The 56,323-nt window shown below is 69.5% G+C and carries 52 protein-coding genes (2 of these 52 cut by a window edge); 33 read left to right on the plus strand and 19 right to left on the minus strand.

Translation table 11 applies throughout. From position 1 onward, the window contains the following. On the minus strand, positions 1–292 hold the start of the coding sequence (locus tag ACZ7SW_RS10865) for an amidohydrolase (RefSeq protein ID WP_470230206.1). The gene continues 896 nt to the left of window position 1, outside the view; only the first 292 of its 1,188 coding nucleotides appear in the window; the start codon lies at positions 290–292; its stop codon lies off the left edge, out of view. 152 nt (positions 293–444) lie between these two features. Between ACZ7SW_RS10865 and ACZ7SW_RS10870 the strand changes: the two genes are divergently transcribed. After that, positions 445–1,314 carry an oxidoreductase gene (locus tag ACZ7SW_RS10870; RefSeq protein ID WP_470230207.1) on the plus strand — a complete coding sequence of 290 codons (870 nt, stop codon included), beginning with the start codon at positions 445–447 and terminating at the stop codon, positions 1,312–1,314. Between the two features lie 208 nt (positions 1,315–1,522). Next, the gene (locus ACZ7SW_RS10875) at positions 1,523–2,074 is read left to right on the plus strand and encodes an HAD family acid phosphatase (protein ID WP_470230208.1); all 552 of its coding nucleotides are present in this window, start codon (positions 1,523–1,525) and stop codon (positions 2,072–2,074) included. A gap of 48 nt (positions 2,075–2,122) precedes the next feature. Here the strand turns inward: ACZ7SW_RS10875 and ACZ7SW_RS10880 are convergent, their stop codons facing one another. Then, positions 2,123–2,857, minus strand: a complete 735-nt coding sequence (locus tag ACZ7SW_RS10880) for an SDR family oxidoreductase (RefSeq protein ID WP_470230209.1) — start codon at positions 2,855–2,857, stop codon at positions 2,123–2,125. Positions 2,858–2,990: 133 nt separating this feature from the next. Between ACZ7SW_RS10880 and ACZ7SW_RS10885 the strand changes: the two genes are divergently transcribed. From ACZ7SW_RS10885 to ACZ7SW_RS10905, 5 genes are all read left to right on the plus strand, one after another. Beyond that, on the plus strand, positions 2,991–3,857 hold the full coding sequence (locus ACZ7SW_RS10885) for an RNA polymerase sigma-70 factor (RefSeq protein WP_470230210.1): 867 nt from the start codon (positions 2,991–2,993) through the stop codon (positions 3,855–3,857). Between the two features lie 20 nt (positions 3,858–3,877). Next, positions 3,878–4,240: a DUF5313 family protein gene (locus ACZ7SW_RS10890; protein ID WP_470230211.1), complete on the plus strand. Its 363-nt coding sequence runs from the start codon at positions 3,878–3,880 to the stop codon at positions 4,238–4,240. Between the two features lie 41 nt (positions 4,241–4,281). Beyond that, complete coding sequence (locus tag ACZ7SW_RS10895) at positions 4,282–4,638, plus strand: metalloregulator ArsR/SmtB family transcription factor (protein ID WP_470230212.1); 357 nt, start codon at positions 4,282–4,284, stop codon at positions 4,636–4,638. Further along, the gene (locus tag ACZ7SW_RS10900) at positions 4,635–5,138 is read left to right on the plus strand and encodes an SRPBCC family protein (RefSeq protein ID WP_470230213.1); all 504 of its coding nucleotides are present in this window, start codon (positions 4,635–4,637) and stop codon (positions 5,136–5,138) included. Before ACZ7SW_RS10895 ends, ACZ7SW_RS10900 begins: the two co-directional genes overlap by 4 nt. Positions 5,139–5,350: 212 nt before the next feature. After that, entirely contained in the window at positions 5,351–6,148 is a 798-nt protein-coding gene (locus tag ACZ7SW_RS10905) for a sigma-70 family RNA polymerase sigma factor (protein WP_470230214.1), read from the plus strand. A 77-nt stretch (positions 6,149–6,225) separates the two neighbouring features. Here the strand turns inward: ACZ7SW_RS10905 and ACZ7SW_RS10910 are convergent, their stop codons facing one another. Beyond that, the gene (locus ACZ7SW_RS10910; RefSeq protein ID WP_470230215.1) at positions 6,226–6,987 is read right to left on the minus strand and encodes a TetR/AcrR family transcriptional regulator; all 762 of its coding nucleotides are present in this window, start codon (positions 6,985–6,987) and stop codon (positions 6,226–6,228) included. Between the two features lie 52 nt (positions 6,988–7,039). Here ACZ7SW_RS10910 and ACZ7SW_RS10915 point away from each other — a divergent pair, with 52 nt between their 5' ends. Both ACZ7SW_RS10915 and ACZ7SW_RS10920 read left to right on the plus strand, forming a co-directional pair. Continuing rightward, positions 7,040–8,470 (plus strand): MFS transporter, encoded by a 1,431-nt coding sequence (locus tag ACZ7SW_RS10915; RefSeq protein WP_470230216.1) that lies wholly within the window; start codon positions 7,040–7,042, stop codon positions 8,468–8,470. A gap of 8 nt (positions 8,471–8,478) precedes the next feature. Continuing rightward, positions 8,479–9,252, plus strand: a complete 774-nt coding sequence (locus tag ACZ7SW_RS10920; protein WP_470230217.1) for an SDR family NAD(P)-dependent oxidoreductase — start codon at positions 8,479–8,481, stop codon at positions 9,250–9,252. Positions 9,253–9,353: 101 nt separating this feature from the next. Here the strand turns inward: ACZ7SW_RS10920 and ACZ7SW_RS10925 are convergent, their stop codons facing one another. Together ACZ7SW_RS10925 and ACZ7SW_RS10930 are read right to left on the minus strand one after the other, a co-directional pair. Then, on the minus strand, positions 9,354–10,673 hold the full coding sequence (locus ACZ7SW_RS10925) for an IniB N-terminal domain-containing protein (protein ID WP_470230218.1): 1,320 nt from the start codon (positions 10,671–10,673) through the stop codon (positions 9,354–9,356). 1,074 nt (positions 10,674–11,747) lie between these two features. Continuing rightward, positions 11,748–15,191 (minus strand): indolepyruvate ferredoxin oxidoreductase family protein, encoded by a 3,444-nt coding sequence (locus ACZ7SW_RS10930; protein WP_470230219.1) that lies wholly within the window; start codon positions 15,189–15,191, stop codon positions 11,748–11,750. A gap of 174 nt (positions 15,192–15,365) precedes the next feature. Between ACZ7SW_RS10930 and ACZ7SW_RS10935 the strand changes: the two genes are divergently transcribed. The 3 genes from ACZ7SW_RS10935 to mftR all read left to right on the plus strand — a co-directional run bounded on the left by ACZ7SW_RS10935 (position 15,366) and on the right by mftR (position 17,319). Next, positions 15,366–15,824, plus strand: a complete 459-nt coding sequence (locus tag ACZ7SW_RS10935; protein ID WP_116199280.1) for an Lrp/AsnC family transcriptional regulator — start codon at positions 15,366–15,368, stop codon at positions 15,822–15,824. Between the two features lie 78 nt (positions 15,825–15,902). Next, positions 15,903–16,049 (plus strand): hypothetical protein, encoded by a 147-nt coding sequence (locus ACZ7SW_RS10940; RefSeq protein WP_470230220.1) that lies wholly within the window; start codon positions 15,903–15,905, stop codon positions 16,047–16,049. A 622-nt stretch (positions 16,050–16,671) separates the two neighbouring features. Further along, positions 16,672–17,319 (plus strand): mycofactocin system transcriptional regulator, encoded by a 648-nt coding sequence (gene mftR, locus ACZ7SW_RS10945; protein ID WP_470230476.1) that lies wholly within the window; start codon positions 16,672–16,674, stop codon positions 17,317–17,319. A 343-nt stretch (positions 17,320–17,662) separates the two neighbouring features. Here the strand turns inward: mftR and ACZ7SW_RS10950 are convergent, their stop codons facing one another. Beyond that, positions 17,663–18,418 carry a vWA domain-containing protein gene (locus tag ACZ7SW_RS10950; protein ID WP_470230221.1) on the minus strand — a complete coding sequence of 252 codons (756 nt, stop codon included), beginning with the start codon at positions 18,416–18,418 and terminating at the stop codon, positions 17,663–17,665. On the opposite strand from ACZ7SW_RS10950, the gene ACZ7SW_RS10955 reads away from it, so the two are divergent. Further along, the gene (locus ACZ7SW_RS10955; protein ID WP_470230485.1) at positions 18,320–18,523 is read left to right on the plus strand and encodes a hypothetical protein; all 204 of its coding nucleotides are present in this window, start codon (positions 18,320–18,322) and stop codon (positions 18,521–18,523) included. The two genes, ACZ7SW_RS10950 and ACZ7SW_RS10955, sit on opposite strands and share 99 nt — an antisense overlap. Before the next feature lie 71 nt (positions 18,524–18,594). On the opposite strand, the gene ACZ7SW_RS10960 is transcribed toward ACZ7SW_RS10955, so the two are convergent. From ACZ7SW_RS10960 to ACZ7SW_RS10975, 4 genes are all read right to left on the minus strand, one after another. After that, on the minus strand, positions 18,595–19,473 hold the full coding sequence (locus ACZ7SW_RS10960; protein ID WP_470230222.1) for an AAA family ATPase: 879 nt from the start codon (positions 19,471–19,473) through the stop codon (positions 18,595–18,597). Between the two features lie 65 nt (positions 19,474–19,538). Further along, complete coding sequence (locus ACZ7SW_RS10965) at positions 19,539–20,660, minus strand: NDMA-dependent alcohol dehydrogenase (RefSeq protein ID WP_354745114.1); 1,122 nt, start codon at positions 20,658–20,660, stop codon at positions 19,539–19,541. Positions 20,661–20,688: 28 nt separating this feature from the next. Further along, on the minus strand, positions 20,689–22,188 hold the full coding sequence (locus ACZ7SW_RS10970; RefSeq protein ID WP_470230223.1) for an aldehyde dehydrogenase family protein: 1,500 nt from the start codon (positions 22,186–22,188) through the stop codon (positions 20,689–20,691). Between the two features lie 63 nt (positions 22,189–22,251). Then, positions 22,252–23,898, minus strand: coding sequence for a sigma-54-dependent Fis family transcriptional regulator (locus ACZ7SW_RS10975; RefSeq protein ID WP_470230224.1), 1,647 nt, complete (start codon positions 23,896–23,898; stop codon positions 22,252–22,254). 129 nt (positions 23,899–24,027) lie between these two features. Here ACZ7SW_RS10975 and ACZ7SW_RS10980 point away from each other — a divergent pair, with 129 nt between their 5' ends. Further along, complete coding sequence (locus ACZ7SW_RS10980; protein WP_470230225.1) at positions 24,028–24,597, plus strand: YdcF family protein; 570 nt, start codon at positions 24,028–24,030, stop codon at positions 24,595–24,597. A 518-nt stretch (positions 24,598–25,115) separates the two neighbouring features. Here the strand turns inward: ACZ7SW_RS10980 and ACZ7SW_RS10985 are convergent. Continuing rightward, entirely contained in the window at positions 25,116–26,156 is a 1,041-nt protein-coding gene (locus ACZ7SW_RS10985) for a TetR/AcrR family transcriptional regulator C-terminal ligand-binding domain-containing protein (protein ID WP_470230226.1), read from the minus strand. A gap of 85 nt (positions 26,157–26,241) precedes the next feature. Here ACZ7SW_RS10985 and ACZ7SW_RS10990 point away from each other — a divergent pair, with 85 nt between their 5' ends. The 11 genes from ACZ7SW_RS10990 (at position 26,242) to ACZ7SW_RS11040 (ending at position 40,645) form a co-directional block, all read left to right on the plus strand. Next, positions 26,242–27,708 (plus strand): FAD-dependent oxidoreductase, encoded by a 1,467-nt coding sequence (locus tag ACZ7SW_RS10990; protein ID WP_470230227.1) that lies wholly within the window; start codon positions 26,242–26,244, stop codon positions 27,706–27,708. Between the two features lie 9 nt (positions 27,709–27,717). Then, entirely contained in the window at positions 27,718–28,146 is a 429-nt protein-coding gene (locus tag ACZ7SW_RS10995; protein WP_470230228.1) for a MarR family winged helix-turn-helix transcriptional regulator, read from the plus strand. 403 nt (positions 28,147–28,549) lie between these two features. Continuing rightward, on the plus strand, positions 28,550–30,172 hold the full coding sequence (gene abc-f, locus ACZ7SW_RS11000; protein ID WP_470230229.1) for a ribosomal protection-like ABC-F family protein: 1,623 nt from the start codon (positions 28,550–28,552) through the stop codon (positions 30,170–30,172). Continuing rightward, positions 30,169–31,785 (plus strand): ABC-F family ATP-binding cassette domain-containing protein, encoded by a 1,617-nt coding sequence (locus ACZ7SW_RS11005; protein WP_470230230.1) that lies wholly within the window; start codon positions 30,169–30,171, stop codon positions 31,783–31,785. Before abc-f ends, ACZ7SW_RS11005 begins: the two co-directional genes overlap by 4 nt. Positions 31,786–31,864: 79 nt before the next feature. Continuing rightward, positions 31,865–32,992, plus strand: coding sequence for a serine hydrolase domain-containing protein (locus ACZ7SW_RS11010; protein ID WP_470230231.1), 1,128 nt, complete (start codon positions 31,865–31,867; stop codon positions 32,990–32,992). A 63-nt stretch (positions 32,993–33,055) separates the two neighbouring features. Further along, positions 33,056–34,210, plus strand: coding sequence for an SPFH domain-containing protein (locus tag ACZ7SW_RS11015; protein WP_470230232.1), 1,155 nt, complete (start codon positions 33,056–33,058; stop codon positions 34,208–34,210). Positions 34,211–34,235: 25 nt separating this feature from the next. After that, on the plus strand, positions 34,236–35,369 hold the full coding sequence (locus ACZ7SW_RS11020) for a TFIIB-type zinc ribbon-containing protein (RefSeq protein ID WP_470230233.1): 1,134 nt from the start codon (positions 34,236–34,238) through the stop codon (positions 35,367–35,369). Positions 35,370–35,541: 172 nt separating this feature from the next. Continuing rightward, complete coding sequence (locus tag ACZ7SW_RS11025) at positions 35,542–36,642, plus strand: methyltransferase (RefSeq protein ID WP_470230234.1); 1,101 nt, start codon at positions 35,542–35,544, stop codon at positions 36,640–36,642. Between the two features lie 63 nt (positions 36,643–36,705). After that, complete coding sequence (locus tag ACZ7SW_RS11030) at positions 36,706–37,974, plus strand: sensor histidine kinase (RefSeq protein ID WP_470230235.1); 1,269 nt, start codon at positions 36,706–36,708, stop codon at positions 37,972–37,974. 239 nt (positions 37,975–38,213) lie between these two features. Further along, on the plus strand, positions 38,214–38,588 hold the full coding sequence (locus ACZ7SW_RS11035) for a helix-turn-helix domain-containing protein (protein ID WP_470230236.1): 375 nt from the start codon (positions 38,214–38,216) through the stop codon (positions 38,586–38,588). Between the two features lie 131 nt (positions 38,589–38,719). Continuing rightward, the gene (locus tag ACZ7SW_RS11040; protein WP_470230237.1) at positions 38,720–40,645 is read left to right on the plus strand and encodes an NB-ARC domain-containing protein; all 1,926 of its coding nucleotides are present in this window, start codon (positions 38,720–38,722) and stop codon (positions 40,643–40,645) included. A 221-nt stretch (positions 40,646–40,866) separates the two neighbouring features. On the opposite strand, the gene ACZ7SW_RS11045 is transcribed toward ACZ7SW_RS11040, so the two are convergent. Continuing rightward, complete coding sequence (locus tag ACZ7SW_RS11045; RefSeq protein WP_470230238.1) at positions 40,867–42,081, minus strand: hypothetical protein; 1,215 nt, start codon at positions 42,079–42,081, stop codon at positions 40,867–40,869. Between the two features lie 194 nt (positions 42,082–42,275). Here ACZ7SW_RS11045 and ACZ7SW_RS11050 point away from each other — a divergent pair, with 194 nt between their 5' ends. Continuing rightward, positions 42,276–45,260, plus strand: a complete 2,985-nt coding sequence (locus tag ACZ7SW_RS11050; RefSeq protein ID WP_470230239.1) for an AfsR/SARP family transcriptional regulator — start codon at positions 42,276–42,278, stop codon at positions 45,258–45,260. 301 nt (positions 45,261–45,561) lie between these two features. Here ACZ7SW_RS11050 and ACZ7SW_RS11055 read toward each other — a convergent pair whose 3' ends face one another. The 5 genes from ACZ7SW_RS11055 to ACZ7SW_RS11075 are packed head-to-tail and all read right to left on the minus strand — an operon-like array spanning position 45,562 to position 48,644. After that, positions 45,562–45,762: a ferredoxin gene (locus tag ACZ7SW_RS11055; protein ID WP_470230240.1), complete on the minus strand. Its 201-nt coding sequence runs from the start codon at positions 45,760–45,762 to the stop codon at positions 45,562–45,564. After that, positions 45,759–46,877: an NADH-ubiquinone oxidoreductase-F iron-sulfur binding region domain-containing protein gene (locus ACZ7SW_RS11060; RefSeq protein WP_470230241.1), complete on the minus strand. Its 1,119-nt coding sequence runs from the start codon at positions 46,875–46,877 to the stop codon at positions 45,759–45,761. Before ACZ7SW_RS11060 ends, ACZ7SW_RS11055 begins: the two co-directional genes overlap by 4 nt. After that, positions 46,874–47,437, minus strand: coding sequence for a ferric reductase-like transmembrane domain-containing protein (locus ACZ7SW_RS11065; protein WP_470230242.1), 564 nt, complete (start codon positions 47,435–47,437; stop codon positions 46,874–46,876). Before ACZ7SW_RS11065 ends, ACZ7SW_RS11060 begins: the two co-directional genes overlap by 4 nt. Continuing rightward, entirely contained in the window at positions 47,434–48,360 is a 927-nt protein-coding gene (locus ACZ7SW_RS11070) for an FAD:protein FMN transferase (protein WP_470230243.1), read from the minus strand. Before ACZ7SW_RS11070 ends, ACZ7SW_RS11065 begins: the two co-directional genes overlap by 4 nt. After that, complete coding sequence (locus tag ACZ7SW_RS11075; protein WP_470230244.1) at positions 48,357–48,644, minus strand: hypothetical protein; 288 nt, start codon at positions 48,642–48,644, stop codon at positions 48,357–48,359. Before ACZ7SW_RS11075 ends, ACZ7SW_RS11070 begins: the two co-directional genes overlap by 4 nt. Positions 48,645–48,748: 104 nt before the next feature. Here ACZ7SW_RS11075 and ACZ7SW_RS11080 point away from each other — a divergent pair, with 104 nt between their 5' ends. From ACZ7SW_RS11080 to ACZ7SW_RS11095, 4 genes are all read left to right on the plus strand, one after another. Beyond that, positions 48,749–49,837 carry a glycosyltransferase gene (locus tag ACZ7SW_RS11080; RefSeq protein ID WP_470230245.1) on the plus strand — a complete coding sequence of 363 codons (1,089 nt, stop codon included), beginning with the start codon at positions 48,749–48,751 and terminating at the stop codon, positions 49,835–49,837. A 68-nt stretch (positions 49,838–49,905) separates the two neighbouring features. Then, on the plus strand, positions 49,906–50,256 hold the full coding sequence (locus ACZ7SW_RS11085; RefSeq protein WP_470230246.1) for a hypothetical protein: 351 nt from the start codon (positions 49,906–49,908) through the stop codon (positions 50,254–50,256). An 86-nt stretch (positions 50,257–50,342) separates the two neighbouring features. Next, positions 50,343–51,791 carry an argininosuccinate synthase gene (gene argG, locus ACZ7SW_RS11090; RefSeq protein ID WP_470230247.1) on the plus strand — a complete coding sequence of 483 codons (1,449 nt, stop codon included), beginning with the start codon at positions 50,343–50,345 and terminating at the stop codon, positions 51,789–51,791. Between the two features lie 116 nt (positions 51,792–51,907). Then, positions 51,908–53,509, plus strand: coding sequence for a DUF885 domain-containing protein (locus ACZ7SW_RS11095; protein ID WP_470230248.1), 1,602 nt, complete (start codon positions 51,908–51,910; stop codon positions 53,507–53,509). Here the strand turns inward: ACZ7SW_RS11095 and ACZ7SW_RS11100 are convergent. Next, positions 53,506–53,928, minus strand: coding sequence for a Fur family transcriptional regulator (locus ACZ7SW_RS11100; RefSeq protein WP_470230249.1), 423 nt, complete (start codon positions 53,926–53,928; stop codon positions 53,506–53,508). The genes ACZ7SW_RS11095 and ACZ7SW_RS11100 overlap by 4 nt on opposite strands. 118 nt (positions 53,929–54,046) lie before the next feature. Here ACZ7SW_RS11100 and ACZ7SW_RS11105 point away from each other — a divergent pair, with 118 nt between their 5' ends. Next, positions 54,047–54,445, plus strand: a complete 399-nt coding sequence (locus ACZ7SW_RS11105) for a Fur family transcriptional regulator (RefSeq protein WP_470230250.1) — start codon at positions 54,047–54,049, stop codon at positions 54,443–54,445. A 3-nt stretch (positions 54,446–54,448) separates the two neighbouring features. Here the strand turns inward: ACZ7SW_RS11105 and ACZ7SW_RS11110 are convergent, their stop codons facing one another. After that, positions 54,449–55,288 carry an SDR family oxidoreductase gene (locus tag ACZ7SW_RS11110; protein ID WP_470230251.1) on the minus strand — a complete coding sequence of 280 codons (840 nt, stop codon included), beginning with the start codon at positions 55,286–55,288 and terminating at the stop codon, positions 54,449–54,451. 82 nt (positions 55,289–55,370) lie between these two features. Here ACZ7SW_RS11110 and ACZ7SW_RS11115 point away from each other — a divergent pair, with 82 nt between their 5' ends. Continuing rightward, on the plus strand, positions 55,371–55,733 hold the full coding sequence (locus ACZ7SW_RS11115; RefSeq protein ID WP_470230252.1) for a winged helix-turn-helix transcriptional regulator: 363 nt from the start codon (positions 55,371–55,373) through the stop codon (positions 55,731–55,733). 76 nt (positions 55,734–55,809) lie between these two features. Further along, a protein-coding gene (locus tag ACZ7SW_RS11120) for an alpha/beta fold hydrolase (RefSeq protein ID WP_470230253.1) crosses the window boundary here: on the plus strand, positions 55,810–56,323 show its 5' portion. The gene runs 353 nt beyond the window's last position; only the first 514 of its 867 coding nucleotides appear in the window; the start codon lies at positions 55,810–55,812; its stop codon lies beyond the right edge, outside the window.

The raw sequence follows: 56,323 nt of genomic DNA on the forward strand, positions 1-56,323 counted from the left end.
CGACACTCGGGATCCCCAGCTTGTCCCGCTCGGCCTGCTCGTGCGCGATGCGGCCTTCGGTGCTCGCGACGCCGCCGTAGGACACCCACGGCTTGCCCCACCAGCTCTTGTCGACGTGCGCGTGCGAGTTGACGAAGCCGGGCAGCGCGAGCAGGCCCGCGCCGTCGAGCTGTTCGCCCTCGACCGGGGCCGAACCCGCGGGCCGGACGTCGGAGACGCGGTCGCCGTCGAGGACGAGGTCGGCCAGGTCGCCGCCCCACGGGCGCACGCCGGTCACAGTGAGAGAAGCCATAATAATGGTATACCAAATTATCGGGAGCCTGTCCCGCGAGCCTGGCCCTGACACTCCCAGGACCGAGGGGTACTGGCCGCGCCGCGCCGCCGGCAGCACCATGGACGGCAGCCGCGACGGCACCCGGCGCGGCGAGAAGGAAAGGCGGAACATTGACCGACAACCTCCCCGGCGGGACGTTCACGTTGGCTGGGCGCACCGTCGCCCGCCTGGGATACGGCGCGATGCAGCTGGCCGGCCCCGGCGTCTTCGGGCCGCCGAACGACCGCGACGAGGCGCTCGCCGTCCTGCGCACGGCCGTCGAACTGGGCGTGAACCACATCGACACCGCTGACTTCTACGGGCCGTACGTGACGAACGAACTGCTCCGCGAAGCGCTCGCGCCGTACGACGGACTGCAGATCGTCACCAAGGTCGGCGCGGTGCGCGACGACTCCGGCGGCTGGATCCACGAGCGTTCTCCCGAGCAGTTGCGCGAACAGGTGGAGTCGAACCTGCGGAACCTCGGCGTCGAGGCGCTCGACGTGGTGAACCTGCGCGTCGGCGGCGGAGCGGACGGCCACTCGCCGGTGCCGGGCTCGCTGGCCGAACCGTTCGGCGCGCTCGCCGAAATGCGCCAGGAAGGCAAGATCAAGGAGCTCGGCGTGAGCGTGGTCGACGCCGAGCAGGTGGCCGAGGCGCAGTCGATCGCGCCGGTGGTCACCGTGCAGAACTGGTACAACGTCGCGCACCGCGGGGACGAGAAGCTGATCGAATCCCTTGCCGCCCAAGGGATTTCCTACGTCCCGTTCTGGCCGCTCGGCGGGTTCAGCCCGCTGCAGTCCTCGACCCTCGACGACGTCGCCGCCCGGCTCGGCGCCAGCCCGAAGGCGGTCGCGCTGGCCTGGCTGCTGCACCAGTCGCCGAACATCCTGCTGATCCCCGGCACGTCGTCGGTCGCGCATCTGCGGGAGAACATCGCCGCGGGCGACCTGGAACTGCCCGCGGACGCCTTGGCCGAATTGGACACTATCGCCGGATAACGGCGATTCGGGGTGATGATTGTCAACCCGCGTCGACAATCATCACCCCGAATCGCGGCGGAAAACACGCCCGCGGGTTCCGGTGAACAACCGGAGAATTCCCCTCCGACAGCGCGAAGTTCACCGACGAACGACGGTGCAGCGGAAGTCCCGGCGCGATTAACGTGATCGACGGCAGTTTCCGCCACGCTAAGGAGAAAACGCGCCGATGAACGTCAAGAGCGCCTGCGCCGCGATTCTCGCCGCCGCCGGGCTGATCGCCGCCCCGGCCACCGCTTCGGCCGCGGTGTCCGAGCTGCCCAGCTACGAACAATGGCAGGCCGACGTCCGCGAAGCCGTCGACCCGGCCATTCCGTGGCTGACCGACCGGGTCGCCCAGGGCGGGTCCCGGCTGGCGATCGTGCTGGACATCGACAACACCTCGCTCGAAACCGAATACCACCCCGGCGAGCCGAACCGGCCGGTGCTCGCGGTCGCCCAATGGGCGGGCCAGCACCATGTGTCCGTCCTGTTCGTGACGGCGCGGACCAGTTCTTCCTCCGCGCGCAAGCAACTGAGCGGCGCGGGCTACCCGATCGACGCGATCTGCACCCGCGAATCCGGCGAGGGCACCGCGGAAGGCAAGCAGCGCTGCCGCGCCGACCTGACTCAGCAGGGCTACACGATCACCGCGAACATCGGCAACCGGTCCACCGACCTCGAAGGCGGGGACTACGAAAAGGGCTTCAAACTGCCGGACTACGACGGCCAGCTTTCGTAACTCGCGAGCGGCTGTCCCGGTTCTCACCGGGACAGCCGCGCACGAGCTTCACCGGCTCAGCCACTCCGCCAGCCCGACCTTCCCGCGCCACGACCCCTCCGCCGGAACCAGGCTGTCCTTGCCCAGCACCGTCCCGAAGTACTTCGCGGCCGGATCGGTCACCACCTCGCGCGGGTCCTTCCGCGCGGTCAGCACCCGGCGGATCCACTCGTCCATCGGCAGCACCTCGGGACCGCCGATCTCGACGATCCCGCCGACCGCCGGTTCGCCCGCCGCCCGCGCGACCGCCACCGCGACGTCCTCCGCCGCGATCGGCTGCGTGCCGCCGTCGGAAAGCCGGACCACGCCGTCGACCGTCGAGGAGTCCGCGATCGCGACCGCGAACTCCAGGAACTGCGTCGCCCGCACGATCGTGTAAGCCAGGCCGCTTTCCTCGATCAGCTTCTCCTGCGCGGCCTTCGCCCGCAGGTAACCGGAATCCGGCAGCTCGTCGGCGCCAACGACGGACAGCGCGACGAAATGCCCGACCCCGGCTTCGCGCGCGGCCCGCACCAGATTCCCGGTCGAGCGCTGGAAGAACTCCAGGACGTCGTCGTCGGCGAACGACGGGGAGTTCGACACGTCCACCAGCACGTCAGCGCCCTGCAGGACGCCGGACAGCCCTTCGCCGGTCAGGGTGTTCGCGCCGGTGCTCGGCGCGGCCGCCACGACTTCGTGCCCTTCGAGCAGTCGCACGACCTGCGAACCGATCCGCCCGGTCCCGCCGATGACGACGATCTTCATGCTCGTTCCCTCCGTTCCGCCACAGCGGTCGCCGTGCGCGTCTCCAGTCAGGACCGGACAGCGCGCCGATTTGTGACACCCCTGCCCGCTAAGCTCGCGAATACCCGCCGGAGGAGAAAGGACCGCGCCGCAGATGGAGGAAATCGCCGAGGCCGCCTCGGTGTTCGCGCAGGTCCGGCCGCGGCTGTTCGGGATCGCCTACCGGATGCTCGGCAGCGTCGCCGACGCCGAAGACCTCCTGCAGGACGTCTGGCTGCGCTGGCAGACCTGCGACCGCTCGGCCGTCCGCAACCCCGGCGCGTTCCTCGCCACCACTACGACCCGGCTGGCCATCACCGCGAGCCAGACCGCCCGCGTCCGGCACGAAACCTACGTCGGCCCGTGGCTGCCCGAGCCGATCGACGCCTCCGCCGACCCGCAGCTCGGCGCCGAGCGCTCCGCCGCGCTCGAGGTCGCGGTCCTGTTCCTGCTGGAGAAGCTGCCGGCGACGGAACGGGCGGCTTATGTGCTGCGCGAGGCGTTCGACTATCCGTACCAGCAGATCGCCGACATCGTGCAGACCACCGAGGTGAGCGCGCGCCAGCTGGTCAGCCGGGCGCGCAAGCACCTCGCCGCGGAACGCCGGACGCCCGCCGAGCCGTCGGAACAGCGGCGGCTGCTCACCGCGTTCGTGGACGCCGCGCGCACCGGCGACCTCGCGACGCTGGAGAAACTGCTCGCCGAGGACGTCGTCAGCTACTCCGATGGCGGCGGCGCGGTCCGCGCGACGCGGATCCCGGTGGTCGGCGCGGTCACGGTGGCGAAGTACGTCCGCGCGTTCGCCGGCCGGTTCTGGCCCGGCACCGAAGTGGGCTGGAGCGACGCCAACGGCCAGCCCGCGGCGGTGGTGCGCCACGGCGGAGCCGTGCTCGCGGTGCTGACCGTCTCCGCGTCGGCCGAGGGCATCGACCGGCTGTTCTGGCTGATGAACCCGGTCAAACTCGGGGCGTATACCGCCTGAGCACGGGGTACCCGGCGGGCATGAAGCGTCCCGGCCCGGTGCGCTGGCTGCACTACGTCTACGGCGGGGTACTCCCCGACGAGTACCGCGAGTGGGTGCTGCACGACGCGACCGCGAAAACCTGGGTGCTGCGCTTCGCGTTCCGGATCTTCATCGAGGCGCTGCCCTGGCTGATCGCGGGCTATGTCGTGCTCACGCTGGTCACGCCGATGCCCGCTGGGATGATCGTCGCCGCGCTGCTGATCAGCCTGCTGCTGAGCCTGTTCCTCACCGTCACCAGCGCCGACGAGCTCGCCGAAGTGCGGCTTACCAAGCATGGTTTCCCGCCCGGCGCGGGGAAAGAGGTCCGCAAACGCCGCGGCGGCGCGTCGACCTGGCCGTGACGTGCTTGCCGAACGCGTAACCGCTGGGTTACGCTTCCGCCGTGGATCTGGTCGCCAACGCGATCGCCGACCCGGTGCGGCGGGACATCCTGGCACTCCTGCAGCGCCAGCGACTGCCCGCTGGCGAGATCGCCGCGCGCTTCGCCATCAGCCGGCCCGCGGTGTCGCGTCATCTGCGCGTGCTGCGGGAAAGCGGACTGGTGCGCGACGAACTCGTAGGCAGGCAACGGTTTTACGCGCTCGACCCCCAAGGATTCGCCGAACTCACCGCCTGGCTCACGCAGCTCGTCGCGCCGCCGGCTTGGCAGCAGCGGCTCGACGCGCTGGAGACCGAGGTCCACCGCACCCGTCGCGAACGTCGCCGGGACACCGCTTCCGGAGAGGAAAACACCGCATGAAACCCGTGCCCACCGCCAGAGCGCACCGTCTCGCCGACAGCATCGACCTGGTCCTGCCGCGCACTTTCCGCGCGCCGATCGACGACGTGTGGGCGGCGATCACCGAGCCGGAACGCACCGCGCGCTGGTTCGGTCCCTGGGAGGGCGACGGGACACCCGGTCGGATGATCAGGGTGCGGATGCTGTTCGAGGAGGAGCAGCCCTGGATGGACCTCCGCGTCGACGCCTGCGAACCGCCGCGCCGCCTGGCTGTGTCGTCGACCGACGAATCCGGGGCCTGGCGGATGGATCTGCGGCTCGAGTCCCAAGGCGCGGCAACGGAACTCCAGCTGGTGCACCACCTGGACTCGGCGGACAAGATCCCGGAAGCGGGCCCCGGCTGGGAGTACTACCTCGACATGTTCGCCGCCGCCTTCGACGGCACGCCGAAGCCGGACTTCGCCGATTACCACCCGGCGATGACGCCCTATTTCACCGAATTGGCCGGAAAGTTTTCCTGACCGGGCGTCAATAGTCCACTTCGGACAGTCGGCGGCCGAGCTAAATGTCCTTGAGCGGCCAAGACTTCCCCGGATGGCTGACGTCGGCGGCCGGAGCCGAATCGCGCGGCCGACTGCCCGATCCCCGCCGCCATATGGAGTACACTGCTGTACCAGTTACTTTCAGTAGTCCCGCGTGACGAGGTGTGGGCCGGTCCGGTGGGAGGTGCACGGTGGACGCGACGCTGGGCAGCACTCTGGTCACCGACGCGCGAGAGGACGAGCGCACCGACGCCGAACTCCTCGCCGCCGTACGCGCCGGGGATTGCCAGGCCGGCGGGGAATTGTTCCGGCGGCACGTCACGTTGATGCGCCGCGTCGCCGCCGGTTTGGTGCGCCAGCAGGCCGAACGCGACGACCTGGTCGCCGAGGCCTTCGCGCGAGTGCTCAGCACGGTCGCGGCGGGCGGCGGCCCGGAATCGAACGCGCCCGCGTATCTCGTCGCCACAATGCGAAATCTGTTCGCCCGGTGGAGCCGCCACGAAAATCGTATCGATCTCTACGCGACCGTTCCGGAACCCGTAACTCTCGATGGCGGCGCTGACGAACTCGCGGTCATGCGCTCGGAAGACCGGCTGGTGTGGTCGGCCTACCGGACCCTGCCCGGCCGCTGGCGGACAGTGCTGTGGCGGATGTCCGCCGAGGGCGACACCCCGGCGGAACTCGCGCCGGTGCTCGGCGTTTCGCCCAACGGTGTCGCCGTGCTCGCCCGTCGCGCCCGCGAAGGACTGCGGCAGGCGTACCTGCAAGTCCAGGTGCCGGACGCGAAATTGCCGCAGTGCCAGGAAGTCCGCCGCCGGATGGGCGCGTGGCTGCGCGGCACACTGCCCGCCCGCCGGGCCGGAGTCCTCGCCGGGCACCTCGCCGTGTGCGAACCGTGCCACGCGGTCGCCGCCGAACTGGCCGAGGTCAACCGGGAATTGCCCCGGATGACGGGTTGCTGCGATCCGGCGATTCCAGAGCCTCGCTAACCAGATTCCGCACGCTCAGGCGTCCGGGCTTCCGCGATCCGGCAACTCCGCGGCCCCGCCAGCCAGATTCCGCGCGCTCAGGCGTCCGGGCTTCCGCGATCCGGCAATTCCCCAGCCCCGCCAGCCAGATTCCGCGTGATCAGGTTGACCGTGAAGACAAACCGGTCATGCCCGGCGCCGGACGTCAGCTCCGTCGCGTATTGCCGGGTGCGCGGGAACTTCTCCTCCGGCAGCGCGGTGAACCGTTCGATCAGTTCCTCCTGGCTGAGCACCCACTCGCCGCCGCGCTGCTGCCGTTGCCGGACAAGTGACCGCTCCCAGGCGTACGCGGTGACGTAGAGCGTGAGCGAATCCCGCGCCCACGCGGCGGTCTGCGGTTCGATGCCGCCGGCCAGCAGGATCGCCAGGATCCCTTCGCCGACCCGCAGCGTTTCCAGATGCGTCGGGACCATCGCGAGCGCGGCGCGCGACACCCCGGGGTATTTCAGGTACAGGTCGCGGATCTGGCCGTAGACGTCCAGGATCTGCTGCCGCCACGTCGCCGGGTCCGGTTCGGGCAGTTCGATCTGCGCGCAGAGCCTGCCGATGAGCAGATCGTCGAGATCCTCTTTGTTGACGATGTGCGCGTACAGCGACGACGGTCCGGTGCCGAGCACCGCGGTGACCCGGCGGACGGTCAGCGCGTCGTAGCCCTCGGTGGCGACGACCTGCAGCGCGGCGTCGGTGATCCGGTCGACCGTGATCGGTTCTTTCCGCGGTTTCCGCGCGGTGACCTCGGCGGTTTCGGCGCCGGCGGACGCGTGCCGGGCGGCGCGGCGCTCTCGGGGGGCAGCGGGCATGTCCGCCACTATAGCTTGACACGAACTTTGTTCGTCACCTAGAACTTAGTTCGTGACTACTGAACTTAGTTCGTCTCCCCGCGTCGAGCCGCTTCCGCTGGTCCAGGCGTGGCTGGTGCTGGTCGTCGTGGTGATCGCCGACCTGATGGACCTCATCGACACCAGCGTCGCCGCCCTCGCCGGCCCCTCGATCCGCGCCGACCTCGGCGGCGGGGCGGTGACCCTGCAGTGGGTCCTGTCGGCCTACACCGCCGCGTTCGCGCTCGGCCTCGTGACGTCCGGCCGGCTCGGCGACCTGCTCGGCCGCCGCAGGCTGTTCCTGCTCGGCATGACCGGCTTCACCCTCGCGTCGCTGGCCTGCGGGCTCGCGCCCAGCCCCGGGTTCCTGATCGGATCCCGCGTGTTCCAGGGCCTGTTCGGCGCGGCGATGATCCCGCAAGGCATCGCGCTGGTGAAGGTCGTCTTCCCGCCCGATCAGCTGCGCAAAGCCCTGATGCCGTTCGGCCCGATCATGGGCCTGGCCACCGTCGCCGGGCCCATCCTCGCCGGGTGGCTGCTGCACCTGAACCTGTTCGGCAGCGAATGGCGCTCGATTTTCCTGATCAACGTCCCGTTCGGCATCCTCGCCGGACTGCTCGGCCTGCGCGTGCTGCCGCGGCACAGCGGCGAGGACCGCGGCGCCCGCCTCGACCTGCGCGGCGTCGGCCTGCTCACCGCCGCGTCAGCGCTGCTCATCGTGCCGCTCATCCAAGGCCGCGAACTCGGCTGGCCGGTGTGGACGTACGTGCTGATGGCCGCCGGTGTCGTCGCCTTCGCCTTGTTCGCGAGATCCGAACGCCGCAGCAGTCACCCGGTCATCGCGCCGTCGCTGTTTTCCAAGCGCGGCTTCGTGTTCGGCCTGCTGATCACCGGCGGGTTCTACGCCTCGCTCAGCGGATTCGTGCTCGTCGTGAACCTGCTGCTGCAGTCCGGTCTCGGCTGGGCTCCGTTGCAGTCCGGGTTCGCCCTGCTCCCCTGGGCCGCGGGCACGGCCGTCGCGACCCTGTTGTCCGGCGCGGTACTCGCCGCGAAACTCGGCCGCACGTCGCTCCACTTAGGACTCGCTATCGCGGTCGCCGGACTGCTCGTCCTGTGGTGGTCGATCGCGCACTGGGGCGCGGCCATCACCCTCTGGCAGCTCGCCCCCGCGCTGTTCATCACCGGCGCCGGTTCCGGATTGCTGTTCATTCCGCTTTTCGATTTCATCCTCGGCGACGCGACGCCCGAAGAAGTCGGCAGCGGTTCCGGAATACTCAACGCCGCCCAGCAATTCGCCGGAGCCATCGGTGTCGCCGCGCTCGGCACCGTGTTCTTCGCCCGTGTCGGACCGGCCGCCACGCCGTCCTGGATCCCCGCCGCCGAACTGGTTTTCGGCATCTGCGCCGGCCTGTACCTCGTGGCGCTGGCCCTCGTGGGATTCCTTCCGAAACATTCCGCCCACTGACTCGTGAAATGAGTATCGCAGTGCCGAAAACCGCCCTGATCACCGGAACCAGCCGCGCCGTCGGACTCGGCTTCGCCATCGCCCGGCTGCTGTCCGAACAGGACTATCACGTAATACTGACCGCTCGCGATTTGCCCCGAGCCGAATCCCTTGCCGCGCGGCTCCCGAACGCCACCGCGTTGCGGCTCGACCTCACCGATCTGGCCACCATGACCGCCGCGGCCGACTACCTGGCCGAATCCTTCGGCCACCTCGACGTGCTGGTCAACAATGCCAGCGACACCGTCGATTTCGCCGCGCTGTCCGCGCTCGACGCCGACGTGGCCGCCGTCCAGTCCGCATTGGACATCGACGTGCTCGGCCCGTGGCAGCTGACGCAGTTGCTGCTGCCGCTGCTGAAAGCCGCACCGGCGGCCCGGATCGTCAATGTTTCCAGCGTTTCCGCACTGCAGATCTCGACCGGGCTCGACCTCGGCGCGAGCCTGCGCGCCCCGGCGCATTCCTTCGCCAAGCACGCGCTGAACACCCTGACCGGCGTGCTCGCCTCGGCGCTGCGGGACACCCCGATCCTCGTCAACGCCGTCGATCCGGGAGAAACCGCCACACATCCCGAACGCGGCGACGAGGACGCCGCCCGCCCCGCACTCGAAAGCGCCCGCGGCGTGGTGTGGGCCGCGACGCTTCCGCCAGACGGCCCGACCGGCGACCTCTTCCGCGATGGCCAGCCGTTGCTGTCCTTGCTGCCCGGTGCCGGGAAACCCTTGGCACACCAGGGCCGGTGACCCAGGTGCGACCCCGTCCTTGCTCCCCCGGCACAAAAAACCGCGGGCCCGGACCATGACCGGTCCGGGCCCGCGGCGGGAAAACCCTTGCTACGCCAGGATCAGTGCCCCAGGTGCAGGTTGTCCAGGTGCAGGCTGCTCGCGTGCGACTCGAGGCCGCCCGCGACGTCGTGCAGGTGGTTCTGCACCTCGTTGAGCGGCGCGGCGTGCGAAACGTCCGGCAGTTCGCCGGTCGTCGCGTGCTGGGTGCCGGTCTCGACGGCGTCCTGGACGGTGCTCGTGACGTGCTGCGCAGCCGCGTTGACGGCCGGCGCGTGCGCGGTCGCACCCTCGATGGCGTGGGTCAGCGAACCCGCGTTCGGGGCGGCCGGGACCGACGGCAGCTCCGGAGCGTGCGGCAGCTCGCCGACGCCCGGGACCGACGGGGCCTGCGGCAGCGCGCCGACACCCGGGACCTGCGGCAGCGCACCGACGCCCGGCACGTGCGGCAGCTCGCCCGCGCCCGGCACCGCCGGAAGCGCCGGGAGGCCCGGAACGGCCGGAAGCGCGCCGGCGGCGTGGTCCAGCGTGCCGGACAGGTCGCCGGCCGAGGTCAGGTCACCGGTGGCGTGGGTCAGGTCGGCGCGGAGGTTGTCGCCGTGGACGCCCACCGGGGTCGAGCCGATCGCCTCGTTGACGGTGCCCAGCAGGTGCGAGCCGCCCTGGCGGACGTCCTCGACGATGCCGCTGACCGGGCCGCCGAGGCCGGGGATCTTCGCGGTCTCGGAGACGACGGCCTTCCACGTCAGCGCGTCGCCGAGGTGGTTGGTGGTCGCGTCCACCGCGGAGCCGACGAGCTTGCCGTCGAAGACGTGGTCGCCCACCGCGTTCACGGTGTTCTCGGTGTCGATCGCGGCGGCGTCGACGATCGGGCCGACCAGCGGCAGCGGGTGGGTCGCGTCGGCGACGTGGTCCAGCACGCCGGAGACCGCGGCCAGGGTGCCGTGGGTGACGGTGTTCAGGCCGGTCGCGTCGGCGACGTTGCTGACGCCCTCGAAGACCGGGCTCAGGTTCGGCAGGCCGCCGAGGAGACCGCCGAGGCCGTCGCCGGCCTCGTGCGCCACCGGCTCGGCGGCGGCGTTGGCCTTGTCGAAGGCGCCGGCCAGGTCAGCCGACGGGACGCTCGGGGCGGCGGGCACGCCCGGCACGGCCGGGAGGCTCGGAGCGGCCGGGACGCCCGGCACCGCGGGAACGGCCGGAGCGGCGGGCAGCGGGGCGCTGTCCATGACCAGCGGCATGATGTCCTGCACGTCCGACGGGTTCAGCTCGCCGAGACCGGCGCCGTTCAGCACCCCTTGCGGGTCGGCTTTGTAGTCCGCCAGCGACTGCGGGTCGTTCAGCAGGTTCAGCGCGAATTCGTGCAGCGTCTGCACCGGGCCCATAGTTTGTATTCTCCTGTGGTGACAACGGATCGGGGTGGGGTTGTCCGAGAAACGGACGGGCCGGCCCCAGAGCCGGCTCCTTTTCCGAAGATAGGACTCCGCCGAGTGGCCGCCATCGGGGGGTCACCCGGGTTAGCCGGGGCACCCACTAGGGACTTTATCGATCCCCCGATTAGGGGCATTAGGGGATTCGGCGCGTCTGCACTGGTCACAGCCCTGCCGGCGGAGCACCCCGCCGAGCGCCGCCCACCCCACCGATCGGGGGACGGACGCGGGTCGCCGGGAAAGGTTCGCCAGGACCACCCGTTGGTGTGACACCTACACGGCTTTTCGGGCCGCGCCGGGCGCTGCGGGAAGGCCGAAACGGCGGGGAGATCGGGTTCGCCCGTCTCCCCGTCGTTTCTGGCACTGCGCGGAGGATGAACGCGGAATGCGCGTTGAATGGGGTTTTGGGGAGTTGATCTAGCGCCGGTCAGTGGATTTGTGCGCGGAATCCGCCGCTGAGGTGGGGCAAAGTGCTCGCCGGTGGCTGAAGCGGACGGTTCGCCTGGAAACCGGCACAGTTGCCGAGCCGAGGCAACCGGAGCTGCTGCGGCACGCAGCCTGCCCCGCAGCGGGTCCCCGTCGCGCAGTCACGACCCGCACCCAGTCCGGCGGCCGAACAGACGCTGGTGCCGCTCCGGCACGAACCCGCCCGCAGCAGCACCCCTCAGGCAGCTGCGATCCGAACCAAGCCCGGCGGCCCGGACAGACGACTCGCCCCGAAACAACCGGAGCTGCTGCAGCACGAACCCGCCGCCCCCGCAGCAGCACTCCCTCGCGGTCGCGACCCGCACAAGCCCGGCGGCCCGAACAGAGGCCGGAGCCACTGCGGCACGAACCCCGTGCCGCAGCTGCACTCCTGCCCAGTCGCAGCCCCGCACCGAGCCCGGCAGCCCGAACAGACGCCGGAACCACCGCGGCACGAACCCCGCCCCGCAGCAGCACTCCCTCGCACTCGCGACCCGCACAAGCCCGGCGGCCCAAACAGCTGCCGGAGTCGCCGCGGCACGAACCCGCCCGCAGCGACTCCCCTCACGCAGTCGCGACCCGAACCGAGTCCGGCAGCTCCAGTTCCTTCAGCAGCTCCTCCTGCCGCCGCCGGTAGGCCGCCACGTTGGCCAGCTTGATCTCCTCGTACCCGCGCACCGAGTCCGGCAGCGCGGCCAGTTCTGCCAGCCGGGCGTCGTCCCGGTCGGCGACCTCGAGCGCGCGCGTCAGCGCCTGCCGGTACTCCCCGATCAGCGCCCGCTCGACCCGGCGGACCTCCGCGCGGCCGAACGGGTCCAGCCGGGTGCCGCGGAGTTTGCGCATGGCCCGCAGCGCCGCGAACGCGGGCCGGACGCTGCGGCCGCCGAGGCTGATCTTGCGGTTCATCCCCAGCGCGCGCAGTACCGGCGGGTGCAGCCGGTGCGCGAACCGCGTGCCGGCGCCGAACTGGGCCTCGATCTCCGCGGTCAGCTGCGGGTCCAGCGACAGCCGCGCCACCTCGTACTCGTCCTTGTAGGCCATGAGCTTGTAGAGGTTCCGCGCGACCGCCTCGGTCACCGAAGCGGTCGCCTGAACCCGGACTCGCTCGACGAATTCCGCGTACTGCCGCGCGTACCGCTCGTCCTGGTAGGCGATCAGGTCCGGGATGCGCAGGTCGAGCACCCGGGCGAGTTCGCCGTCGGCCCGCACCAGCGCACGCACCCGGCGGACCGCTTCCGCGTCGGCCGCGGCCGGAACCGGGGCCTCCGACGCCGGGGAGAGTTCCGCGTTGAGCGCGTCCGGGTCGGCGACCAGCTGCCTGCCGCGCCGGAACGCCTGCAGGTTCGTCTCCACCGCGGTCCCGTTGATCTTGATGGCCTGTTCCAGGCTTTCCGCGGTGACGGCCAGCGACCCGGTCTGGTAGGCCGCGCCGAGCTGGAGGATGTTGGCGAACTGGTCGTCGCCGAAGATCTGCTCGGCGAGGCCGCGCGCGTCGAGGTAGTGCCCGGCGGCGGTCGCGTCGCCGAGCGCGCCGCGGATGCTCGACTGGTCCGGGTAGGAAACTTCCTTGTCCACGACCATTCGTCCGGTCGGAACCTCCGAAGTGGACACGACGGCGACCGTGCGCCCGGCGTCGGACACGCCGAGGTACGCCGGATCGGCGGCGACCAGCGCGTCGCACGCCAGGTAAAGGTCGCATTCCCCGTTCGCGAGTTTCGGGGCCTGCTCGACCGCGCCGGTGGAGATCTTCACGTCCGAGACGACCGCGCCGCCCTTCTGCGCGAGACCGGTCTGGTCGAGGGTGCGCACCTGCTTGCCGTCGAGAACCCCCGCGACACCAAGGATTTGCGCGACGGTGACCACGCCGGTGCCGCCGATGCCGGTGATCCGCACGGCGACGTCGGACAGCTTTTTCGCCGGTTCCGGCAGGACGTCCGCGCTGAGCGGGGCCAGCTGCCGGCGCTTGACCTCGCCGGTCGGGACGACGGTCAGGAACGACGGGCAGTCACCGTCGAGGCACGAGTAGTCGACGTTGCACGACGCTTGGTGGATCTGGGTTTTGCGGCCGAACTCCGTCTCGACCGGCTGCACCGAAAGACAATTCGACTTCACGCCACAGTCGCCGCAGCCTTCGCAGACGCGCTCGTTCACGAACACCTTGCGCGCAGGCGTTTCCTGCTTCCCCCGACGCCGCTTGCGCCGCTTCTCCGCCGCGCACTCCTGCTCGTGAATCAACACCGTCACGCCGCGATGCGCCGCCAGTTCTTCTTGCGTGCGAAGAAGTTCCGACCGGTCGCGCACCTCAACCCCGCGCGGCAGCTTCCGCTTCCGCAGCCGCCGCGGCACGTCCGAGGTGATGACGACCTTCGCCGCGCCCTCGGTCAGCAGCAGCGCAGCGACCTTCTCCACGGACAGTCCGCCGACAGCGTCCTGGCCGCCGGTCATCGCGACCGCGGAGTTGTAGAGCAGCTTGTACGTGATGTCGACGCCCGCCGCGACCGCCGCGCGCACGGCGAGGCTGCCGGAGTGCATGAACGTGCCGTCGCCGATGTTCTGCATCAGGTGCGGGGTCTCGACGAACGGGGCCATGCCGATCCACTGCGCGCCCTCGCCGCCCATCTGGGTCAGCCCGACGACCTCGCCGACCTGCTCCGGCTCCATGAACAAAGCCATGGTGTGGCAACCGATCCCGGCGCCGACGAGCGTGCCGTCCGGGACCTTTGTGGACGAGTTGTGCGGGCAGCCGGAGCAGAAGTACGGCGTGCGAGCCAGCAGCGGCACCGAAATCCGCTCCCGGCGACGCCGTTGTTTCCACGCCGCGACCGGTTCCGCGTCCGGAAGGCGCTTGGCCAGCCCGCTGGCGATGCGGTCCGGGTCCAGTTCGCCGAGTTCGGTGAACAGCACCTGGCCGTGCTGGTCGGACTTGCCGTAGACCCGCGGCGCGCCGGTGCGGCCGTAGAGGATTTCCTTGATCGCCGGTTCGACCAGCGCGCGCTTCTCCTCGATCACCAGGATTTCGTCGAGGCCCTCGGCGAATTCCTTGATGATGCCCGGTTCGACCGGGTACACGACGCCGAGCTTCAGCAGCCGGATTCCGTAGCGGGAAAGTTCGGCCTCGTCGAGACCGAGCATCCGCAACGCCTGCCGAAGGTCCAAATAGGACTTCCCGGCGGTGACGATGCCGACCCGGTCGTCCGGTCCGGATCGGACGATCCGGTTGATTCCGCTGGCGCGCACGTATTCCATCGCGAGCGGCAGCCGGACGCGGTGCAGGCTGTGCTCGAGCGTGATCAGCTCCGGCCCGAGAAGGCGGCTGTTCGGCTGGTGCTTGTAGGCGCCCTCGGGCATTTCCGGCGCGGTCCATTCCGAATCGACCACCGCGGTGCCGCCGGAGTCGGCGACGTTCGCGACGATCTTCATCGAGGACCAGAGCCCGCTCGCGCGGGAAAGTTCGACCGCGTGCCTGCCGTGCTCCAGCACGTCCTGCGCGTCGGCCGGGAAGAACACCGGCATCGCGAGGTCGGCGAGCGCGTGCTCGGACGCACACGGGATGGTCGAGGACTTCGCGTTGGGATCGTCGCCGACCAGCGCGACCGCGCCGCCGCGCGGATCGGTGCCGGCGAGGTTCGCGTGCCGCAGCGCGTCGGTGGCCCGGTCCAGGCCCGGGGCCTTGCCGTACCACATGCCGACCACGCCGTCGGGCCGCATCGTGCCCGCTCGGGCGGCCAGCTGGCTGCCCATGACCGCGGTCGCGCCGAGTTCTTCGTTGACGCCCGGCTGGTGCACGATGTTGTGCTCGGCCAGCAAGCCCGACCGCCGCGCCAGCTCCAGGTCGAACCCGCCGAGCGGCGAACCCTGGTACCCGGACACGAAGGCCGCCGAATCCGCGCCGCCGCGGCGGTCCAGCCGGATCCGGTCGAGCAGGACGCGCACCAGCGCCTGCACCCCGGTCAAGTAGACAGTGCCCGCTTCGCGCACGTACCGGTCTTCCAACGTGAAGGCGTTCATCCGCACTTCCCTTCCGCACGCCATCAGCCCACGGGCACCCGCCGTTGGGACGTGAGCCACCTCACCCCACCCCTGAGCCCGGGCGCAACGTGCCCGGCCACTGTAGTGGCAAGGACGCAAAGGATGACGCGCGAGAGGGCCGATCAGACAGATCTGTTGCGTACGATGCCGCTCATGGCCGAAGAACTGCTGGACGCGACCGACCACGAGATCATCGCGTTGCTCCGCGAGGACGCCCGGCGCACGTTCTCGGACATCGCCACGCGGGTGTCGCTCTCCACCGCGGCGGTGAAGCGGCGCGTCGACCGGCTCCGGGAGAAGGGCGTCATCACCGGCTTCACCGTGCAGGTCGACCACGCGAAACTCGGCTGGGGCATCGAAGCGTTCGCGCAGCTGAGGTTTTTCGGCAGCACGAACGTCGCCGAGATCGTCGAGACCACCACGCGGATCCCGGAGGCGCAGGCGGTGTTCACCATCGCCGGCGACCCGGACGCGGTGGTGTGGCTGCGCAGCCGCGACATGGCACACCTGCAGAGCACGATCGACGAACTGCGGCGCAGCCACCGGATCACCAGCACGCGCACCCTGATCGTGCTGGACTCGTGGGTGCGCGGCGAGGACCGGCCGGAGTGACGTTCGGGCAGCGTCCTGTCGGTTTCTGTTCGGGCTGGTGCGTCGGCATGGTCGAGGTGACGCCGAGAAGGGGCGCCGATGCCGAGCCACACCGCGGCTTTCTCCCCTGCGGGCGGGACCGAGGAGCTGCTGCGGTCCCCCGGCGACTCGTTCACGCTGGTCCGGCTCGGTGCCGGTGCGGACCCGGCGACCGGCTCTTGGTGCTGGAAGGCACCATCGCGCTGACGCCTACCTCGCCGCTGACGGCGCACTGTCCAGTCCGGACGGCTGTCTCGCGCTGAGCATGAGCGGGTCGGGGAAGCGGCCAAGGACATGTTCGGGCCCGCCGGATGGCAGAAGTCCGGTCCCGGCCTGTGGTGGCATTGGTGACGGCCGCGAACGATCAGGACCAGGCGATCACCGCGGCCAGGTCGAGCCAGCCGCCGATCTTGCCCGCGCTTTCCGTGCGCAGCGCCGCGATCATCATCTAGCCGGGGAAAATGGTGGACACCAACAGGAACATTCCGGTCGCGGTCGCTGCGTCGGCGGGCGGGGTCTTCGGGGCGAACTGCCAGGTGTGGAAGGCGAAAGCCAGAACGCACTGTAGGTGCCCGAACGCGGTGGTGCCGAAGGTGTTGTTCTCGCGGCCCGCCAGGCCAAGCGGGCCGGGGTCGGCGATGGTGGCGGTTGATGAAATCGGGAATGGAGTTCATTTCGAACTTGCCGTCTCGGATCGCGGATTCTTCGGTTATTCGATAATCCATTGTGGATTGCGTTCTGCGGTCTCGCGCCGGGCCGCAGGTGTCGCGGGGTGTCGATGGCCGAGTACTGTCACCCGGTGACAGAAGCGTCCGCGGGAGGGGGAGGCATGCCTGCTGAACCGGTCGGCGAGGCTGGCGAGGTTCGGCCGCGGCGTGGGCGGCCTCGGGGCACCAGTGCTCGGCAGTTGGAGGAGATCGCGCTTCGGCTGTTCACTGAGCAGGGGTTTCACGAGACGACGGTGGATCAGATCGCGGCGGCCGCTGGGGTCAGTCGGCGGACGTTCTTCCGGTATTACGACGCGAAGTCTGATGTGTTGTGGAACGAGTTCGACTCCGAGGTGGATGCGATCCGGGAGCTGCTCGCGGACGCGCCGGACGATGTTCCGGTGTTGGAGGCGGTTCGGCGGGCGGTGCTGGCGGCCAATCATTATCGGGCTGAGGATGTGCCTGAGCTGCGGATGCGGATGAATTTGCTCAGCACTGTGGCGGAGTTGGCGGCTAGTGCTACTCGGCATTATGACGCTTGGGAACGCGCGGTGGTCAGTTTTGTGGCGCGCAGGACTGGGCAGGCTGAGGATTCGTTGTATCCGTTGGCGGTCGGGCGGGCGGTGCTGGCTACTTGCCGGGCTGCTTATGAGCGGTGGTCGGCTCGGGCTGATGCGGATTTGACGTTGTATTTGGATGCTGGGTTGCGGGCTTTGGCGGCTGGGTTTGCCGATGAGGTGTTGGGGGATGAGCCTGGGGGGGCTGGTTGAGGTTTGGCTCGTCGCCTGGCGGCGACATTGCGTCCTGTCTCGGTGGGGGCACCCCGAAGCTTGATTGTGATGACGGTCTGAGGGTGCTTGTCAAGGCGGGAAAGATGCCTTGACAAGCACCCTCAGACCGCATTTTGGCTTCGTATCGGGGTGCGGGGGTGGTGTGGGTGCATGGATTCGTTGGGTGCGCGGGCTGCGGGTTGTTGGGTGGGCGTGGCCTTGGGGTGTGTGGTGAGTCGGGTGTGCGGACGGGGGCGCGGTTTGGGTGCGTGGTGAGTTGGGGGGCGCGGGTATCGGTTGGGCGGGTGGTCAGTGAGGGACCCCTTGAGGGAATCTGATTCCCTCAAGGACGGTCCAGGAGCGTGGCTAGTGCGGTGGGGGCGGCTGCGGCTCCGGTGAGGGGGTGCCAGCGGGCGCCTGATTCTTGGGCGAAACGTTCGGCTTCCTCGCAGTCTTCGGCGGGGGCTAGGATCAACAGTTCTTCGCACGCGCGGGCGGCGGGTAGCGGGTCCTGGTCGTCTGTTGCCCGGCAATCCGACAACAGAAGAACCGTTTTCCTGGCTGCGCGCGAGGAAACGAGTTGTTCATTCGCTTTACGCAAAGCCGCTGCCAGCGCCGTAACTCCGTGACCCCGCAACGACAAAACCGAATCCACTACCGCCGCCTTGGACCGGGAAGACCGCAGGGGTCGGATCACCTCCGCTGTTCGGGCGAAGGACACCACCGCGTGTTCTACCGGGGCCCGCCAGGAACAGGCCGCCGCGGTGAGGGCGGCTGCGGCCAATCGTGCGCCTGTCATCGAACCGCTCGTGTCGATCACAAGGCATAGAGCCAATTCTGGTTTAGCCCATCGGCGTGCCACGAGGTCGTCCAGTGCTGGGGTTTTGCCGACTGCTGCGGCGTCTATCAGTGCGGGTAGTGAGCGGTCCAGGTCTAGTTCGCCGCCTCGGTCGGCTCGGTCTCGGCGTAGTTTTCCTACGCCTCGGCAGCGTGCGAGGCCTTGGCGGGCGACGTCGATCATCAATCGGCGGGCCAACTCTCGCGACGCCGCGCGCAGGGACTCATCGGTGGCTTTGCTCATCTCGACCAGCAAGGCCATTGCCTCGTCCGCGTTCTCGCGGAATACCGTGCTGAACGCTTCTTCGTCCAGTACCCCGACCTCGGGCGAGATTTCTGCGAAACGGCCGTTGCGGGACAGTTCTGAGCGCGGTGTGGTGCTGCTCCGCGCGGAACCCGGCCGGGGTGGTCGTTGTGGTGGGCCCGCCGGTGGCGGGCTCAGGCTTCCCCCGGCGGGTCACCTGCTTCCGAATCCGGTGGAGGGGATTCCGCGCCGAAGACTGCCGCGTACAGTTCGTCGATCACTGATTCCGGGGTGCGTCCGCTGGATTCGTGCAGGCCGATCCGGCCGGACAGGGCGGCTAGTGCGGCGTCGTGGCCGATCCGCCAGTCCGTCGTGGAAGCGCCTCGGATCCGGGCCAGTGAAACTGCCAAGCGCACCACGTCGATCGCGCCGCGTACTGAGGAGCCGACTCGTACGTCGGCGTGTTCGCGGGTGCGGCGCACCAGATCTACGACTTGGTCTCGCCATTCAGCGGGAACCGGCGGGCCGCGGCGGGCGACGATGTCGGCTTCCTCGCCTTGGCTTTGGTAGCCCATGACGATGCGGCAGACCCGGTCGTAGATCGCTGACGAGATGCGGGCGGTGCCGACCGCGTCGAACGGGTTCATCGCGGCTACCAAACGAAAACCGTCCGCCGCGCTTACTCGGCCAAGGCGCGGCACGTGCAGTTCGGCTTCCGACATTACCGTGATCAGGACATTGAGCGTCTCCTCCGGGATTCGGTTGACCTCCTCGACGTAAAGCAGGCCGCCGGTGCGCAGGGCTTCGATGAGCGGACCGTCCACAAAGGTCTCTGGCACGTAGCCTTCGGCGAGTACCCGCGAAGGGTCGAACTGTCCGACCAAACGGGCGGGAGTCAACTCGGCGTTGCCTTCCACGAATACGAAAGGTGAGCCGCCTGCCTCCGCGACCGCGCGCAGCAGCGTGGTTTTTCCGGTGCCTGGCGGGCCTTCGAGCACGACGTGCGCGCCGCAATCGAGACCGGCCAGCAACAGTTCGATCTCGCGGCGGCGGCCGACCACGTCCGCAGCCAACAGGGGAACCGCGGACTGCGGACCGGAAACCGGCCCGCAGTCCGCCGACAGAGCCGACCCGGCTGTCACGGCGCGTCGTGGACCAGCACGCCGCGCACGTTCCGGCCCTCCAGCAGATCGTCGTAGCCCTGGTTGACCTCGTCCAGGGTGTACGTGCGGGTGATGATCTCGTCCAGCTTCAGGTCCCCGCTCTGGTACAGCCCGAGGATCTTCGGGATGTCCACGGTCGGGTTGCAGTCGCCGAACAGGCTGCCTTTCACGGTCTTCTTGAACAGCGTCAGGATCGAACCGGGAAGATTGACGTTGTTCACCGACAGCTTGTTCAGCCCGGTCAGCACGATCGTGCCGCCCTTCCCGGTGGCGTTGAACGCTCCGGTGACGATCTCCTCGGTCACGATGCCCGCGGTGACGATCGTCTTGTCCGCACCGTTGCCGTTGGTGAACGACTGCGCCAGCTCAGCCGCTTCCTCCGGCGTCGCGACCGCGTGCGTCGCGCCGAGTTCCATGGCCTTTTCGCGCTTGTTCTCCAACGGGTCCAGCGCGATCACGTTCTTCGCGCCGGCATAGCGCGCACCCTGCACCGCGTTGATGCCGATGCCACCGACGCCGGACACGATCACCGTCTCGCCTGGACGTACGTTGGCCGCGTTGACCGCCGAACCCCATCCGGTCGGGACGCCGCAGCCGACGAGCACCGCCTTGTCGAGCGGCAGGTCGTCGTCGACCTTCACGACCGAGTTCTGGTGGATGGTCGAGTACTGGCTGAACGTGCCGAGCATGCACATCGCGCCGTACTGCTTGACCGGGCCGGGGCCGCTGAACGGGAACCGCTCGCCGGGAAGGTAGCCCTCGAGGATGGTGGCGCCCATGTCGCAGATCGCCTGCTGCCCGGTGGAACACCAGCGGCACACGCCGCAGTTCGGGATGAACGAGCACACCACGTGGTCGCCCGGCTTGACCCGGGTGACGCCGGGGCCGACGTCCTCGATGATGCCCGCGCCCTCGTGCCCGAGCACCATCGGCAGCCGGGCCTCCAGGTCGCCGTGCGCGATGTGCACGTCCGAATGGCACAGTCCGGCGTGCGTGTACCGGATCAGCACCTCGCCCTCGCCGGGGCCTTCGAGGTCGAGTTCGACCACCTCGATCGGCTTGCCCACCTCGTAGACGACCGCTGCTTTCGTCTTCATCGGGAACTCCTTTGTTCGAGCGGGCGGATCACAGCGCGATGTTCACGGATTTGGTCTGGGTGTAGAGGTCGAGCGCGGCCGCGCCCAGCTCCCGGCCCCAGCCGGACTGCTTGTAGCCGCCGAACGGCATCGCCGTGTCGAAGCCGTTGTACTGGTTGACCCACACCGAGCCTGCCTTCAGTTCCTTGGCAGTACGGTGCGCCTTCGCGACGTCGCGTGTCCAGACCCCGGCGGCGAGTCCGTACTCGCTGTCGTTGGCCGCGGCGGCCACGCCCTGTTCGGCGTTGAACGGCATGGCCGCCACGACCGGGCCGAAGATTTCTTCCCGGACGATACTGAATTCCGGTTTGACGTCAACAAAAACAGTCGGCTCGATAAAATATCCAGTGTCGCCCCAACGTTTTCCGCCGGTGAGCGCGCGGGCGCCGTCGGCGAGCCCTTCGCCGAGGTAGCGCGAAACGCGGTCGAACTGCTCCTGGGAAACCATCGGCCCCAGCTGGGTTTCCGGGTCGAGGCCCGGCCCGATCTTCACCTGGCTCGCCGCCTGCGCGACGGCCTGGGTGAACTCCTCGAAGATCGTGTCCTCCACGTACAGCCGGGTTCCGGCGACGCAGCACTGGCCGTGGTTGAACATCCACGCGTTGACCGAACCCGGCACCGCGAGGTCGAGATCGGCGTCGGCGAACACCACGTTCGGGCTCTTTCCGCCCAGTTCGAGGGAAACCTTCTTCAGGTTGCCGCTCGCCGCCTGGACGATCTTCTTGCCGACCTCGGTCGAGCCGGTGAAAGCCACCTTGTCCACGCCGTCGTGCGCGGCCAGCGCGGCCCCGGCGTCGCCGAAGCCGGTGACGATGTTGACCACGCCGGGCGGGAATCCGGCTTCCTCGAACAGCTTGCCCAGCAGCAGCGCGGTCAGCGGCGTCTGCTCGGCGGGCTTCAGCACCACGGTGTTGCCCGCGGCGAGCGCCGGCGCGATCTTCCACGCGGCCATCAGCAGCGGGAAGTTCCACGGGATGATCTGCCCGCACACGCCGACCGGCTCGCGCAGTGTGTAGGCGTGGAACTGCGCGTCGGGCGCGAACGGCATCGACACATTCACCGTGCTGCCTTCGATCTTGGTCGCCCAGCCCGCGTAGTAGCGGAAGACGTCGGCGGCCCAGTTCGTGTCGACCGCCGTCGCGATCGCCGCGGACTTCCCGTTGTCGAGTGCTTCCAGCTGGCCGAAGATCTCCGCCCGCTCGGACAGCAGATCGCCGATGCGCCAGATCAGCCGTTCGCGTTCGTTCGGCTTCATCGCGGCCCACGGGCCTTCGTCGAACGCCTTGCGCGCGGCGGCGACGGCGCGGTTGACGTCCTCGGCCTCGCCGTGCGCGACCTCGGCGATCTTCTCCCCGGTGGCCGGGTCGTAGGTCGGGAACGTGCGGCCCGACGCGGCCGGGACCCAGCGCCCGCCGATCAACAGCTCCAGCGGGCCGGAAACAAACTCCCGGACCTGGGTGTGCAGGGGGAATTCCACCGTCGCGGTCACCTGGCGCCTCCTCACTTCGTCGTGATGGAGGTCATCGTCACCCGGCGGACCGGGGGCGAAGTGTTACAGAAGTGGACAGTCGTCGGTCACGCCCAGCGCCTGCATGCGGCGGTAGAGCGTGGTGCGGCTGATGCCGAGTTCGCGGGCCGCGCGCAGCTTGTTGCCTTCGCTGGCGCGCAACGCCGTGACGATCGCGTTCCGTTCGGCGAGTTCACGTCCGCCGAGCTGCCTCGTGCGGGAACTGCCGCGGCACGCGGGCGGCAGCTGTGCGAGGTCGATCACCCCCGTGTACGGGAGGCTGGATACTTCACGCAGCACCGCGCGCAGCTCGTGCAGGTTGCCCGGCCACGGATGCGTGCGCAGCGCGGCCAGCGCGGTGCCGGTGAAATGCGGTTTCCGGTCCGGATATTCGTCGCGGAGCATCGTCACGGCGATCACGGGCAGGTCGTCGAGGCGCTCGCGCAGCGGGGCGAGAGTGACGGTTTCCGCGCATCTCGCCGCGATCGCCGCGACGGCTGGGGACATCGCGTCCGACGGGACGGAAGTGAGCAGCAGCCGGGCCGATCCGGGGTTGTCGAGCGCCTCGCCGACCAACGGGAGCAGGCTCTCCGGGAGCAGATGGATGTCGTCCAGGACGACGGCGGTGCTCGGCTGCGCGACGAGGTCGGCGAATCTTGTTGCCCAGGCTCGCGGTTCCTCTCGCAACGCCGCGGCCGAGTGCAGGACGACCGGATCGTCCACGCCGGCTCGCGCGCGGGCCGTGGTGGTGCGGCCGGTGCCCGGTTCGCCCGTGACGAGGACCGAGCGCGCGGGTTTTGTCTTGGCGGGGGCCGGTTTTCGGCTGCTGCTCGGGCTCTTCGCGATGCGGAAGACGGCGCCGTCCGTCGAACCCTCGACGCGTTCGGCTACGACCGAAAGACTGATTCCGTCACCCACATCGAGGCGAGTGTCGAACACGCCGCGTTCCGGGACTTGCGGCAACAACGTGCGCAGCAGGGTCGGATCGGCAGGACGAAGCTGTTCGATACAGGTTTCGTTGGCGAACACCAGATCGCCGCCGAGCACCGCGACCGGCACGCTGCGGTGGTGCGTGGCCTGCTGGAACGCCAGGAAAAGCCGACGCTCGCAGGCGCGGGCGCTCTCCAGCACGAGCTGTTCGATGTCGCCGACGACGCGTTTCACCAGCGGCCCGAAAAGCGGGTTGCCGCTGTCGCTCTCGCCGGTGATGTCGAGGACGCCCTCGATCCGCCCGGTGAGCGGATGCCGGATCGGATGGCCGTAGCAGCTGAACCGCTTCAACGCGTCGGCGTAGTGCTCCTGGCCGTGGATTTCCACCGCCTGGCGCGATTCGTGCGGCGTGCCGAGCGCGTTCGTGCCGACGCGGCCCTCGCTGAGCTGCGAACCGTGCAGTACGCCGAGATCCTCCAGCTGGCGTTGCAGGCCGCGGTCGCCGAACCAGCGGAAGACGAGGCGGCAGTCGCGGTCGGCGAGCAGGATGGAGAACCGGGTGCCGGCGAGCTGCTCGACGAGCTGGTCCAGCACCGGACGGGCGGCGGTCATCAGCCTGCTGCGCGGATCGACCTCGGCGATCGAGATCGCGGCCCGGTCCAGGCCGGGTTCCACGCCGAACAGCCGGGACCGGCGCCACGAATCGGCGATCGGCGGCCGCAGGACGGCGGAGCCCTGCGACGGTATCCCTCCGAGCGACACTGCTCCTCCCGACTACCGGACGACGACGTAGCGGTTCGTGTGACAGTACCTTCGCGGATCGACAAGTTCCAGACGTGCGTCTTCGCTCGACCCGGTCTGTCCTTTGTGGACTCTGGTAGGATCGGGTGGGTGCCGCGGCGTTTTCTGATGTTTTTCGTCCTGTTGTTCGGCTGGGCCGAATGGGAACACTGGCGATCCTCGCGCCGGGGAATGGGCGACCGTCCGGGAACGGGAGGCACCGGCGAGGCCGTGGTCGTGCTCGGCTACCGCAATGGCAGGTCGCGAGCCAATTTCGTAAACCGCTGGCGAGTACGGGCGGCAGTACGTTCCCAGGCGCCCGGACCTTCGCGCCTGGTGCTGTGCGGCGGCGCCGTCGGCGGCCCGGAGCCGGAGGCGGTGCTGATGGCCCGGTACGCGCGGGAGTACGGCTACCGGGGCGAGCTGGCGCTGGAGACGGAGAGCCGGTCGACGTGGGAGAACGTGCTCGGCGCGGTGCCGTTGATCGAGGACGCGGACCGGATCAAGATCGTCTCGAATTCCTTGCACGCGGAGAAAGCCCGCCACTACCTGCGGAAGCAGCGGCCGGACCTGGCGGAGCGGCTGGTTCCCGCGGAGGATTACCGATTCGGGGAGTTGCTGGCGGTGAAGCCGGTGCTGGCGGTGATGGGGAAGCAGAGGTTGCGGGGTCTGCGGCGTTGAGTCGGGGCGGCTTGGGGAGCTGCTGGCAGTGAGGCCAGTGCTGGGGAAGCAGAGGCTGCGAGGGCTGCAGCGCTGAGCCGGGGCGGTTCAGGGAGCTGCTGGCAGTGAAACCGGCGCTGGGGACGCAGGGGTTGTGGCGGCTGCGGCCTTGAGCTGAGTGCGGTTCGGTGAATTACTGGCGATGAAGCCGGTGCCGACAGCGTGGGGGAAGCAGAGGCTGCAAGGGCTGCGACGTTGAGCCGGGGCGGTTCGGAGAGTTGCTGGTGGTGAAGCCGGTGCTGGCGGCGTTGGGGAAGCAGAGGCTGCGGTGAGTTGCGGCGTTGAACGAGGCGGTTCGAGGAGCTGCTGGCAGTGAAACCGGCGCTGGGAAGCAGAGGTTGCGGGGGCTGCAGCGTTGAGCCAGGGCGGTTCGCCGCGCCCTGGCCAGTCACCGCTGCACCACAGGTGGCCTCACCCCGCCGAAGGGCGCGCGCTCAAGCCTCATGCGCGGCGATCCCGGTGAGCACCAGCCTCACCCCTCACGAGACCCCGGGCAGGTGCGCGTTGATCTTGGCCACCGACGCCGCCAGCCCGGCCCGTTCGTCCTGATCGAGCGGAGCGAGGACCATCTCCTCGGCCTCCGCCAGCACCGCACCCAGCCCCGTGACCAGGCCGGTTCCGGCCTCGGTGGCGTAGACGCGCTTGCTCCCGCCCTCCGTGCGACGCTCGACCAGTCCCCGGCGCTCAAGACCCTTGAGCAGCAGGGAGACGTTCGCGGGCGTCGTATAGCTCATCTCCGCGACGTCTCGCTGGATGACGCCGGGTCGCCGCTCCAGGTAGCCGAGCACCATGGCCTGTTCGAAGGTGAGGTCGCGCGTGCGGCTCCATTCCTCGATCCGCTTGCGCTGCGCCCAGCGAATCGACCGGAAAAAGTCGCCGGGCAGCGGGTCCGGCTGCTTTTCCTTAACCGAAGTTAAGTCCTTAACTCTTGTATTCGACTGGACAAGCGGCAGGAAAAGGTCGTCGACGATCGACCGGATCCGCGCGGGGCGGAGCGGGGCGAGGTCCTGCAGCAGGTCGTGGCGCACCAGCTGGAGCGGCATCTCGAGCACCGCCCCGGAGATGGCTGCCAGGTCGATCTCGCCCCGATCGTGCGCGCGCTGGTAGAGGGTTCCTTGCGCGAGCAGCCGGTCGCCGATGATCTGGTCGCGGACTTGGCCTGGAGTGGCACCGGTACTGGCCGCCAGTCCGGAGAAACCCACGGCGACCGCGACGGCGAAGAACCCGGCCAGCGCTTCGCTCGCCGCGGTCAAGTACGCGAGCAGATCGCCGCGCAGGCTCCCGGTGTCGGGAACGGCGATCGGATTGTCGTCCCGGTGCCGCCGCATCGCGGCCAGCACGAGCTCATCCTTGTTGGCCCACCGCCGATAGAGCACGGCCTCGCTCGTGCGGGCGCGCACGGCGACCGACTCCATGGTCAGCCGCGCGTATCCGGCTTCGAGCAATTCGTCCCATCCGGCGGCCAGCAACGCGGACTCCAGCTGCTCGCCATGACGGCGACGGACGGTTTCAGGGGCCACCCGTCTCACGATAGAAAGGTTTGTCTTTCTTAGCAAGTTTCCGTACGCTGGCATCCAGGAAGTTCTTCGGAGCCAGGGGGAAGAAATGTCGAAACCCGACCTGTCCACCTCGGAATTGCCGGTCCTGATCGCCGGGGCGGGCCCGACCGGGCTGACGCTCGCCTGCGAACTCGCCCGGCGCGGCGTCGCGTTCCGGCTGGTCGAAGCGTCCCCCGGCCCGCGCCCGGGCTCGCGCGGCAAGGGGATCCAGCCGCGCAGCCTCGAGGTGTTCGCCGACCTCGGCGTCATCGACCGCGTCCTCGCCCACGGCCGGCCGGCGATGCCGATCCTCCTGACCGACCCCGACGGCCGGACGAGCGGCGGCCCGACCTACGAGGAGCGTCCCGACGTTCCTTACCCCGCATCGGTCATCACCCCGCAATGGCGCGTCGAAGAAACCCTCGGCCTCCGCCTCGACGAACTCGGCGGCGCAGTCGAATTCGGCACCGCACTCGAGAGTTTCGACCAATCCGCCGACGCCGTCACCGCAGTGCTCCGCACCGGCGACCAGACCGAAACCGTCCGCGCCCAGTGGCTGGTCGGCTGCGACGGCGGCCGCAGCGTCGTGCGCAAACAAGCCGGCATCGCCTTCGAAGGCGAGACGGACGAACGGATCCGGATGATCGTCGCCGACCTGGCCGTCGACGGCCTCGACCGCGACGCCTGGCACATGTGGCGCTGCGAGGAGGGTTTCGTCAGCCTCTGCCCGCTGCCGTCCACCGATCTGTTCCAGTACCAGGCGTCCTTCGGCGGCGAACCCGACCTGGACCTCGCCACGCTGCAAACGATCTTCGACCGGCGAAGCGGCCGCAGCGACCTTCGCTTGCACAGCCCGGAATGGACGTCGGTGTGGCGCTCCAACACCCGTCTGGCCGAGCGTTACCGCAACGGCCGCGTCTTCCTCGCCGGCGACGCCGCGCACGTGCACTCCCCCGCCGGCGGCCAGGGCATGAACACCGGCGTCCAAGACGCGCACAACCTGGGCTGGAAACTCGCTTCCGGGGTGCCCGAACTGCTGGACACCTACGAGTCCGAACGCCGTCCGGTCGCCGCCGGAGTGCTGAAGCTGTCGACCGCGCGACTGGCCGAAGCCGCCAAACAGAAGAGCATCCCCATCCGCAGCGATCGAGACACGACCCAGCTCAGCGTCAACTACCGCGGGTCCGTCCTGGCCCGCGACGACCGTGCCGATTCCGCCCCGCTCCGCGCAGGCGACCGCGCCCCCGACGCCCCCGGGCTCACCACCACAACCGGCGAACGCCGCCTCTTCGACCTCACCCGCGGCGGCCAGTTCACCCTGCTGAACTTCGGCCCCCGGTCCGCAGCGACCGTCCGCACCTTCCACGTCGTCGCCCACCCCTCCGCCGACGACGAGATCGCCGATTCCGCCGGCCACCTCGCCCGCGCGTACTCGCCGACCGACCGCACCCTCGTCCTGATCCGCCCCGACGGCTATATCGGCCTGATCTCCGACGCGGGCGACTTCGCGGCTGTCAAGGAGTACCTGCTCTAGCCTCTTCCCATGTCCGCCCCCGACGAACTGGCCGCGACGCTGTACGGCGCGGTCAGCCTGATCGCCCGCAGGCTGCGCCAGAGCCAGGTCGCGGCCGAACTCTCCCTGCCGGAACGCTCCGCCCTGTCCCGCCTGGACCGCGACGGCCCGGCCACGACCGCCGCACTGGCCCGCGCCGAGCAGATCACCCCGCAGGCGATGAGCACGACCATCAGCGGCCTGGCCGCACGCGGCTTCGTCACCCGCACCGCCGACCCGGCCGACGGAAGGCAGATGATCGTCTCGCTGACCCCCGAGGGCAGCGAGGTGCTGCGGGCCCGCCGCGACGCTCGGATGCGCCAGTTCGCGGCTTCGCTCAGCTCGGGGTTCTCGCCGGAGGAGCTGGCGGTGCTGGAGGAGGCGGTGCCGTTGCTGGAGCGGCTGGGCGAGACGTTCTGAACCACCATCCGTCCACAGTGGAACTCGGATGCGCTTCGTCCGCTTCCTGGTATCCTGGCCAACGGACAGCACACTTGATCAAGAGGATTTCGATCGTGGCAGGTGAAGACGACATCTCCGGGTGAGCCCGGGGCACGGGCCGTTACGGCACCGGCCCCTCGCTGATCCCTGCGCGGCCTTGAGACCGCGCGTGGAGGTTCCCCGTGCAGGTCAGGCGACGTACGCCACGAGACCCGCGGGCTGCGAGGCAAACCGACCCCAGGCAGGCGCGAGCGCGCCGCCGCACCAGGTCGAGTCGTTCCCTAAAACAACAGGGAACGAAGGTCGCGGATGGCCCCACCCAAGTCGTCCACCTCACCACTAGCGGGGCAACAGCTCTGCCGATCCACCGCGAGGCCGCACCATGTCCGATCTCCGTATCGTCCTGTCCGGGATCTCCTTCTCCTGGCCCGACGACACCCTCGTTTTCGACCAGCTCTCCGCCACCTTCCCGGCAGGCCGAACGGGCCTCGTCGCGCCCAACGGGGCCGGGAAGTCCACTCTCCTCAAGCTCATCGCCGGGCAGCTCAAGCCCGCGGAGGGCAGTGTCACCGTCGACGGGATCCTCGGGTACCTCCCGCAGGACCTGCCGCTCACCGCCGACCGCACGGTCGCCGAGGTGCTCGGCATCGACGCGATCCTCAAGGCCATCTCGGCCGTCGAGGAGGGCGACGCGGCCGAGGAGCACTTCACCGCCATCGGCGCGGACTGGGACATCGAGGACCGCACCCATGCGCAGCTCGACCGGCTCGGGCTGGGCGATCTCGCGCTCGACCGGCTGCTCGGCACGCTCAGCGGAGGCCAGGTCGTCTCCCTCGGTCTCGCCGCGCAGCTGTTGCGCAGCCCGGACGTCCTGCTGCTCGACGAGCCCACCAACAACCTCGACCACACTGCCCGCCAGCAGCTCTACGACGTGCTCTCCGACTGGTCCGGCTGCTTGCTCGTGGTCAGCCACGACCGCGCGCTGCTCGACCGGATGGACCGGATCGCCGAGCTCGGCGCGGACGAAATCCGGTTCTACGGCGGCAATTTCACCGAATACGAGCAAGCCGTGCAGGCCGAACGGGAGGTGGCGGAGAAGAATATCCGCAACGCCGAACAAGAGGTCAAACGCGAGAAGCGCGAAATGCAGCAAGCCCGGGAACGCGCGGACAAGCGGGCGAGCAACGCGAAGCGCAATCTGTCCAATGCGGGGCTGCCGAAGATCTTCGCGGGCACGATGAAGCGCAACGCGCAGGAGTCCTCGGCGAAGGCGGACGGCACGCACGCGGCGCGGGTCAGTGCGGCGAAAGCGAAGCTCGACCAGGCGGAACGGTCGTTGCGGGAGGACCAGAAAATCAGCCTGGAGCTGCCCAAAACCGCGGTACCGGCTGGACGGACCTTGTTTGACGGCAAGCATCTTCGGGTGCGTGGGCTGTTCGCGGGCGAGGGTGCGGATCTGTCGATCCGCGGTCCGGAAAGGATCGCGCTCACCGGGCCGAATGGCGTGGGCAAGTCGACGTTGCTGCGGTTGATGCACGGGACACTCACACCGGACGCTGGCGAGATCAGCCGGGCGGACGGGCGGATCGCGTATCTGTCGCAGCGGCTCGATTTGCTGGATTCCGAACGCACGGTCGCGGAGAATCTCGCCGACGCGGCACCGGAAATGCTGCCCGCGGACCGGATGAATCTGTTGGCGCGCTTCCTGTTCCGTGGCGCGCGGGCGCATCTTCCGGTCGGGGTGCTTTCCGGCGGCGAACGGCTGCGCGCGACGCTCGCGTGTGTCCTCTTCGCCGAGCCCGCCCCGCAATTGCTGCTGCTCGACGAGCCGACGAACAACCTCGACCTGGTCAGCGCCGGCCAGCTGGAAAGCGCGCTCAACGCCTACCAGGGCGGGTTCGTGGTGGTCAGCCACGACGAGCGGTTCCTGGCCGAGATCGGCGTCGACCGCTGGCTGCGGCTGGAAAACGGGCAACTGCGGGAAACGGCCGGGATCACGGAGTGACCGCCCTGCGCGCGCACGAGATCGTGCGGGTGCTCGGGGGACGGCGCGTGCTCGACGGAGTGTCGGTCACCGCCGCCCCCGGTCGCCGGATCGGCGTGATCGGCGAGAACGGCACCGGGAAATCGACGCTGCTGAGAGTGCTCGCGGGCGTGGACGCGCCGGATCGCGGCGAGGTCGAGCGGCCGCCGGATCTTGGTTTCCTGCACCAGGAAATGCCGTTCGACCCGGCCGAGACGATCGCTGACGTCCTCGACCAAGCCCTCGCCGCGGCCCGCGAAGTGCTGGCCGAACTCGACCGGGTCACCGCGCTGCTCGCCGAGACACCGGACGATGCCGCGACCCTGAACGAGTACGCCGAACTGCTCGAGAGGGCGCAGCAACACGAGGCGTGGGACGCGGACCGGCGCGCGGAGATCGTGCTCGCTGGGCTGGGGCTCGCCGAGATCAACCGAGAGCGCGTGCTCGGTTCGCTTTCCGGCGGCCAGCGCGGACGGCTCGCCCTGGCCGGGCTGTTGGTCCGCCGCCCGTCGGCGGTGCTGCTCGACGAACCGACCAACCACCTCGACGCCGAAGCCGCCGCATTTCTCGAGGCCCAGCTGCGCGAACTGCCCGGCACCGTCGTGTTCGCGAGCCACGACCGGGCGTTCCTCGACGCGGTGTGCACCGACATCCTCGACCTCGACCCGGCCCCGGACGGTCCAGTTCGCCACGGCGGCACCTACACCGAATACCTCGGCTGGAAACGGGCCGAACGCGAGCGCTGGGAACGGCAATACCTCGAGGAGCAGGAAGAACTGGAGGAACTGCGCGACGCGCTCGGCGTCACCGCGCATCGGGTCGCGCCGGGGCGGCTCGCGCCGGACAACGAGAAAATGGGGCTCGGCCGCAGGTCCGGCCGGGTGCAGAACCAGATCTCGCGCCGGACCCGGGCTACTACGCGAAAACTGGACGACCGGGAGCGCACCCAGCTTCCCGCGCCACCGCCGCCGCTCCGGTTCCGCCCCTGCGCGCTGGCGGTCGAAGATCCGCGAGAAATCCTTGTCACGCTGGACAATGTGCACCTGCCAGACCGGCTTTCCCTGGACCGCCTGGAGATCCGGGCCGATACCCGGCTGCTGGTCACCGGTCCGAACGGGGCGGGAAAGTCAACGCTGCTTCTGCTTCTGGCCGGAGAGCTCGCCGCGGAAGGCGTAACCCGACAGCCCGGCATCAGCACCGGAATTCTCAGTCAGGAAACCGCTTTCGCCCGCCCGCAGCGCACCGCCCGCGCCACCTATCTCGCGACGCTCGGTCCCGAACGCACCGCCGCCGTCCCGCTGAACTCGTTGGGACTGCTGACAAATCGCGAAGCCTCCCGAGCGGTCGGCGAATTGTCCGTCGGGCAGCGCCGCCGCCTGGCGCTCGCGCTCCTCATCGCCGACCCGCCGCACCTGCTGCTGCTCGACGAACCGACCAACCACCTCTCCCCCACGCTGTGCGACGAGCTGGAGGACGCCCTCGGCACCAGTCCGGGCGCGATCGTCGCCGCCACGCACGACCGGCGGCTGCGCGAAAACTGGGCCGGGCAAGTGCTCCGTCTCGGTCCCGACCACCGCGTTGCGCCGTTAGAGTGAGCCGCGCCGGGCGGATGTCCGATGTGAAACCCCGGCAACGACCACCCCGCGGAACACCCGCCCGCGAAGGGAACGACCGATGATGCACGAAGTCCTGCGCCGCCACGTCGACTCCGGGTTCGTCCCGGGCGCGGTAGCCCTCGTCGCGCGCGGCGACGACGTCGAGGTGACCGCGGTGGGGTCTCTCGACGTCGAGGGCACCGCGCCGATGGCCCGCGACTCCATCTTCCGCTTCGCCTCCATCACCAAGCCGATCACCGCGGCGGCCGTGCTGATGCTGGTCGAGGACGGCCGGTTCGGCTTGGACACCCCCATCGCGGAATGGCTGCCCGAACTGGCCTCCCCGATGGTCGTGCGGACGCCGCAAAGCCCGGTCGACGACGTCGTACCTGCCAAGAAGCCGATCACCGTCCGCGACCTGCTGACCTTCCGAGCCGGCTACGGCTTCCCGTCGGACTTCTCCCTGCCGCAGGTCCGGGAGCTGTTCACGGTGCAGACCGACGGCCGCGAGGTCCGGCTGCGCCCGGGACCCGACGAGTGGCTCGCCCGGCTGGCCCGCATCCCGCTGCTGCACCAGCCCGGCGAGGCGTGGCTGTATGACACCTGCGCTGACCTGCAGGGCATCCTCATCGCCCGCGCGTCCGGCCGGTCGCTGCCGGACTTCCTCGCCGAGCGGGTGTTCGAGCCGCTCGGCATGGTCGACACCGCGTTCGAGGTGCCCGCGGCCAAGCGGCACCGGTTCGCCAGCTACTACCGCGCCGGCGAAAACGGCCTAGAGCTGGCCGACGCCCCGGACGGCCAGTGGCGCGAGGTGCCGCCGTTCCCGGCCGGATCCGGCGGCCTGGCCGGGACCGCCGACGATTGGCTCCGCTTTGCCCGAATGCTCCTTTCCGGGGGAAACCCGCTGCTGTCGAAGGAATCGGTCCGGCAAATGACGGCCAACCACCTGACTGCCGAACAGATCGCGGCCAATCCGGTCTTCCTCGAAGGCCAGGGCTGGGGGTTCGGCGGCGCGGTCGACGTCGCACCGAAACAGCCGTGGCAGGTCCCGGGCCGCTACGGCTGGGTCGGCGGCACCGGCACCAGCGCCTACCTGACGCCGTCGACGGGTTCAGTGGCGATTCTTCTCACCCAGCGCGGGGTGGACGGGCCCGGCGGCATCCCGCAGATGCAGGACTTTTGGCGCGAGGCGGCCGCGCCGGAGTGATCCGGCGCGGGTCGCGCACTGTACTGTGGCCCGCGGGCACGAGGCAACGACGAGGGGGCAGACGTGGGCATCTTCGACAAGATCCGCGGCGAGTTCATCGACATCATCGAGTGGACCGACGACAGCCGGGACACCATTGTGTGGCGCTTCCCGCGCTACGACAACGAGATCAAGATGGGCGCCAAGCTCACCGTCCGCGAATCGCAGGCCGCGGTGTTCGTGAACGAGGGCCAGGTCGCCGACGCCTACCCGCCGGGCATGTACACGCTGCAGACGCAGAACATGCCGATCATGTCCACCCTCAAGGGCTGGAAGTACGGCTTCAACTCGCCGTTCAAGGCCGAGGTGTACTTCGTCAACACCCGGCAGTTCACCGACCTGAAGTGGGGCACGCAGAACCCGGTCATCCTGCGCGACGCCGAGTTCGGCATGGTCCGGCTGCGCGCGTTCGGCGGCTACGCGGTCCGTGTCGTCGAGCCGGTCGCGCTGCTGAAGGAACTGGCGGGCACCGACCCGCAGTTCCGCACCGAAGAGGTGTCGGACTACCTGCGCAGCATGGTCATCAGCAAGCTCGGGCCCGCGATCGCGGCCGCCCAGGTGCCGATGCTCGACCTGGTCACCCAGCAGGAGCAGATCGCGGGCAAGATCGCGAACGCGCTGAACCTCGAACTGCGCGAGGTCGGCATCGAGATCTCGAAGTTCATGATCGAGAACATCTCGGTGCCGCCCGAGGTCGAGGCCGCGATGGACAAGCGGACCCAGATGGGCGTGGTCGGCGACCTCGACCAGTACACGAAGTTCCAGTCCGCGAACGCGATCGAGGCGGCGGCGAACAACCAGGGCGGCGCGGGCGAGGGGCTGGGCATCGGCCTCGGCATGGCGCTCGGCCAGCGCGCGGCCGGCCCGCAGCAGCAGCCCGCCCCGCAGCAGTACCAGCAGCAGGCTCCCCAGCAATACCAGCAGCCGCAGTACCAGCAGCAGGCCCCGCCGCAGATGCCGCCGCCGCTGCCGCAGGGCGAGCAGTGGTTCATCGGCGCGAACGGCCAGCAGCTCGGCCCGTTCGACCGCGCGGGCCTCGGCCAGCAGATCTCGGCGGGCTCGCTCGCCAAGGACACGCTGGTGTGGAAGGCGGGCATGGCCCAGTGGACCCCGGCTGCCCAGGTGCCGGAGGTGTCCGCGCTGTTCGGCGCGACCCCGCCGCCGCTGCCGCCGTCCTGAGCCGCATCGACCTTCCGGGGGACCCATGACCGATCCACGTTCCCAGCAGGGCGGCGTGGCCAACACGACCTATCCGTGCGGCGGCTGCGGCGCGCGGCTGGAGTTCGCGCCGGGCACGACGGCCCTGCAGTGCCCGTACTGCGGGTTCCGGCAGGAGATCGCCGCCGGCGAGCGGGAGATCCGCGAGATCCCGTTCGCCGAGCTGGCGAACCTGGCGCGCAAGCCGGTGGGTTCGATCGGCAAGTACGTCTTCGTGTGCCAGCGGTGCGCGGCCAGGACGGAAACCAACGAGACCGCCAGCATGTGCCAGTTCTGCGGGGCGCCGCTGGTGATCGATCCGGGCGCGTCCGGTCAGCTGGTGCCCGAAGGCGTGCTGCCGTTCGCGTTCGACCGCCCCGCGGTGAGTACGCATCTGAAGAAATGGACGTCTTCGCGCTGGTTCGCTCCGACGGCGCTGAAGAAGGTCACCACCGCCGAGTCCACGAAGAGCACCTACATCCCGCACTGGACGTATGACTCGCAGACCGTGTCGGTCTACACCGGCGCGCGCGGCGAGTACTACTACGTCACCGAGAGCTACTACGAGAACGGCGAGCGCAAGACGCGCGAGGTTCGCCATACCCGCTGGTACCCGGCGCGCGGGCAGGTCGCGCGGAACTTCGACGACGTCCTGGTGCCGGCGAGCACCCAGCTGCCGCTGCCGGAGCTCGACAAACTCGCGCCGTGGCCGCTGCTCGATTCCGCGCCGTACCAGCCGCAGTTCCTCTCCGGGCACTTCGCGCTGCGGTACGACGTGGAACCGGAGAACGGCTTCGAAGAGGCGAAAAACCGGATGGCGCCGGTCATCGCCGACGACTGCAAGTACGACATCGGCGGCGACACCCAGCAGCTGAATTCGGTCGACACGCGGCACAACAACGTCACCTTCAAGCTGATGCTGCTGCCGGTGTGGGTCGCGACCTATGTGTACGCCGGGAAGAACTGGCAGATCCTCGTCAACGGCCGCACCGGCGAGATCCACGGCCAGCGTCCGTGGAGCAAGGCCAAGATCGCCGTCGCGGTGGTGCTCGCGCTGATCGTGATCGCGGCGATCGTCTACTTCGTCGCGACGAAGGGCCACAGCACCGGGACGACGCACCATTCCGTTACACACCACTGAGTTTCGAAGGAAGTGAGGCACCGTGCTGATGGGCATGGTTCTCGGCGACCGCCGCTCCCGCGTTTCGCGGGAGCACGCGGGCACGCCGCTGTCTTGACCGGCGGGAATCCTCGCCTGCTCTCTGCGAAGCGTCGACGGCTGACTGGCCCTTCGACCCTTCCCGGGAGCATTCATGTCCACCGTTCAGTGGACCGAAAACGGAACCACCCACACCGCCCGCTGGCATTCCGGAAACGGAACCCCGCCGCCGGGCGACATCGTCGTCGTCGATGATCGGCTGACCGCTGCCGCGGCACTGCGTTTTGCCCGCGCCGGCACCGGAATGCTGTGGCGCGGCGACTTTCCCAACGCACGACAGCTCGTGCGCGCGATGGACCGTCGGCTCCCGCAAGGCGCGGGATCTTTCGCGGCGGTGCGTTCAGCGCGCTCGGAACGCGCGGCGCTGCTGGGAAAAGTCCTGGTCTCGGTGGAGGCTGACCATTCGCTGCGCCTCCGCCGAGCCCCCGACGTCCGAGCCGCCTGCGAGCACGCGTTCGGCGGTCTACCGGGCACGCTGATCTCATTGCGTGAGCTGCTCGGCGCCCTGAGCGCTTATCAATGGCACCGGAAAGGCATCCACCTCAAGGCTTTGAACGCCCGGATTTATCCCGCCTACAGCGTGTTCGCTCCGACACGCAGCGAATACCTCGATCTCGTCGCGCAGGAACCGTTGCCAGGCAAGGGTTCACCGGTGGTCTTCGATCTCGGCACCGGTACCGGAGTGCTCGCCGCCATCCTCGCCCGGCGCGGTGCCGCCGAAGTGGTGGCGACCGACCTGAACCCGCGCGCCGTGCGCTGCGCACGCGACAACCTGCGGCGACTCGGTCTGTCCGACCGGGCCCGCGTCGTCGAAGCCGACCTCTGGCCCGGCGAGCGGCGCGCCGATCTGGTCGTCTGCAATCCGCCTTGGCTGCCCGGAAACCCGACTTCCGCGTTGGAACTCGGGATCTACGACGCCTCGTCCGCCATGCTGAACCGGTTTCTCGACGGCCTCCCCGGCCATCTCGCGCCGCATGGCGAAGGCTGGCTGATCCTGTCGGACCTCGCCGAACACCTTGGCCTGCGGACCCGGGCCGAACTGCTCGACCGGATCTCCGCCGCCGGTCTCGAGGTCGCGGGACGTCGGGAAACCACGCCACGGCACCGAAGCGCCACGGACAGTGCCGATCCCTTGCACGCGCACCGTTCCCGGGAGCGGACGACTCTGTGGCGGCTAACCATGTCCAGAGCGTGACCCGGCGTTTCCACACTGGACTACACCAATCGAATATCCTCGCCGGAGACACGGGGAGGGACGATGCCCGGACCGGGTTTTGCCGTACCACGCCGGGACTTCGTGCGGACACTGCTGCATCGCGGCAGCCCGCCGGAGCGGCCGGACGCGGGCGAGGACCTCACCGCGGTCGGCGACGCGACGCTGGCCCGCGCCGCGCGGTACTGGGTCGTCGTTCCGGTCGCCTACCGGATCGCCGCGTTCGTGAAGGTGTTCATCGGGTTCGCCGCGGCCAACGGCAGCACCGGGCTGGTTCCGGTGCTGCCCGCGGCCGCGCTGGGCGTCGCCGCGAACGGCGCGTTCCTGTGGTGGCTGCTGCGCTCCGGCGGGCTGCCCGCGCGGCGCACGCGGCGGGTGCTCACCGCGGACCTCGGCGCGGGGCTCGCGCTGAACCTGCTGATCGCGGTGCTCGCGCCGGATTCGGTGCAGCCGTTCGCGATCGACGTCACCTGGACGTGGCTGGTCGGCTCGATGGCGATGTGGGCCGGGACGTCCGGGCTGCCCGCGGCGTTGCTGCTGCTCGCCGCCGCCGTCCCGGTGCGCCTCCTGCTGACCGTGGCGGGCGGCCTGCGGCTGGACGACCATCTCGCGATCAACCGGTCGATCGGCTGTCTCGTCGCGCTGGCCGTGTCGATCGTGGTGGCGTGCGGGATCCTGGTGCTGCTGGGCGTCGGCACGCGGTTCGCGCTCGACATCGGCCTGCGCCGCGGCCAGGAGGCCGAACGCAAGCGCACCCAGCGGCTGTTGCACGACAGCGTGCTGCAGACGCTGGAAGCGCTCGCGATCGCCCCGTCCGACGACGCCGACCACGCCGCCGAACGGCTCGCCCAGCTGCGCTCGGTGGCGCACGCCGAGGCGGCCGAACTCCGCCGGAGCATCACCGAACCGATCGAACCGCGCACGAGACGCGGCTTCGTGGTCGAACTGGCCGACGTCGCCGCCGACATGGCCCGCGAGGGCCTGCGCACTCAGCTCGTGGCTGCCGATTTCGCCGACGACGACCGGCTTTCCGCCGATCGCCGCACCGCGATGTGCGAAGCGGTACGAGAAGCGTTGCGCAACACGGTGAAACACGCCGGGACCAGCCGGGTCGTGCTCCGGGTGGAGGAACGCGACGGCGGGACCGCGGTGGTCGCACGGGACCAGGGCCGCGGCTTCGACGTGCGCGAACGCGGCCCGGGGTTCGGCATCCAGCAGTCGATCGAAGCGCGCCTGGCGGAGGTCGGGGGCACCGGGCAGGTGGAATCGACGCCGGGGCACGGGACCCGGGTCACGCTTTGGGTGCCGCACTGACCGGAATCCATTCCCGATGGCCGGGACGAGAGCGTCCCGGCACTGCCCGAACGCGACGATTTCGGAAAAAATCACCGTGTTGTGCTGATTATTCAATCCCCCTTTCGCGCACTTGTGTAACCATTTGATAACAAACATCGTGCGCTGTCATGCACCCCGTTCGTAGGTTCACATTCCGTTGCCGCAAGGCCGATAATGGCGGGTCGAGCACCTTCAGGCCCAGCAGCGGGAGCTCTTGCATGGACACGCCGGACGAGGCACGCGTGAATCGGACCGAGCGGAATCGCCGGATGCTCGAATCCTGGCGGGCCGGCGCGTCGATCACCGAGATCGCCCGGAAAAACGGATTATCGCTCAGCTGGACCGGACGGCTGCTGCGACAGGAAGGCGCCGTCCTGCCGGAAATCCGCCAAGGCGTGCGCCGGGAACTCGACGTGCCGCGTATAGTCCGCGAGTACCAATCTGGCTCTACTATTCAGAGCATCGCGGACGCGCATCAGGCGTCTTACGGAACTATCCGTCGCCTGCTGCTCCGGGAGAAAGTCACCATACGCCCACATGGTGGGCAGAATGCTCTCGATCGGCGCACGCCCGGAGACACCCAGCGTCACTGAGCCCGAATTTCAGGTGGGTGACTCGGACCTCTTTTCGTTCCTTTCGCCGCCCGGAACCGGTAAGGAGGAATAATCGGGGGTGTGGAATGACTGAAGCGCGGCCAGGGGCGACTGTAGCGTCCGGCAGACCGGTGCGGGCGCCGGTCCAGCTTCCGCCCGCCCCGCCCGTGCTGCTCGGCCGCACCGAGGAACTGGCCCGGCTGGACGAGATCCGGCTCCGGTCCGACCCCGCCCCGTCGGTCGTCGTGCTCACCGGCGTCGGCGGGATCGGCAAGACGGCGCTCGCCCTGCACTGGCTGCACACCCATCGCGCCCGGTTCCCCGACGGCATCCTGTGCACGAGATTTTCCTCCGAGGGCACCGAAACCGCGGAATCCACCAGCGGCGCGCTGCACGGTTTCCTGACCGCACTGGGCATTCCGGCCGACGACATCCCCGCCTCGCTCGCGCAGCGCGCCGCCGAATTCCGCGCGGTGACCGCGGATCGCCGCTTCGCCGTGCTGCTCGACGACGTCGTGCACAGCGCCGACGCCCGCGCCGTGCTGCCGTCCAGCGCGAACGCGGTCGTGCTCGTCACCAGCCGGTCCCAGCTGACCAGCCTCGCGCTCGACGGCGCGGAAATCCTTCCGCTCAGCCCGCTTCCGGACCAGCCCGCCCGCGAGGTGCTCGCCCGCGCCGGGCAACGGCAGATCAGCCACGAGGACGCCCAGGACCTGCTGACCGCCTGCGCCGGCCTCCCGCTGGCGCTCGCCATCACCGGAGCGAGGCTGCGCGCCCGGCCACGACGCCAGCCGCACCAGGAAGCCCGCCGCGGGCGTACTCGGCGGTTCGGGGATTTCACTGACATCGCAACGGTTTTCGACGATTCGTACGCCGCCCTCGACGACTCGGCCGCCCGGCTCTACCGAACCTGCGGCATCCTGCCGGGCCCGCATCACGCCGTCGACGCGCTCGCCGACACGCTCCAGAGTTCGCCCGCCCATCTGGACGACGCCGTCGACGAGCTGATCGAAGCCAACCTCCTCCACGAACTGGAGGACGAAACCGTGGCACAGCACGATATTGTCCGCCACGACGCCCGCGTGCGCGCGGAACGCCAGGACGACGAGGCCGACCGGGACTACCTCGTGCACCGCTACACCCGTTGGTACCGCGACCAGACCGTCGCCGCGAGCGCGCTCATCCACCCGTTCCGCCCGACGTTCGCGTCCGAAACCGTTGCGGCGACTGGGTCTTTCCCCGACCGGGACCGCGCGGTGAACTGGTGGCGGCGGGACCGGCCGGTCATCAACGCCGTCGCGAAAGCCGCCTCGAACCGCGGCTGGGACGAGGAACTGTGGCAGCTCGCCGAAGCGTCGTGGGGATTTTTCTTGCACCACCGGGATTACGAACCGTTCCTGGAGCTGTGCACGGCCGGGATCGAGGCGGCGCGGCGGTGCGGACAGCCGCTGGTCGAAGCCCGGATGCACAGCCAAGCCGGATTTGTCTGCGACCAGCTCGGCCGTTACGCCGAAGCCGCCGCGCACAATGCCGTGACCCTCGAAATCGGCGAACGAGAACAGCACAGTCCGACCCAGGCCTCCGCGCTGGCCCGGCTCGCGAGGAACGCGCGAAGACAGCAAGAGTGGGAAACCGCGCTTGAGCTGTACGAGCGCAGCGCCCGGAAACACGCCGAAGCCGGCCTGCCCCGCGGCGTCGGCCAGGCCCGTTATCGGCGCGGCGAAGTCCTGATCATGCTGGGGCGCGACGACGAAGCACTCAGCGAACTGGCCGAAGCCGCCGCCATCCTCGCCGAAGAAGGCGACGCCACCCAGCACGCGCGCGCGGTCATCCCGCTCGCCGCGATCCACGCCCGGCGGGGCGACTACCGCCGGGCGCGCACCGAACTCCTGCACGCACTCGAAGACGTCGAACGCCTTCAGTCACCGCATTTCCAGGCCGAGGTCCTCACCGCGCTCGCCGACCTCGAACGCGGCCACGGCGACGAGGCAAGCGCCCAGCGCCATCTCGACGAGGCCCGCCGCCTCAGCGGGGACTCCTTCGAGACGCCGCACTGACCACACCGCTCCGCCAGGCCAGCACACCGCCGCGGCGAGCGCACCGGGCCACTCCGCCCTCAGCTCCTCCGCCTCGCAGTTCGCCGCCGGACGGGACCGGATCCGGACCACGACGTCCGCGCTGGCCACCTGCCGAGGTCCGGCCCGATCGACGTCGGCGACCAGCACCGGCATCGCACGACGTCCCGGCAGCGCGAGCCGTACGCGCGCGACCCCGGTGCTCACGCGTCCCATCCAGGCAGCGGCCGGGGCAGCGCCGGCGACGGCGGATACGCCAGCGTGCTCGGTTCGGACAACTCCAGCAGCCGGTACATCGCCGACCGCAAAATCCCCGCCGAGCAGTCGATCCTCGTGCTGACGACCGGCAGCACCTCCGCGGCGAGCCTCGGGGCGGCGGCGATCGCGGCTTCCTCCTGGCGTTCGAGCGGCTGGTCCGAATCCAGTGGTTTCGCATGCGCCTGCACGACGTCCGCGACGCTCCCGGCTTGCGGCCGCCCGTCCGGCAGCGACGCGAGTGTCACCGGCCGCCCCATCGCCGCCGCGTAGCCCGTGGTCGAGCCGTGGTCGCCGATCACCCAGTCAGCCGCAATCATCGTCGCCTGCCATCCCTGTTCGGGCGGGATCACGCGCAGACCCCGGCACCCGGCGAGCCAGGCGGCGACCTGGCGCCGCCCGTGCACCGCCCAGACGTTCGGATGCAACACCGCCGCCACCGCGTAACGGTCGTCCGGCAGCGCGTTCGCGATCGCTTCGTACATCTTCGGGACGCGGCCGAACGCCGAGTCAGTGAACCAGGTCGAACTCAGCACCACCAGCCGCCGCGAGTCAACGCCCAGCGCCCGCCGGTAGCGCTCCCGCTGCCCGCTCGCCGCCCGCATCCCGTCAAGGCAGATATCGCCGGCCACGACGGCGGCGGGCACCGCCTCCGGGCACCGCTCGCGCAGCACCTCGACCTCCGCCTCGGTCCCCAGACCCAGCACGGCCGGAAGCACTCGTCCCCGAAACGTGAGCAGCTCTCGGTCCAACGCGGTCGTTTCGATCGACGCGCCGCCTGCCTTCCGGCTGAACCGGCGCCCGGGGATCTGCCCGACCCCGTGCCCGATCAGCATCAGCGGCCCGCGCACCTGGTCGAGATGCCGGTGACAGGCCGCCAGGACCAGGTCGAACCGATGCGCCACCGCCTGCTCCCAGGGCAGCAACAGCCCGTGCTGTGCCCGCACGTACTCCTCGACCCCGGCCCACCGGTCGGTGCTGTGCGGCACGGTGAACATCACCTGCACCCGCAGATCCCGTTCGAGCAGCGAGATCAGTTCGACCAGCCGCGTCCCCGCCGTCACGGTCGGAACGACCGCCAGCACGGTGCGGCAGTCCGGCCGCGTCACCCGCGAACCGGCGTCGAGACCGATCGGGCCGCGGACCCACACGTCGTGCGCCATCTTCATCCCCTCCGTCCAGAACCAAGCCGACGAGCCGAGGTTGCGGCGCGGTCCTGACCGGACGCTTCCCGCCGCTGGACACAAAGGGGACCGATTCCGGACAAGACAATTCCCGGGATGATCGTTATCGGCGAACCGGTCGCCGATGCCCCGGATCAATGCGAAACTGGGCAATCGACGAGGGAGGACGTCGAATGGACTTCGGCTACGGAATTCTCGGGCAGACTGCGGTGCGGATGCACGGGAAGATGAATGAGCAGTGGGGCCAGCGGCAGACCCGGAATATTCTCGGCGTCCTGCTCACCCGGCCGGGACAGCGTTTCTCCCAGGACACCCTCATCTCGTGGCTCTGGGACGACGACCTGCCAGGAAACCCGCAAGAAGCCCTGTACAAGGCGGTCCACCGGCTGCGTCCCGCCCTCGCCGAAGCGGACGTGCCCGCCACGGTCGCCCGGTCCGGCGACGGTTACCTGGTCGACCTCGACGAAGGTCTCGTGGATGTCGCCGTTTTTCGGGAAAAAATGCGGAAAGCACACGCGGCGGCGAGATCCGGCGATCATGAAGCGGCGCGTGAATCCGCCGTGGCCGCGCTTTCCTTGTGGCGCGATGAACCGCTGGCCGGTCTCCGAACCGAACGCGCGGGAAATTGGCGCGAGGACAAAGTCAAATCCATGTTGCTTCCCGCGCGAGAAATCCTGACGAGCCAATTGCTCGCGCTCGGCCGTCCCGACGAGGCCGCGAACTGGATGCAGGAGCTGGCCCCCGAACACGCCGGCCGGCTGGCTTTCGTCAAGCTCCAGATCCAGATCTACTACGCGCTCGGGCAGTCCGAGCAGGCCCAGACCCACTACCTCGACGCCAACCGCCGGTTCAACGACGCCGCTGACGACACGGCCAAGGCCGTGCTGCACGCCTTCCACGACGAGATCCGGGCTCGCTACGAAAACCCGCCCGCTGTCGCCCCGGTGCGCCGGGCCGCGCCGCCGTCCCATCCGCTCCCCCGCGATCTCCGCGGATTCATCAGCCGCGCCGCCGCGCTGGAAACGCTGGACCGGTGGCTGCGGCCCGGCTCGCCGACGCGCTCGCCCGCCGTCGTGCTCAGCGGTCCGCCTGGCATCGGCAAGACGAGCCTCGCGGTGCACTGGGCGCACCGGGCCGCGGCCTGGTTCCCGGACGGCGCGATCTACCTCGACCTGCACGGCTTCGGCCCGGCCCCGCGCCTCGAACCGGCGGACGTGGTCGACCAGCTTCTCCAGGCGCTCGGCTATCCCGTCGACCACGTCGTGGACGCGACCGCCCGCGCCGCGGTCCTGCGCCAGCAGTTAGCCGACCGGTCCGCGCTGGTCATCCTCGACGACGCGGAGAACTCCGAACACGTCGACCGGCTGCTGAACACCCTGTCCGAATGCGCGGTGATCGTCGCCTCGCGCCGCCGCCTCGGCGCGCTGACCCGGCGGCACGAACTAGCCGCCCTCAGCCTCGACCGCCTCGACGACCACGATTCGATGGAACTGTTCGTCCGGCGCCTGAGCGGCCGCGGCGAACGAGAACCCGACGCGGCCCGCCGGATCGCCCACCTCTGCGACGGCCTGCCCCTCGCGCTGACCTTGATCGCCGAAAGCGCCGCCCGCCGCCCCGGCCTGAGCCTCAGCACCATGCTCGACCAGCTGCGAGACCCGGAAAGGCTCCTGAGCATCGGCGACGACGGCGACGACCAAAGCCTGCGCGCGGCGTTCTCCTCGTCGTATCAAATGCTCGAACCTCCAAGCCAGGCCGTCTTCCGGCTCTTCGGCCACCACCCCGGCGCGGAGATCCACGTCGACACCCTGCTGTCCGCGGCCGGACGTCCCGCCGCGGAAACCCGGCGGGCGCTGGAAACCCTGGTCGCGCTGCACTTGATCGACCAGCCCGGCGACACGGACCGCTACCGGATCGTCTCGATCTTCCACCGCTACGCGCAGACCCTGAGCACCCAGCACCACGACCCCCGACCGTTGCGGCGCTTGCTGTCGCACTACTGCAGCACCGCCGACGACGCACACCGGATGGCACACCCCCACCGCGACCGCCCGCCACGGCTCGCCCCGGAACCCGACATCAGCCCGACCCACTTCGACACGCCCGCCGCCGCGCACCGCTGGTTCCTGCGCGAACGCACCAACCTCACCGCCCTCGCCGCGACCGCCGAGCAACACCGCCTATACGACTACGCCTGCACCCTGCCGCACCTCATGCACGACACCTTCGTCATCTACGGCTTCTACGACGACATGACCACCGGGCTAGCCGTCGCCGCCCGAGCCGCCCGAGCGAACAACGACTCCCACGCCGAAGGGTCAACGCTCAACGATCTGGGGGAACTGCACCTCACGCTCAGCAACCACAAAGCGGCCCAAGACGCGTTGGCCCGAGCGCTGGAACTGGCGATTAACGACGAATCGCCCATGGCGAAGCTGACCATCAACATCAATCTCGCCCGATTGCACCGGCAGACCGGCCGTCAGGGGGAAGCGATCGCGCTCTTCCGCAGCTGCATCAAACACGCGCAACGCAACGGCGACCCGGTCCGCGAGGCGAAGGCGGAGCAGTACCTCGGCGAAACCCTCGCCGAACTCGACCAGTACGAGAAGGCGCTGCCGCACTACCACCGCGCCCTGCACCTGCGGGCGCTCACCGGCGACGCCTCCGGACAGGCGGCCACGTACATCACGCTGGCCGAACTCCATCTTGGACAGGAAGAGTTCGCGGTCGCCCACCGGCATTGCCAGCTGGCGCAAGCCCAGATCGCCGGCGACCTCACCGCCCGGATGCGGCTGCGCACGGTGCAGGCCCGGCTCGCCGCCGCCGAACGGAACGACCGGGCCGCGCTGCGGTTGTCCCAGGAAGCGGTCGAGCTGGCCGAGCGGGCGCACAACGCGACCGGCCAGGCGCGGGCGCTGGAGGCGTTCGCGGAGATTCTCTACGCACGGGGGAATCGCGAGGACGCGGTAGACGCCTGGACGCGCGCCGCCGCCTTCTACCGGGGCCGCGGCAGGGACGCCAAGGCAGACCGCGTCGAGGAGCGGCTGGCAGCGGCCCGGGATCCGCACGCGATTCCGCAGGCCAGGGACGGCGAGACCGACGGGGAAAGCACCGTGGCCATGCCTTCGCCGCGACGATCCGTAATCCGCCGCGGCTGATAAGGCGGGGCGCCGAAACGGTTCACTCTCCAGTACGGCAAGATTCATCCCACCGAGGCTGTCTGCATTTGCTGACAAACTTTGGGTAACCCCTGAAGCTCGTTCGCAGAGTAGCCTGGGCGGCCCGGCGCAACGATATCCATGTTGTGTGAAATACATTCATAATTGCCAGAGGAGAGCTAGTTGACCGCCCTCGCGTCAGCTTTAATGAGCGTTTTGCCCGTTTCGGTCATGGCGCTGCACGCCGTCGAAGATTGGTGGCGTTGTTGATTCACCGCTGAATCCGCCGTTGGCGTTGCGATTACTCCATTTTCCGTAGTCGCAACGCCAGCGCCGGGCAAGCCGCAGCAGCGCGCCGAGCCTCGGCCAGCAGCGAGTCGGGCACCGTCTCCCCGCGTACTACCGGGTAGCCCCATTCGTCCACAGTGATCAGTTCCGGCAGGACGTCCGCGCACAAACCGTGTGCGCGGCAGGCGATCGGGTCGACCGTCAGGCGGTTCATGCCGTACCCGCCGTGATCCGGCACGAGCCAGCGGCCAAGTGAGCCCGGACGTCGGCGGCGAAGACTCGCAGGGCGCTCGCGGCCAGGCGGACCGCTCCGTCCGGGTGTGCGCACGCGCCCCGTCCATTGAGGAGCGGGAGTCGGCGGGCCAGGCGGCCAGTCGCGTCCCGACCGTCCAGTAGGTCGGTGAAATCCGCGGCGATGGCAGGAAGTCCGAACATGCACGGGCCACATTGGCGGGCCGATTCGGCGGCCAGCTGGGAAAGAATATTCCGAGTCAGCTCGAGGCCACAGCTCGGTTCCGGAAGCAGATGCAGGGAAGACAAGCCCGGTTCACGGCCGAGCGGCAGAGGGTCGGCCAGAGAACGCGGCATCCAAGTGCCGCCGTAACCGCCGATCAGGACTGCTTGCGCGGTAACGGATCCACCAGCGCGGGCGAGGATCGCGGAAACGGGAGTGTCCGCCGGGACCTCTGACACCCCGGGACGAGCGACGGCACCAGTGACGGTGACCAGGTCAGTGTGGACAGAGCGATAGCGGTCCGCGCCGATTCTGGCGACAATCGCGAACCGGGCCAAGGTTTCGACATTCTGGACCAGCGTCGGGCGTCCACGCAGGCCGCGTTCGGTCGGGCGCGGGAATTTGCCGGTCGGGTGGGCATCGCCGGTGCCCAGGAAATGCACCAGCGCGGTTTCTTCGCTGGCGACGTATCGGGGCGGGACCGCGACCAGCTTCACCGGCACAGCGTCACGACGTTCGGCTAATGCGGCCAGCACGCTCCGGTTTTCTTCGTGCAGGCAGAGAAAAGCCTCGGTAGCACCGACTGCGCGAGCGGCGACCTGAATACCGTCCAGCACGAGGTGTGGCGCGAGCTCCAGCAGGGCGCGATCCTTGCTGCTGAAAGGATCGCTCTCGCAGCCGTTGGCGACCACAATGGACCGTCCCGGTGCGACGGAGCGCAGTTTCACCGCGGCGGGGAAGCCCGCGCCGCCTCGGCCGCGGATACCGGCGGCGTCGATTTGGCGGATCAGTGCGTCGCGATCCAGGACCGGGAGTCCACCGTGGACGGAGAGGTGGGCGGCAAGGTTGTTCCGGCGCGGGGGAAGCACGTTCACCTCCGAAGTGGAGAGAGGCGGCGAGCCTCGCTATCAGGACTGGTACTGCCGAACCGCACGCTCGCGGCGGCCAGGACGGCGAGCAGGCACGCGATGTCAAGCGCGATGAGCAACGGGCGCGCGCTGTCGGACGCCACGAGACCGATGCTGTGCGCGAGCGCGACCGGCCAGCACAGGTAAGCCAGCCAGTGCACCGCACGCCACAATCGCGGCGGGATGTGAGTCCTAAGGAGACTCGTGACGACGATGGCGAGCAGCAAATCCACCGCTACCGCACCGATTCCGATCCAGAACGGCTCGTAGCCCGAGACGAACGGAACGACGACGGCGAGCCAGCTGAGGTCCACATAACCGTCGACGACCGCGAAGATGATGTGTGCGCCCAAAAACACGAGGCTGGTCAAGGCGAGGTTCCGGTGCAGGTCCGCGAGCGCGAAGCGGGGCCACCTTCGCGTCGCGAACCGCCCCGAGTTGAGGAAACCGAGTACCACGACGGCGGTCGAGAACACCAACGAGACGATTCCGGTGGCACGGCTGAAATACCAGAGCGCGGAACTCACGACGCACGCTCTCGGCGGTCCGCGGGCCACCCCGCCGTCGTCCGGACCGCGCCGCGCGAACTCACCAGCCGCGCGGGCAGTCCGCGCGAGCCGAGCCAGTCCAGCGCCGCCACTCCCAGCACGACCGAAGCGGTGCTCGCCGTGTTGGCGTCCACACAGGACTTCGCCGCGACCGATACCGTCCGCCAGCACGGATCCGCCGACTCGCCCGTTCGCGGGTCGACGATGTGGTGCACCACGCGGCCGCCGCGCCGCCAAGTCCGCCGGGCAATCCCGGACGTCGCCAGGCCGCCGCTGGTGAGCGTGATCGTCGTGTCAGCACGGGCAACCGCATCGCTGTGGTCGTCGCCGATCGCCACCTGCCAGCCGCCTTCCGGAGCCGGGCCAGCGACGGCGAGGTCACCGCCGAGGTTCACCAGCACGCCACAGCCGGTGCGACGGGCGATCTCCGCGGCAGTCTGGTCCGCGGCAAGCGCTTTCGCGGTCGCGCCGAGGTCCAGCATCACGCCGCGCGGCAGCACGACAGTCCGCCGGGCCGGTTCGAACAGCACCCAATGCGAGCCAGGCGCGGGGACTGGCACCACACCAGGTCCGTCGGTGATGTCGGCGAAATCCCGGTCATAACCGAGCGCTGCCATCGACCCGCCGACCGTCGGATCGACCAGCCCGGCACTCAGCCAGGAGGCCCGCAACGCGGCCGACAGTGCGTCAGCCAGCAGCGGGCTCACTTCCACTTCCCGACCCGCCGCGCGGTGGAGTGCCGAAATTTCCGAATCAGTACGGAATCGGCTGCATGCCCGATCGAGTTCGGCGAGCCGCGTCCGCAACAGTGCGGTCGCCGGGCCGAGCGCGGCCTCCTCGGTGACGAGCACCCGCGCGGTGGTGCCGAGCGCGGGAAACGCGGCCGAATACGGCGTGGTCACGACGCACCCGATCCGGTGTGCGCGTGTCCGGAGCCGGATCCGGGATCCTGCGCGGGCACCTGCAGCTGGTCCTGGCCCGAGGTGCTCGACCCGGTCCCACTGTCGGTCGAGGTGCTGCCGTTGCCGGTCGAGGTGCTGCCGCTGGTCGAGCCAGCCGCTGTCAGCCCGTATCCGATGCCGCCGGCCGCCGCGACCCCGAGCACTGCCGCGACCGCCGTGACGAACGCGGTCCGATGCCGGACGCGCGCCCGTTCCTCTTGCCGTCTCCTGATGTCCGGGTCCATGCCGGGTGTCCTCTCCGGTGGTGGGAACACCCAGTCTCAGCCGCGAATCTATGAGTCCGCTGGGAGCGACCTGTCAGTTTGCTTCCAGTCACTACACTCCGCGCATGAGCACGGTCCTCGCGTGGGCGACGCTGGCGGTGTGGGCCGGACTCGCGTTGGGCCACAGCTGGTTCTGGCGCACCGACCAGCGCCTTCCGTCGCTGGTCCAGCCGGAAATCTGGCCGTCCGTCGCCATCGTCGTCCCCGCCCGCGACGAGGCGGAACTGCTCCCGGCAACCCTGCCCACACTGCTCCGCCAGAGCTATCCCGGCGACGCGCGAGTCATCCTCGTAGACGACGGCAGCAGCGACGGCACCGCCGAAATCGCCCGCTCGCTGACTGTCCCCAATGGACTCCCGCTCACCGTCACGAGCCCCGGCGAACCACCGGACGGCTGGACCGGGAAGCTCTGGGCCGTGGCACACGGCGTCCGCGAAGCAGGAGACGTCGACTTCCTTCTGTTGACAGACGCTGATATCTCACACGACCCGGTCTCGCTGGAAACCCTCGTCGCCGCTTCCACCAGCGGCCGGGACCTGGTATCTCAAATGGCCGTTCTGCGCACCGCAACGTTCTGGGAACGGCTGATCGTGCCCGCTTTCGTCTACTTCTTCGCGATGCTCTACCCCTTCCGCCGCGTGAACTCCGCCCGCTGGCGCACCGCTGCCGCAGCAGGTGGATGCGTCCTCGTCCGCCGCTCAGCGCTCGAACGCGCTGGCGGAATCGAAGCGATCCGAGGCGCGGTCATCGACGACGTCGCACTCGCCCGCGCGGTCGCGTCCGCAGGTGGCCGGATCTGGCTGGGCTACGCCTCGAAAGTCCGAAGTGTCCGGCCGTATCCGCGACTCGCCGACCTGTGGCAGATGGTGGCCCGCAGCGCCTACACCCAGCTCCGGCATTCGCCGCTCCTCCTGGCCGGGACCGTCGTCGGCATGATCGCCGTCTTCCTCGCCCCGCCCGTACTCGCCCTGACCGGCGCGTGGCAGGCCGCCGTGGCCTGGCTCGTGATGGCGGCGACGTTCGTCCCCGTCGCCCGGTATTACCGGCAGCCGCTGGTCGCAGGACTGTTGCTGCCGCTCACCGCGGCGCTCTACACCCTGATGACGATCGACTCCGCCCGCCGCCGGACCGGATGGAAGGGCCGGACCTACTGAACGCTGACGCTCGTCAGCGGTTCAGCGGCTGTGGCATCCTTTCGACATGACGTCGACCCGAAGGGGCAATGCCTCGTAGGAAGCCCGGCGCGCTGCGCGCCGACCGACCCGAAGCCCGCGATCTGTGGGCCGAACGCGTTTCCCCGGCACTCGGCCGGTATCGGCGCTTCCTGCGCCAGCCTGGCCGCTGGCTGCATCTTCCGTGGTCCGATTGCCCCTGCTGCGATCCAGTCGACGCCCGCGACGAACTGGAAGCCGCGATGCGAGCCCTCCCCCGCCGCGACCGCGCGGAACTGCGCCGGCTCCTCGCTCCTCTCGGTGCCGAGTTCCGGCGGCGAACCCTGCCCGACCCGGCGGCGAGGTCCCTCAGCCTCTGGCACGCGGCCGCCTGGTGGCGGCAGCGGCTATACGAGCGCTGAACGAGGGGACCTGCGCGAACCCCGGGAGAGCGAGTTCACACCACCCGGGGATGCACGTTCATACATTGTCGTGCATAATCATTCCTATGTCCAAGGTGCTCACTTCCCTTCCCGTCGGCGAGCGGGTCGGCATCGCGTTCTCCGGCGGCCTCGACACGTCCGTGGCGGTGGCGTGGATGCGCGACAAGGGTGCGGTTCCGTGCACCTACACCGCCGACATCGGCCAGTACGACGAACCCGACATCGCGTCCGTCCCCGGCCGCGCGCACGCCTACGGGGCGGAGCTCGCGCGGCTGGTCGACTGCAAGGAAGCCCTCGTAGAGGAGGGGCTCGCCGCGCTGACCTGCGGCGCCTTCCACATCCGCACCGGCGGCCGGGCCTACTTCAACACCACCCCGCTCGGCCGCGCGGTCACCGGCACCCTGCTGGTGCGCGCGATGCTGGAGGACGACGTCCAGATCTGGGGCGACGGCTCCACCTACAAGGGCAACGACATCGAGCGGTTCTACCGCTACGGCCTGCTGGCCAACCCGGGCCTGCGGATCTACAAGCCGTGGCTCGACGCGGCGTTCGTCGGCGAGCTCGGCGGCCGCAAGGAGATGTCCGAGTGGCTGCAGGCGCACAACCTGCCCTACCGCGACAGCACCGAGAAGGCCTACTCCACCGACGCCAACATCTGGGGCGCCACGCACGAGGCGAAGTCGCTGGAGCACCTCGACACCGGCATCGAGATCGTCGAGCCGATCATGGGCGTGCGGTTCTGGGACCCGGCGGTCGAGATCGCGGCCGAGGACGTCACCATCGGCTTCGAGCAAGGCCGTCCGGTGAGCATCAACGGCAAGGAGTTCGGCACCGCGGTCGAGCTGGTCCTGGAGGCCAACGCGATCGGCGGGCGGCACGGCCTCGGCATGTCCGACCAGATCGAGAACCGGATCATCGAGGCCAAGAGCCGCGGCATCTACGAGGCCCCGGGCATGGCGCTGCTGCACGCGGCGTACGAGCGGCTGGTCAACGCGGTGCACAACGAGGACACCATCGCCAGCTACCACAACGAGGGCCGCCGCCTCGGCAGGCTGATGTACGAGGGCCGCTGGCTGGACCCGCAGGCGATGATGCTGCGCGAATCGCTGCAGCGCTGGGTCGGCACCGCGATCACCGGCGAGGTCACGCTGCGGCTGCGGCGCGGCGAGGACTACTCGATCCTCGACACGTCCGGTCCGGCGTTCAGCTACCACCCGGACAAGCTGTCGATGGAGCGCACCGAGGACTCCGCGTTCGGCCCGGTCGACCGGATCGGCCAGCTGACCATGCGGAACCTCGACATCGCCGACTCGCGCGCCAAACTGGAGCAGTACGCGAGCCTCGGCATGGTCGGCGGCAACTCGCACCCGAAGCTGATCGGCGCCGCGCAGGCGGCCGCGACCGGCCTGATCGGCGCGATGTCCGAGGGCGGGGCCGAGACGATCGCGTCCCGCGGCCGGGCCGACGACGTCGAACTGCTCGACCGCGCCGCGATGGAATCCGGCACCGACTGAGCTTTTTTCCCGCGGATGCCCGCGCCGGAGAACCGGCGCGGGCATTCTCTATACCAGCAGCCAGACCCCGCTAACGTCTCTATATTCGGGCGGCGGCTCCCGGCTAACGTGGCGGCGTGACCCCGATTTTTCAGCTGTCCGCCGACCACGTCACGGCCGAGGCAGCGCTCGACCCGATCGCCGCGACCCTGGACGGCGTAACGACCGACGCGACCGCGCTCACCGACCTCACCCCGGACGGTTTCGCGGCCCGAGCCGACCTGGCCCGGCGCACGCTCGGTTCTCTCGCGACGCTGACGCCCGGGTCCCGCGCGGACCGGATCGCGTCCGCGCATCTGCGGGACAGCCTCGAAGCGCAGCTGGCCTGGCACGAGCTCGACGAGCCGTTCCGCCAGGTACAGGCCCACTTCGGCACGCTGAGTTCGATCGCCGATTCGGTCCGGCTGCTGCCGCGCGGCGACGCGGACGACTGGCACGTCCTCGCGGTCCGGATGGCCGGCGTCGAAACGATGCTTTCCGGCTGGCAGAAGACGCTGCAGGCCGGTCTCGACCGCGGCCTGCGCGCGGCCCGCCTGCAAGCACTGGAAACGGCGGCTCAGGCCGAGCGGTACGCCGGTGTCCACAATGCACTCGTCGAGGAGTACGGCGACGGACCGCAAGCCGACGAACTGCGCGCCGGAGCCGACGCCGCCCATCGTGGTTACTCGGCGCTCGCCCGTTTCCTGCGCGAGGACTACGCCCCGCACGCCACCGAAACCGACGGCGTCGGCGCGGAACGCTACGCCGTCGCGGCCCGGCTTTCCCTTGGCGAGGACCTCGATCTCGCCGAGGCCTACGAATGGGGCTGGGCGGAACTTCAGCGCATCGAAACGGAAATCGCCGCCGAGGTCGCGAAAATCCAACCCGGCGCGAGCGTGGCGGAAGCACTCTCGCTACTGGACGAAGAGTGCGTTGTGGACGGTGAAGAGTCCTATTTGGACTGGCTGCGGGTAGCCCATGACCGCGCACTGGACGCGGCGAGCGAGCACTTCGACATCCCGGAAGCGTTGCGCGCCTTGGACGTCGTCCTCGCGTACGGTTCCGCGTCGGGTTCGCCGTACTACACCGGCCCCGCCGAAGACGGCACCCGTCCCGGCCGTACGTGGTGGCCGCTAGGCGGACGGAAGCGCTTCGCCACCTGGTCCGAGCTGACGACGGTGTTCCACGAAGGCGTTCCCGGACACCATTTGCAGATCGGCGTCGCAGGCCTGGTCGGGGACTCGGTGAGCCGCTACGCGCGCGTCCATTCAGTGAGCGGCCATGCGGAAGGCTGGGCGCTGTACGCCGAACGCCTCGCCGACGAACTGGGCTGGTTCTCCGAGCGCGGCACCCGGCTCGGCATGCTCGCCGGTTCCGCGTTGCGGGCCGCGCGCGTCGTGATCGACCTCGGCTCGCACCTCGATCTGCCGCTGCCGGACGGTTCCCGCTGGGACTTCGCCACCGCGTGCCGGTTCCTGCACGAGCGCGGACTGGCCGCGGAACACCGGGTGCACGCCGAAATCGTGCGTTACCTCGGCTGGCCGGGCCAGGCGATCTCGTACAAGATCGGCGAACGCGCGTGGCTTCAGGCGCGCGCCGAGGCCGCCGCCAAACCCGGGTTCACGTTGCGCCAGTGGCACCGCGACGTGCTGGCCGTCGGCCCGGTCGGGCTCGCGGCGCTGCAGGACGCGCTGCGTTAAGCCCTGGCCTCGCAGTCCGCGCACATCCCCCACCACGTGACCTCCGCCTGGTCCACCCGGAAACCGGGAACCGGACCGGGTTCGAGGCACGGCGCGGCTCCGATCGCGCACGGCACGTCCTGGATCCGGCCGCATCCCCGGCAGACCAGGTGGTGGTGGTTGTCGTGGGTTTCGAGTTCGAACCGCGCGGGCGAGCCCGCCGGTTCGAGCGGACGCAGCAGCCGGGCGCCGACGAGGTCGTCGAGCACGTTGTAAAGGCCCTGCCTGGACAACGCGCCGACGGCCCCGTCCGCGTCGAGCACCGTCGCGATCTCCGCGGCCGTGACGTGCGGGGTCCGCGCGACCGCGGCCAGCACCGCACGCCGCTGCGGCGTGTTGCGCAGGCCCTTGTCGCGCAGGCGCGCCCCGAACTCGTCCATGGCCCGGATCGTACCCCCAGACTTGACCGAATCAATTCTGGCGTGCAGTGGCTCACAGCCCTAGAGTTGACCCGTTCTTACATTTGACTGGATCAACTCTGAGGACTACAAAGGAGGCGTGCTCACGACCTCCGCACCCACCCCGTCCAGCGCCGACGCCAGCGCCCGGCTCCGGCGCGCCGGCCTGCGCGTGACGACCGCCCGGCGGGTCGTGCTGGAAGTGCTGGCCGAAAACCCGCACGTGACCGTCGCGGAGCTGTTGCCGCTGGTCCGCGAACGGCTGTCGATGGCGTCCACGAGGGGCGTCCACGACGTGCTGACCACCGGTGTCACCGCCGGTCTCGTCCACCGCTTCGACCACGTCGGCGTCGCGCAACGCTACGAACTGTCCGGCTTCGGCCACCGGCACCTGCTGTGCCGTCAATGCGGCCGGCTGGAAGCGATCGACGGCGCGCCAACGGAATCCGCCGAGGAGGCGGAGTCCGGCCTGTGCTCCCGGTGCGCCTCGTCCGAGTAAATCTCAGCGGAACGCGGCGAGATTGCGGGCCACCCAGTCGGCGAAGGAACGCGGCGGGCGGCCGAGGACCCGCTCGACGTCCGGGCTGACGCGCAGCTCGGCCGGATTCGGCGAGCCGATGATGTCCAGGGTGTCGTCGGCGAGTTCGCCCGGCACGTGCTGGATCATGGCCGCCTTGGCCTCGGCACGGGTCAGCTCGTGGAACCGCACCGGCTTGCCGAGTGCGGCGGCCAGCGCCTCCGCTTGCTGACGCGGCGTGATCACCTCCGGTCCGGTCAGCTCGTACACGCCGCCGACGTGCCGGTCGTCGACCAGGCACGCGGCCGCGACCTCGCCGATATCCGCCGGATCGATGATCGGCACCCCGGTGTCGCCGAACGGCGCGGCGACAATTCCCTGCGTGCGCACGGATTCCGCCCACCCCAGCGCGTTGGAGTCGAACCCGCCGGGACGCAGGACGGCCCAGTCGAGGCCGGACTCCCGCAGCACGTCCTCCAGTTCGCGCATGGCGATCCGCGTCGTGCCGAACGGCCTGGTCGCCACGCCCAGCGACGACAGCAGAACGACCCGGCGGACCCCGGCGTCCGCGGCCTTCGCGATGAGCTCTGCCGGGCTTGCCCCGACGGCGTGCAGATCGCCGGACAGCAAGAGGAACAACGCTTTCGCCCCGGTCAGCGCGGGTTCGAGACTGGCCGGATCAGCCAGATCCGCCGCGACATGGCGCACCCCGTCCGGCAACTGCGCGGCCCGCCGCGACACCGCCGTCACCTGTTCGCCCGCGTCGATCAGCGCCTGTACCAGCGGCCTGCCGATGTTTCCGGTCGCCCCGGTCACCACAATCATGAATCGCTCCTTCGGTAGGCGACCGACGCTAGGCCGACTCGCTTACTCTTCGTAAGGACATACCTTTGGGTAAGCTCGGGAGGTGACAGGAAGCGCGCAGTTCACCCCGGCCGCCGCCGAGCCGCGGTATGAGGTGTTTCACACTGACTGCCCGGCGCGGGCCGTGATCGACCACGTCACCAGCCGGTGGGGAATCTGGATCCTCATCTCGTTGCGGGACAAGGAACTCCGGTTCTACGAACTGCGCGAGAGCATCCGCGGCATCAGCGAGAAGATGCTCGCGCAGTCCCTGCGCGCACTGGTCGAGGACGGCCTCGTCTGGCGGCACGTCGAGCCGACCACGCCTCCTCAGGTCACCTACGGGCTGACCGAGTTCGGCCAGGAGGTCCGCGAACCGCTGGACGACCTTTTCGATCGGATCACCCAGCGGATGGGCCCGCGGTAGGCATCGTCCCTGGTCAGGACCGGCATTACCGCAGAGGTAATTTACCTACAGACTGTATGTATGTATCTTCGGCAGCATGAACGCACACGAGGAACTCGGCACCGCCCGGCACGTCAACCTCCCCCAAGGCGAGCTCCAGTACTTCGAACGCGGACACGGCCGTCCGGTCGTTTTCGTGCACGGCGTACTCACCAACGCCCTGCTGTGGCGCAAGGTCACCCCGGCTGTCGCAGACGGCGGATTCCGTTGCCTGGCCCCAGATCTTCCGCTGGGCGCGCACTCGGTCCCGATGCGCTCGGACGCCGACCTCAGCACCGCCGGCCTCGCCACCCTCCTCGGCGACTTCCTGACCGCGCTCGACCTGGAAGACGTCCTCCTGGTCGCCAACGACACCGGCGGCGCCATCACGCAACTGCTGCTCGCGCGGTATCCGGAACGAGTCGGCCGGGTCGTGCTGACGCCGTCGGACAGCTTCGAATACTTCTTCCCGCCGATCTTCCAGCCGCTGCCGGCCATCGCACGCGTCCCGGGCTCGATGGCAGTGCTCGGGCAACTGCTGCGGATCAAGGCGCTGTACCGGCTGCCGCTGC

Source organism: Amycolatopsis sp. NPDC114484, from assembly GCF_055633755.1.

What these genes read in the sequence shown, in the direction of transcription:
- ACZ7SW_RS10875 (WP_470230208.1), top strand. Translation starts at nt 1,523, where the DNA reads ATGAACGTCAAGAGCGCCTGCGCCGCGATTCTCGCCGCCGCCGGGCTG.
- ACZ7SW_RS10880 (WP_470230209.1), bottom strand. Translation starts at nt 2,857, where the DNA reads ATGAAGATCGTCGTCATCGGCGGGACCGGGCGGATCGGTTCGCAGGTC.
- ACZ7SW_RS10885 (WP_470230210.1), top strand. Translation starts at nt 2,991, where the DNA reads ATGGAGGAAATCGCCGAGGCCGCCTCGGTGTTCGCGCAGGTCCGGCCG.
- ACZ7SW_RS10890 (WP_470230211.1), top strand. Translation starts at nt 3,878, where the DNA reads ATGAAGCGTCCCGGCCCGGTGCGCTGGCTGCACTACGTCTACGGCGGG.
- ACZ7SW_RS10900 (WP_470230213.1), top strand. Translation starts at nt 4,635, where the DNA reads ATGAAACCCGTGCCCACCGCCAGAGCGCACCGTCTCGCCGACAGCATC.
- ACZ7SW_RS10910 (WP_470230215.1), bottom strand. Translation starts at nt 6,987, where the DNA reads ATGCCCGCTGCCCCCCGAGAGCGCCGCGCCGCCCGGCACGCGTCCGCC.
- ACZ7SW_RS10920 (WP_470230217.1), top strand. Translation starts at nt 8,479, where the DNA reads ATGAGTATCGCAGTGCCGAAAACCGCCCTGATCACCGGAACCAGCCGC.
- ACZ7SW_RS10925 (WP_470230218.1), bottom strand. Translation starts at nt 10,673, where the DNA reads ATGGGCCCGGTGCAGACGCTGCACGAATTCGCGCTGAACCTGCTGAAC.
- ACZ7SW_RS10930 (WP_470230219.1), bottom strand. Translation starts at nt 15,191, where the DNA reads ATGAACGCCTTCACGTTGGAAGACCGGTACGTGCGCGAAGCGGGCACT.
- ACZ7SW_RS10935 (WP_116199280.1), top strand. Translation starts at nt 15,366, where the DNA reads ATGGCCGAAGAACTGCTGGACGCGACCGACCACGAGATCATCGCGTTG.
- ACZ7SW_RS10940 (WP_470230220.1), top strand. Translation starts at nt 15,903, where the DNA reads ATGCCGAGCCACACCGCGGCTTTCTCCCCTGCGGGCGGGACCGAGGAG.
- mftR (WP_470230476.1), top strand. Translation starts at nt 16,672, where the DNA reads ATGCCTGCTGAACCGGTCGGCGAGGCTGGCGAGGTTCGGCCGCGGCGT.
- ACZ7SW_RS10950 (WP_470230221.1), bottom strand. Translation starts at nt 18,418, where the DNA reads ATGGCCTTGCTGGTCGAGATGAGCAAAGCCACCGATGAGTCCCTGCGC.
- ACZ7SW_RS10965 (WP_354745114.1), bottom strand. Translation starts at nt 20,660, where the DNA reads ATGAAGACGAAAGCAGCGGTCGTCTACGAGGTGGGCAAGCCGATCGAG.
- ACZ7SW_RS10990 (WP_470230227.1), top strand. Translation starts at nt 26,242, where the DNA reads ATGTCGAAACCCGACCTGTCCACCTCGGAATTGCCGGTCCTGATCGCC.
- ACZ7SW_RS10995 (WP_470230228.1), top strand. Translation starts at nt 27,718, where the DNA reads ATGTCCGCCCCCGACGAACTGGCCGCGACGCTGTACGGCGCGGTCAGC.
- abc-f (WP_470230229.1), top strand. Translation starts at nt 28,550, where the DNA reads ATGTCCGATCTCCGTATCGTCCTGTCCGGGATCTCCTTCTCCTGGCCC.
- ACZ7SW_RS11010 (WP_470230231.1), top strand. Translation starts at nt 31,865, where the DNA reads ATGATGCACGAAGTCCTGCGCCGCCACGTCGACTCCGGGTTCGTCCCG.
- ACZ7SW_RS11020 (WP_470230233.1), top strand. Translation starts at nt 34,236, where the DNA reads ATGACCGATCCACGTTCCCAGCAGGGCGGCGTGGCCAACACGACCTAT.
- ACZ7SW_RS11025 (WP_470230234.1), top strand. Translation starts at nt 35,542, where the DNA reads ATGTCCACCGTTCAGTGGACCGAAAACGGAACCACCCACACCGCCCGC.
- ACZ7SW_RS11030 (WP_470230235.1), top strand. Translation starts at nt 36,706, where the DNA reads ATGCCCGGACCGGGTTTTGCCGTACCACGCCGGGACTTCGTGCGGACA.
- ACZ7SW_RS11035 (WP_470230236.1), top strand. Translation starts at nt 38,214, where the DNA reads ATGGACACGCCGGACGAGGCACGCGTGAATCGGACCGAGCGGAATCGC.
- ACZ7SW_RS11045 (WP_470230238.1), bottom strand. Translation starts at nt 42,081, where the DNA reads ATGGCGCACGACGTGTGGGTCCGCGGCCCGATCGGTCTCGACGCCGGT.
- ACZ7SW_RS11050 (WP_470230239.1), top strand. Translation starts at nt 42,276, where the DNA reads ATGGACTTCGGCTACGGAATTCTCGGGCAGACTGCGGTGCGGATGCAC.
- ACZ7SW_RS11055 (WP_470230240.1), bottom strand. Translation starts at nt 45,762, where the DNA reads ATGAACCGCCTGACGGTCGACCCGATCGCCTGCCGCGCACACGGTTTG.
- ACZ7SW_RS11075 (WP_470230244.1), bottom strand. Translation starts at nt 48,644, where the DNA reads ATGGACCCGGACATCAGGAGACGGCAAGAGGAACGGGCGCGCGTCCGG.
- ACZ7SW_RS11080 (WP_470230245.1), top strand. Translation starts at nt 48,749, where the DNA reads ATGAGCACGGTCCTCGCGTGGGCGACGCTGGCGGTGTGGGCCGGACTC.
- ACZ7SW_RS11085 (WP_470230246.1), top strand. Translation starts at nt 49,906, where the DNA reads ATGCCTCGTAGGAAGCCCGGCGCGCTGCGCGCCGACCGACCCGAAGCC.
- argG (WP_470230247.1), top strand. Translation starts at nt 50,343, where the DNA reads ATGTCCAAGGTGCTCACTTCCCTTCCCGTCGGCGAGCGGGTCGGCATC.
- ACZ7SW_RS11100 (WP_470230249.1), bottom strand. Translation starts at nt 53,928, where the DNA reads ATGGACGAGTTCGGGGCGCGCCTGCGCGACAAGGGCCTGCGCAACACG.
- ACZ7SW_RS11110 (WP_470230251.1), bottom strand. Translation starts at nt 55,288, where the DNA reads ATGATTGTGGTGACCGGGGCGACCGGAAACATCGGCAGGCCGCTGGTA.